Consider the following 56,142-nt stretch of genomic DNA (forward strand, 5'->3'; position numbering starts at 1 on the left):
CGCCCCCCCCCCCCCCCCCCCCCCCCCCCCGCGCTAGGGCGGGGCGGGGCCGGTGCGCCGCTGCGGCTCCTCGGCCCTGCTCTCCTGGTCCCGGAGCTGCTCGCGCAGGTCATCCGGGTCGTCCGCGTCGATGGTCATCGCACATCCGGCGTCGCGCTGCCTGGCGCTGAGCGGATGGTGCCTGGTGGCCCACCAGCGTCCGGCGTCGCTTCGCCAGATGGTCCACTGGGGGAACTCCCGGGCGATTTCGGCGAGGTGCCGGTCAAAGGACATCTGTTCATCCTTCCGGGGCCCCTTACGAGGTCCATCTCCCTGAAGGATCCGCCACCTCTCTAGAGATATCAATGATCGCAAAGGACAGGTCAACCTATCGCTTGACATGTCCCCTTGAACTAGGCGTCGAAGTCGTACTGAAGTACGTAGGCGGCGGAGTCGAGGACCATCTCGTTGTGCTCCACGGGCCGTCCCTCGGAGGTGTAGGCGGTCCGGATGATCACGATCACCGGCGTGCCTCCTGGCAGGTCGAGCAGTTGGGTCTCGCGCGGCGCCGGCATGCGGGCCCGTACCTCCTCGGTGAAGTGCGCGGGTGAAAGGCCGAGGTCGCGCAGCCGGGCGTAGACGCCGCCGAGGCCGGTGTCGGGCAGCGTGATGGCGCTGCCTTCGACCAGGTGGGCGGGAAAGTAGGAGGTCGCCAGCTGCACCGGGCGGTCGTCGATCGAGTAGCGTCGTCGCCGTACCCACGCGTCCCCGGTGGCGAGCAGCCCGGCGATCTCCTCGGACGCCTCCTCGCGCACCACCTCCACCTCGTCCACGGTGAACGGGCGGCCGCGGGCGTCGGCGTCCCAGATGGCCCGCCCTTCGCCCCACTGCTCGCGTGACAGGCGGCGCGAGCCGTGCCTGCGGATCGGTTTGAACAATCGCACGTAGACCCCCGAGCCTCGCTTGGGCACCGCCAGCCCTTCGTTGATGAGTACGGCGAGCGCCTGCCTCGCTGTGGCGCGGGCGACCGCGTGGTCGGCCATGAGTGCGTTCTCGCCCGGTAGTCGGTCCCCATCGCGCAGTTCGCCGGACAGGATCCGGGCGCGGAGGCCGTCGGCGATGCGTCGATAGATTGGGGGATCGTGGGGTACCGGGGATTCAGACACGTTTGACCACCCTCTGTCACCAACCGGGTTCGGCGTCTCCAGAGAACTTGCCCCGTCTTGTCCACGATCGCACAGATACAGAGGTTGGTCCCGAGCTTCTTTTGAGCGGATCGTGCCCGTGTGGTGATGGACTGGGGGTTTCAGCCGGCCGTTACCGTGGAACGATCCCAGCCGCTATTCGGGGGGCCCACCAGCGGCGAGTAATCAGCGCGGCCAGCACCGCCCCCAGCGTGTTGACGAGCACGTCGTCGATCGAGGCGAACCTGCCCAGTCGCAGCCCGTACTGGAGGGCCTCGACGGTGACCGAGGCGACCGCCGCGACCGCGGCGACGCGGGCCGCGGAGGCCAGGCGCGGACTGCGCACCGGCAGCAGCGCGCCGAGCGCCGCGAAGACCAGCAGGTTGCCGCCCACCTGCACCGAAACCTCCTCCCACGGCGCGCCGGCGAGCGTGGCCAGGTCGCGGAACGGCACCAGGCTGATCCCCGTCCGTCCGGGCGACGGGGTAAGGATCATCCACACCCAGGGCAGGGTGCCGGCCACGATGCCCACGTCGGCCAGCGCGGTCCGCATGGGAGATGGGTGACCGGCGCGGGCGCGGTGGCGGGCCAGGAGGACGATCACCGCGGCCGACAGCGGAAGCGCCAGGATCGAGGCGGTGACCACACCACCCCACAGCTCCCAGGTTCGCGTCACGCCGCCCATGATGGGGTACGGGAAGGTGTCCTCGTGGACAGGGTGCTTCACCGTACGGGCAGGTGCTCCCCGAGGAAGTCCAGGGCGACCTGCCAGGCCCGGTCGGCCGCCTCCGGGTGGTCGAAGGAGCCGTCGTGGGCGGTGACTTGATCGATGCGCGTCTGCATGATGTCCAGAATGTCTACTCTGTTTCGGGGATGTGGCCGGTAGTCGCAGCCGCTCGTCGTGTCCTACCCAGAAATGCGGGAAACGAGGAAACTGTGGTGGTGCTGACCCCCTTCGCGGACCCCATGACGATCAAGACCCCTCTGACGGCCACGACTCGGGAGCGACGCGATGCATGACGAATGGTCGGAGGCCGTGAACACGCGCACCCAGGCGGCCGACCGGCTGCTCGAGGCCGCGCGCTCGGGCAAGCCGTGCGCTCCGGTCCGTGACCTGGTCGGCACGGAACACGACGCCTACGCCGTACAGGAGATCAACACCCGGCGGGCGCTGGAGGAGGGGCGGCGGCCGGTCGGCTGGAAGGTCGGCATCACGAACCTCGAGGTCCAGCGGCAGCTGGGAACCGACCGGCCAGACTTCGGCATGCTTTTTGCGGATATGTCGTATCTCGATGGGCTTCCGGTGCCGACGGGGAGGTTCCTCCAGCCCCGGGCCGAGGCCGAGATCGCGCTGGTGCTCGGCCGCGACCTGGAGGGCGGCCCTTTCACGGCGGCCGAGGTGATCAGGGCGGTGGAGTTCGCGCTGCCCGCGATCGAGATCGCCGACTCCCGCGTCGCCGGCTGGGACATCACGCCGGCCGACACGATCGCCGACAACGCCTCCGGCGGCGCGTTCGTGCTGGGCAACACGCCCGTCTCGCTGACCGGGCTGGACCTGCGGCAGGCCGCGATGACGATGACGCGCGACGAGCGCGAGGTCTCGACCGGCTCGGGCGCCGCCTGCCTGGGCCATCCGCTCAACGCCGTCGTCTGGCTGGCCGGGGCGCTGGGCCGCACCGCCCGCCCGCTGCGGGCCGGCGAGGTGGTGCTGACCGGCACGCTCGGGCCCGTGGTGCCGGTCGAGCCGGGAGACGTGTTCGAGGCGCGCGTCACCGGGCTGGGGTCGGTGCGGGCGGTGTTCGCGCCGTGACGGCTCCGGTGAGCGTCGCCACGAGGTCCGCGTCCGCGACGCGGCCGGGCCGCCACGGGCCGCGGTGATGCCGGACCGCCCGCCCCATCCGCAGCCGTCGACGGAGACACAGACCGTCGCCTACCGTACACAGGAGCCAACATGATGCCCCCCATCGACTTCACGAAGTGGATCGACGAGCACGCCCACCTGCTCAAGCCGCCCGTCGGCAACAAGCTGGTCTTCGAGGGCGCGAGTGACTTCATCGTCATGGTCGTCGGCGGGCCGAACGCCCGCACCGACTTCCACGTCGACCCCTACGAGGAGCTCTTCTACCAGGTACGCGGCAACATGCACGTCAATGTGATGACCGAGGACGGGCCCGACACCGTGCACATCCGCGAGGGGCAGATGTGGCTGTTGCCGCCCGGGCTGCCGCACTCGCCGCAACGGCCGGAGGCCGGGTCGGTGGGGCTGGTGGTGGAGCGGATCCGGCCGGAGGGCGAGCTGGAGAGGTTCCAGTGGTACTGCCTGGACTGCGCGGCCCTGGTGCACGAGGTGGAGTTGCAGGTGCGTGACATCGTCAAGGACCTGCCGCCGGTGTTCGAGGCGTTCTACGCCGACACGGCGGCCCGCACCTGCGGCGGCTGCGGAGCCCTGCACCCCGGCAAGGGCTGACCGTCGTCAGGCGCACGAGGGCCGCCCTCGTGCGCCTGACGGTGACAGGGCGTACGAAAATGGGGTGATTAGTCACTATCGCCCGAAAGAGTGATCACATGCTGGACCGTGACCGCTGCCTCGCCCTCGACGCCGACGACCCGCTAGGTGAGTTCCGGGCGGAGTTCGTGCTGCCCGAGGGAGTCGTCTATCTCGTCGGCAACTCCCTCGGCGCGCTGCCCCGCCGCACCCCCGAGCGGGTGCGGCAGGCGGTGGTCGACGAATGGGGTGGGCAACTCGTCGGCGGCTGGAACGGCGCCGGGTGGTACGAGCAGCCGCTCACCCTCGGCGACCGGGTGGCGCCGCTCATCGGCGCGGGCCCGGGGCAGGTGGTCGTCGGCAACACCACGTCCATCGCGATCCACCAGGCCGTGTCGGCGGCCGTCAGGCTGCGCCCCGAGCGGCGGGTGATCGTCTCCGACGTGCGCAACTTCCCGACCGACCACTACATGGTCCAGGGGCTGGCCCGGGCGCTGGGCGGCTACGAGATTCGCGACTTCGCCGAGGGCCGGTTCGACGACGCGGCCGTGGTGCTGCTGTCGGAGGTCGACTACCGCACCAGCGAGCGGCACGACGTGCCCGCGGTCACCGCCCGGGTGCAGGAGGCGGGCGCGCTGATGGTCTGGGACGTGTGCCACAGCGTCGGCGCCCTCGACGTGGACGTCTCGGCCGCCGACTTCGCCGTGGGGTGCACGTACAAGTACCTCAACGGCGGGCCGGGCGCGCCCGCGTTCCTCTACGTCAACCCCCGCCACCACGCCGACGCGGAGAACGTGCTGTCCGGCTGGCACGGCCACGCGGAGCCGTTCGCGTTCGAGTCTGACTACCGTCCGGCCGAGGGGATCAAGAGGTTCACGGTGAGCACCCCGCACGTGCTGTCGCTCGCCGCGCTCGACGCCGCGCTCGACATCTGGGAGCGGGTGCCGCTCGACCTGCTGCGCGCCAAGAGCATGGCGCTCGGCTCGCTCTTCATCGACCTCGTCGGCGACGCGCTCGAGCTCGCCTCACCGGCCGACGCGGAACGGCGCGGCAGCCACGTGAGCTTCCGCCACCCCGACGGCTACCCGGTGATACGGGCGCTCATCGACCGGGGCGTGCAGGGCGACTTCCGCGCGCCCGACATCCTCCGCTTCGGCCTCGCGCCGCTCTACACCCGTTACGTGGACGTGTGGGACGCCGCCCGCGCCCTGGTCGAGGTGCTGGACAAGGGGCTGTGGAAGGACGAGAGGTACGCCCAGCGGCTGGCCGTCACGTGACCGGGCCGTCCAGCAGCCGGATCGCCCGCTTGGGCGCGATCGCCCGGTAGCTCTCCTCCACCCAGTCGATCAGCACCTCCGTCTCCGGCAACTCGGCCAGGAACGGCACCGTCACCCACCCGGCCTTGCCCAGCCCGTAACCGCTGGGCTGGGCGCCGGGCACGGTCAGCGCGTGGCCGTGCGCCTCCGACAGCAGCTTCACCCCGAACGTCGGATCCCACTTCTCGGTCCGCTCGTCCAGGCCGAGGAAGAGGAACACCTTCTTGTTCACCTTGATGACCGTCTCACCCCACGGGTGGTCCTCGTGGGTCTCGGGCAGCCCGAGCGCGAACGCCCGCAGCTCCTCGCGCACGTCGTGCCAGTCGTCCATGCCCCTCCTCGGAACCATGCCTCTCTTCGGAACCACGCCTCTCCCCAGAGCTACGCCTCTCCCCGCAACTACGCCTCTCCCCGGAACTCGGCGAGCTTGAGCTCGATCCGGTGCCTGATCCGGTCGCGTGCCTCGACGCGGGGGACACCCGACATCAGCAGGGTGTCGTAGTCGGTGTCGAGGTGGCGGATCGACGCCACCACGGCCAGGGTGATCGCGTTCTCATCGAGCGCCCTGGCCGCGGCCGTGCGGCCGACCCGGCCGCTGCCGCGCTGACCGGAGTGCGCGGCGATTTTCTGGGCCCGTTCGGCCGGGCAGGCGGGAAAGAGCCGGGCGATCTCGGCCGCCATCCGGGCCTGGAACTCGACGTCCTGCTCGGCCCTGCGCTCCCTGTCGCGCTCGCGGCGGCGCAGGCGCACCTCCTCGTCGGCCAGGCAGCGCTCCTCGGCCAGCTCCCGCGCACGCTCCTCGACCAGCAGGCCCTGGCGCTGGTAGACCTTGCGCCGCCGGTTGTACTGGACGACCACCGCCGACAGGCCGCTCTCCTGCTTGGCCCGGCGGCTGAGCGTGGCGTTGCCCGACGGCAGGAAGACCAGATGGTCCATGTCCGCGCAGGTCAGGCAGTGCGGCACGTCCTCCTCCATGATCAAGTAGGGGCCGGTGTCACCGCACGTCGCGCACGTCCAGGCGTTGAGCGGGGTGACCACCACCAGGTCGGGCGCCTTGCTCTGGCGCTCGGTGAGCTGCCTCACCCGCGTCTCGCTCAGGTCGGGCGAGAGCCAGTGCACCCGGAACGGCTCCTGCTCCGGCGAGGCGGTGAAGCGCAGCTCGCGCCGGTCACGGCTGCCGGCCAGATAAGGCGTGTCCACCGGCCGCAACCCTCTGGCCTCGGCCCAGTCCCTGAGCAGGGCGGCGGTCGTGCGCAGCCGGTCGTCGTCGACCGCCGCGAGCTCGGCCAGCGTGGCGACCCGGCCCTGCCGCCACAGGTCGACGTGCCGGGCGTGCAGCCAGCGCAGCCCGGTCACCACGTCGATGAACGTCACGTACTTGCGGTTGGTCAGCGCGATCTCGGCCGCCTCCGCGACCCTGCGCGCCAGATTCGGCTTGCCCACGCCCCTCAGTGTGCCGCCTCTTTGTCGTCCGATCGGCTTTCCTTTTGCCGATCGGGGCTAGGAACCAGGCCGGATCCGGCTACCTGGGGGAATCGTGCGTCTGTTCTGGCCTGCCGTGCTCATGGTCGCCACGTCGTGTGGCATGCCCGAGGCCGGCGACGTGCCGATCGTGACAGGGGCGTTCGGCAGCAAGCCGGTCATCGTCATCCCCAACGCCAAGCCGGGCCACACGCCCCGGGTGACGGTGCTCTCGACGGGCGACGGCCGGCGCACCGTACCGGGCGACGTGGTGCTGGCCGACGTGTCCGTCCACCAGTGGTCGGGCGACCGGCCGTACCTCAGCACGTACGACGCCAACCGGCCCACCACGGTCGTCTTCGACGGCCGGCCGATCCCCGACACCTGGCACCGGGCGCTCATCGGCCGTCCCGCCGGCTCGCGCGTCATGCTGGTCAGCCCGGCGGCCCAGGCGGCCGGTCCGGGCGTGCCGCTCACCGGGATCGCGCCTCCGGAGGTGGTGGTGCTGGTCTTCGACATCCTCGGCGGCTACCCGCCGGACGCGCGCCTCGTCGGCCGCGCGCTGCCGGCCGTACCGGCCGACCTCACCCCCGGCGCGCCGGCGCGCATCCTCATCGACGGCTCCGGCGCGGAGGTCCGCCCCGGCTCGAAGGTGGTGGTGCAGTACGTGGCGGCCGAATGGCCCAGCCGGAAGGTGGTGGACTCCTCCTACCGGCGCGGCGGCCCCTCCGCCTTCGAACTCGCGCCGGGCGCGGTGCCCGCCGCCTGGCTGGACGCGCTCCCCGGCCGGCGGGTCGGCGCCCGCCTCGCCCTCGGCGCCCCCGACGAGGCCAGGTTGTACGTCGTCGACATCGTGGACGCCCTCGCCTCCCGCTGAGAGGCACGCCGACAACCTCGGCGGCAGGGGAGACGCCGGGACCGTCTGGAACGGGCGATCAGCCGCAGTGCACGAGATAGCCGCTGCCGCCGCCGTGGTCGATCTTGCCCAGGCCGAAAGCCGTCATGATCCGGACACGATGCGGCGGACCAGGCGCCGGAGGCGGGACTCCAGCTGGATCCCCTGGAGCGCGTCGAGCGACGCGGCGGCGGTGGGCCGCTTGGCGGGGGAGTGGTCGAGCATCTGCCGCACCACCTCGGGCACGTCGGGGCCGTGGGCGTCGGCGCTGGTCGGCAGCTCGCCGGTGAGCAACTGGTAGGCGATCACCCCGGCCGCGTAGACGTCGGAGGCGGCCGACATCCGGTCGGACCGGTCCTGGCACTCGGGCGCCACGTAGTGGGCGTCGAGCACGTTGCTCAGCTCGTGGGCCACCGTGAAGTCGCGCGGCCCCGGCTTGGCGTAGTCGAACCCGGTCAGCACCGCGTGCCCGTCGTCGGCGACCAGCACACAGGCCGGCGTCAGCGCCCGGTGGATGACGCCGTGGGCATGGGCGTGGGCCAGCCCCCGGAGCAGGTCCTGGATCACGCCCAGCCGGACGCCCCGGCCCAGGCGCAGGTGCAGCGCCTCGCCGTGCACGTCGTCGAGCACCAGCACGAACCGGCTCTCGTCGTCGATGGCGAAGAAGTCGCGCGAGCGCACCACGCACGGATGCGGCGGGATCCTGGTCAGCGTCTGGTAGGCGTTGGCGATGCGCTGCCGCTCGGCGGCCCGCCACTCGTCGTCGGCGAGCGGGTCGGCCTGGTAGACCCGGAGCAGCACGGTCTCGCTGCCGGGCAGCGTGGCGTTGAAGGCCCGGTATTCGGTGACCTTGGCGTCGCCGCCCAACTGCTCCTCGACCTCCCAGTTGCCGAACCTGGGTGGCGCGTCGCTCCGGCGTACGGTCTGGTTGAGCGCGTCGAGGATCGCGGTGAGGTAGGGCCGGATGTCGGGGCTGCACCCGCGCCGGACCCGTGAGACGTCGCTCAGCGTGGAGATCAGGCCGGGCAGGTCGGTGACGTTGACCGCGTCGCGCCCGGCGGGGTCGACGAGCTTGGCGTCGGGTGAGGTGAGCACGACGAGGCTGTCGACGTAGACGCGCTCCAGCTGGGTGGCCTTGGAGACGAGCAGGCCCTTCAGCGCTCGCGCGGTGCCTCTCAGCTTGGTGGCGGGGGAGCCGAACGCCTCCCTGCGCGGCGGGAACCACCGCGAGCCCGACACCTCGATGCGCCCCCGGGTGCCCTTGACGTCGACGACCACCAGCGAGTGGCCGGTCAGCACGAGCAGGTCGACCTCGAACACGTCGTCGCCGCGCGGCACCTCGACGTTGTGCAACAGCAGCCAGTCGGCCGGCGCGTGGTCTCTCAAGTAGGTGATCACCCGCCGTTCGGCGTCGTTGACCGGACGTCCCCCGCCGACGATCTCTGCCATGGTCCCTATCCTCGCACGGGAACTCATTGACAACACGCTGTCGTAATGACAGTATGCTGTCATGATGAAAACCGTGCATGTAGGCATTTACCGCACGATGGCCGACTGGGAGACCGGGCACGCGATCGCCCACCTCCGCAGCGGGCGCTTCCATCGCGAGCCCGGCGGCTACGAGATCGTCACGGTCGCCCTGACCGCCGCGCCGATCGTCACCATGGGCGGCCTGCGCGTCACCCCCGACCTCACGCTCGACCGGCTCGACCCGGCAGGCAGCGCGCTGCTGATCCTGGCCGGGGCCGACCTGTGGGACCAGGGCGACGAGCTGGCGCCGTTCGCCCGCAAGGCCCGCCGGTTCCTCGACGCCGGTGTCCCGGTGGCGGCGATCTGCGGGGCGACCGCCGGGCTCGCCCGCGAAGGGCTGCTCGACGACCGCGACCACACCAGCGCCGTCGTGCACTACCTGGCGGCCCAGGACGGCTACGCGGGCGCCGGGCGCTACCTCGACGAGGACGCGGTGACCGGTGGTGACCTCATCACCGCGGGTCCGACGGAGCCGGTCGCCTTCGCCCGCGAGATCCTCCGCCGCCTCGACGTCTTCCGGCCGGATGTCCTCGACGCCTGGTTCCGGCTCCACGCCAGGAGCGACGCTTCGGCGTACGAGGTGCTGATGTCGGCATGAGCGAGTCGGCCGCCCTGCTCTCGGCGACCGCGCTGACCGCCTTCCGGCTCAACGGCCAGTTCCTGGACGTCGCCGAGAAGCTGGCCCGGCCGGCGGGCCTGACGGCGGCCTGGTGGCAGGTCCTCGGCGCGGTCCTGTCCGAGCCGCTGCCGGTCGCCGGCATCGCCCGGGTCATGGGCATGACCCGGCAGGGCGTGCAGCGGATCGCCGACCTGCTGGTGGAGAAGGGGCTGGCCGAATACCGGCCCAACCCGGCGCACCGCCGCGCCAAGCTGCTCCAGCCCACGGCGGCCGGCCGGGCGGCGGTCGAGAGGATCGACCCCGGCCACCAGGCCTTCGCCGACCGCCTCGTGGCCGAGCTCGGCCCGGACGGCGCCCGCGACTGCCTTCACGCCCTCCAGCGCCTCTCGGCCGCCCTGGACGACCTCGCGGAACGCCCGCCCGGCTAGTGCCGTCGCTCCGACATCGGCGTCGCCGCCTTATGCGGAACTCCCGGATCATGTTCAGACTTCACCCGCCCGGTACGTCTCACCGCGGATGGCGCCGGACTGCATCAGCGGATGTATCAGCCACCTGAATGCTGTTCTCAAGTTTCGGGTGATCATACTTAAATAGCATCGCCGAACGGCCATCGCATTCTGTATATGGCTTCGCCTTCATCGGCGTCGGAAAGCCCTGTGTGCCAAGAAAACGAGGCGGCTCCTTGACTCCGGCCAGGCTTTCTTGGGTTGCGGCGCCCGCTGAGTGCCGCGATCGTTATCAGCGGCACCTCACCGCCCTGCACAAACGACAATGGCGTCGGGAATTCCACGCCGATCAATGGAGGAAAACAAACATGATGCGTCGCATTCTCGCCGGTGCAGTCATCGCGGGCTTCGCGTTCGGCTTCTCCGCCTCGGCCGCCTCGGCCGACGTCGGCCCCAACCCGGTCAACGACGGCCAGAGCGTCCTGAGCCAGTTCAGCATCCTGGACGACGCCACCGTGCTGAACAACGTCCTCAACGACTCGGTCAAGTACATCGACATCCTGACCATCGCGCACCTGCAGCGCGTCAACGTCAACGCGCTGAACAACCAGAACAACAGCTAGCAGGCGGCCGGCGCCGACCGCCGCCCGCAGCCGGGAAGGACGCGGAGGTTCATCGCCAGCTCTCCAGGCCCAGTGCCGCCGAGCTGCCGGCCGCCATCCCCTTCGTGCTCCAACCCAACCAGAGCAGTACGAACGACCGTGGAGTGTCGCGAACCCACGGACATCGCCCGGTGCGCACCGGGCGTGGGTGCACGGTGACCCGGGCCGGCCAGCTCATCGAGCGGCTGAGCCCGGGCCGCCAGCCGCCCCCTCACGAATACTGACCGGTGCGGCCGCGCCAGGCCGTACCACGCCCATGAAATGGGGCTTGTTCAGCGGGTCGAGGCGCACGACCTCCCCGGTGAACGGAGCGTTCACGATCCGGTCGCGGTCCACGGCCAGGCCCACGTGCTCGGGCCCCGGGCTTTTCGGCTTGCTGTCGTAGAACACCAGATCCCCGGGTCGTACCTGCGCCTTCCGGATCCGGGCCCCCGAGCGCCACTGCTCCCGTGTCGTCGGGCCGATCCGCACTCCCGCCGCGGCCCAGGCGTATTCCGTCAGCCCCGAGCAGTCGAATCCCCAGGTCCTCCTGCCGGTGCCGACGCCGAAGCCGGGCCCTGCCGGTCCGCCGCCGCCCCACGAGTAGGGCACGCCGAGCATGCCCAGCGCGGCCCGCAGCGCGATCGCGCCCGCCGCCGAACGCCACTCTCCCGCCCCGCCCGCGCACTGCGCGGAGCCCGGCGCGCACGACCCGTGCGACCTGTCGTCGGCCCGCGCCGGCGCCGAATTCAGCGCCAGCAGTATCGCGCACGATCCGCCCGTCACCGCCGCCCGGCGAAGCGTCGATTTTCCGTCCATGACATATTCAGCGCTCCCGTTATTCGCTCGCTTCGCGCCTCGTCGTCGACATCGCACGAAGACATCTCATGGGTACATTCTTCCCGGTCTATCTGGATAAAACGCCCTTTGGTCATGCCGGTAATCCATGTGGCGATAAAATGAAAATTCGACGTTGTTGGCCATCACGTCAAAACAGGATTTATGGGGATATGTCTGGCGGGAAGTATTAGGGGCCAAGAAAGGAAGGCGTGCACTTGACTTTGGCTTAGCGATTATTAGTTGCGATGTCCGGTGCTGCGCGGGATCGTTATTCGCGCATCTCGCAACCTTGTGAGAGTGGTTTCAGATGACGCGCGTCACGCGTTGATTCCAACGAAGGAGAAATAAATGATGCGTCGCATTCTCGCCGGTGCTGCCATCGCTGGCTTCGTGTTCGGGTTCACCGCCACGAGCGCCTCGGCGGACGCCGGCCCCTACCCGGTCAACCCCAACTGCCAGACCGGACGTCAGGTCACCTGCCAGACCTGCCAGAACACCGGCGGGCAGACCACCACCGGTCGTCAGACCACGTGCCAGAACACGGGCACCCAGACCACCGGCACCCAGACCACCGGCACCCAGACCACCGGCACCCAGAACACCGGTCGTCAGACCACCTGCCAGAACACGGGCACCCAGACCACTGGCACCCAGAACACCGGCACCCAGAACACCGGTCGTCAGACCACCTGCCAGAACACGGGCACCCAGACCACGGGCACCCAGACCACCGGCACCCAGACCACCTGCCAGAGCACGGGCACCCAGACCACCGGTACCCAGACCACCGGCAGCCAGAGCACCGGCCGCCAGTCCGACTGCCTGACCAGCAGCCTTACCGGCAGCCTTACCGGCAACCTGAGCAGCGGCCTGAGCACCGGCTGCCAGACCGGCACCCAGAGCACGGGCGCCCAGAGCACCGGTCGCCAGTCCGACTGCGTGGGCACCGGCATCCTGATCGGCCGCCAGGCCGACTGCGCGGCCGACATGAACAACGGGGTCATGAACAGCGGCAGCCAGCTCGCCAGCCAGTGGTCGGCTCTGAACAACCTCACCGCGCTGAACAACGTCCTCAACGACTCGGTCAAGTACATCGACGTGCTCACCATCGCGCACCTCGAGGACGTCGGTGTCAACCTGCTGAACAACGTCAACAACTAGGACCCCCGATCGGCGGTCCGAACGGCGGCAGCACCGGCTGATGGCGGCGGTGCTCACCCCGACGGAACCGACGGTGTCGGTGGGACAGCGCACGTACAGGCAGAGCCTGGCCCGGCACCCGCGCGGCCACGAGCACGAGCCCGGCGATGATGAGCGGCCGGAGGAGATCGTGCCGTACGCCGGCGGCAGGGCCACGGCGACGGCCACCGACGGTGTCAGGCGGACATGGCCGCCGGGACGGCTGGGCCGTCCGGCGGACGGTGGCGGCAACGATGATCACGAAGCCCGGCAGGCGGATCCGGGCCTGTGTTCAGCACCTCCGCCACGAACGTCGACCAGGGAGTCGTAACGCCCGGCTGGGATCGAGGTCGCCCCTCGCCCAGCCGGGCGTCTTCGCGTCGGGCCAAGGACGGCGAGCGCCGGCCGGGCCGCAAGCGGCCGAACGGCGGTCGGGCCGCAAGCGCGACTGATCGTGATCTCCCTCTAATACCACCTTTTTATTGCGAATATCACGAAACAAAACACCTTTCGTGTAATCTGGTTGCGGGTTATCGTCAGATGCCGATGGCGGTCATCCTCACCAGTGGCAGGGCCACTGGGCTGTCCGGAGACAACCCCCACGCTCGTAGAAGAGGGGGTGTGAGGCCGGTGAGCGATGACGCGGACGTCACGCATCAGCTGATCTACGAGGACGGCCTCGTCCGGATCACCCTGACCGAGGTGACGGACCCTCCACTCCTGACGCTCGTCGGTGAGATCGACGTGACCAACAGCGAAGAGCTGCTCAGGGCGCTGACGCGCTGCCGCCGGGGCTGCGGCCAGGTCACCGTCGACACCGGCGCGCTGGCCTTCATCGATCTGTCCGGGCTGCGTGCGCTGATCATGCCCACCGTGCCCCCATCTGAGTGCTGGATACGGCTGCACAACGTCACGCCGTACCAACGCCGGCTGCTGACCCTGATGGGGTGGTACTACCGGCTGCACCCGGAAGCGGGCGGCACGGCCTTGCGGGTGCAGCCGTAGCGCCGGGGACGATGGTCGCGGCCGAGGTGCCGAGGCCGATCGGCCCCCCCAGCCGTCGCCGTGGCGGCTGGTGGTGGCGGCGCAGGGAGCTCTCGTCGTAGCGCCGGCAGTCGCGGTGCCAGACCAGGATCCCCGACATCCAGTTCTCCAGGTCGCGAACGTAGCCGCCCAGCACTTCGCGAGCCTCCTCCGACAGCTCGAAGTCGTCGTACAGGACGGGCAGCTCGTGCTCGGCCACGTGCTGGAACTGGCGCATCCGCGACGCCATCAGGTCGGCCACGACGTCCAGCGCGGCCGGATAGTCGCAGTCGAAGAAGTTCTGCACCACGAGGACGCAGTTGTGCACCTCACCCTCGAACTCGATCTCCTTCTGGTACGAGTAGACGTCGTTGAGGAGGCCGGCGTAGTCCATCGCGGAGCCCTCCAGCGATCGCATGGGGCCGCTGTCGTAGACCTCGCGGGGCACCACGTCGCCGTGGCCGAGGCGGCACAGGCTGGCCGTGAGGTCGGCGCCGAACGTCTTGCGGCGCATCTCGATGTAGTCGACGGGGTCGGGGACGCGGTTGAGCGCCTGGTTGTCCAGCTCCCACAGCCAGCTGTCGATCATGTCCTCGACGGCCGTGCGGAACCTGCGGCGAGCGCCGGGCTCCATCGGCCCCGCCGTACGGGACCACAGGTCGGCGAGGCCGCGTTCGAGCGCGCTGGCCGGCGCGGGGAGGGCGGAGCCGTCGAGTGGCATGAACGCGCGCAGCCGTTCGACGGTGACGCGGGCGGCGGCCAGGTTGCGGGTGCGGCCGAAGACGACGGGGAAGTAGTCGTCGCCGTAGGTGCCCCAGGCCAGCCAGGCCGACGACAGGTCGAGCTCCTCCGGGGAGGCGTCGGGGTGGATGCCGGCCGCGCACAGCGGCAGGTCGTAGTCGGCCATCTTCTGCTCGTCCCAGACGGCCGAGCCGCTGACCCCGGGCTGCGCCTCCAGGATGCCCATCTCGTGGGCCCAGGCGATGACGTTCGCGCGTGAGCGGTCGAGGTGGGGCGAGAGCCGGTGCTCGAAGGGCATGGGCAGCTCGGGAATCCGCGACGGGCCGACGGGCTGGTGCGGGACATGGGTGAACGAGCGGATCCGCTGGGCGCCGAGCAGGGCGGCGATCGACTTCGGGCCCAGGCCGTCGCCCGTCCTCGCGCGCTCGTTCATGTAGCGGCTGGACCGCATGTGCCATTCGTGGCCGCCCGACTGCCAATCCTGGAGGCCCTTGACGTAGGCCAGCACGCCCGCGCAGGAGAGTGGGTCCAGGCCGTGCTCCAGGAAGAGCGGGCCGAGCTCGGTGAGGGTGGTGTGCTCGAACTGCTGCAGCCGTGAGGTGAGCAGGTCGTTGACCGCGTCGGCCGCCTCCTGGGTGGTGCAGCCGAGGAACGTCTCCAGGACCAGGACCCCGTTGCTCAGCTCGCCCTCGTCGTCGACCTCGCGCTGGTAGGAGAACAGGTCGTTGCGCAGGTGGACTCCGTCGGAGAACGCGTCGCGCAGCACCCGCATCGGCCGGGAGCCGGCGATGCGCGCGGGCACCTCCGCCCCCACGGCGTGCTCGATCAGCCCCGCCGACCACGGCGCGCCGCCGACCTTGCGCCGCATCTCGATGTACTCGACCGGGTTGGGCACCCGGTGCGCGTTGATGTTGGACAGCTCCCAGAGCGACTCGTTGAGCAGATGGCGGGTGCTCTCGGCGAAGCGCGCCCGCCAGTCGGCCGAGCGGGCGGGCACCGTGCGGGCCCACAGGTCGGCCAGCCCGGCCTCCACCGGGTTGGCCGGCTCGGGCAGGCCGCCGGTCAGCTCCATGGGCATGAAGGCCGGCAACCGGTCGAGATAGGCCTTGCCGCCCTCGCGGTCGCCCGACCGCTTGAAGGTCTCCAGGAAGTGGTCGTCGAAGAAGAACACCCACACGTACCAGTCGGTGATCAGGCACAGCTCGGGCCCGTCGCAGTCGGGATGTGTGTAGGCGCACAGCAGGGCGTAGTCGTGGGCGCGAAGGTCGTCGACGGTCCAGATGCCCGAGCCCTCCAGCATCCCCATGTCGCGCGCCCAGCGCTCGGAGTGCTCTCTGGCCTCCTCCACGTGGGGGTTGAGCCGCGCGGGATACGGCAGGTAGAAGTCGGGCAGTTCGAACGGCTGATCGCTCATCAGGTGGCTCCGATCTCGACGTGGTCCAGCATGCCGAGCGCGTCGGGCACCAGGACCGCGACGGAGTAGTAGGCGCTGACCAGGTAGGTGACGATGGCCCGCTCGTCGATGCCCATGTCGCGGACGCTGAGGCCGGGCTCCCGCTCGCCGGGCAGGCCGGTCTGGTGCAGGCCGACGACGCCCTGATCGGCCTCGCCCGTTCTGAACGCGAGGATCGAGGTGGTGCCGTGCCGGGTGACCGGGAGCTTGTCGCACGGCAGGATCGGCACGCCGCGCCAGCCGGACACCACCGTGCCGGCCACGTCGACGGGCTGCGGGTAGACGCCACGGCGGCTGCACTCGCGGCCGAAGGCGGCGATGGCGAGCGGGTGGGCGAGCAGGTAACGCGTCTTCTTGCGGCGGGTGAGCAACTCGTCGAGGTCGTCGGGCGTGGGCGGGCCGCTGCGGGTGGACAGCCGCTGCCGGGGGTCGACGTTGTGCAGCAACCCGAAGCCGGGGTCGCTCAGCAGCTCGCGCTCCTGCGACTCGCGGACCGCCTCGATGGTCAGCCGGAGCTGCTCCGCGGTCTGGTCCATCGGCTCGCTGAACAGGTCGGCGACCCGGGTGTGCACCCGGAGCACCGCCTGGGAGACGCTCAGCTCGTAGACGCGCGGGCTGAGCTCGTAGTCGACGAAGGTGCCCGGCAGCGTGGGCTCGCCCCGGTGACCGGCGGCCAGCTCGACGGCCGCCTCGCCGTACTTGTTGCGCGGTCTGGCCTTCGCGGCGCGATGACGTGCGAGGTGGGCCTGGAGTGACGGCGAACGGTTCGCCGCCACCCGGAACACCTCCCACGGCAGGGCCAGCACCGTGCACGGGGTGCGGGCCTCCAGGGTGAACGCCCAGCGCGCGTGCGGCGACGGGGGGTCGGCCCCGGCGTGGTCGCCGTCGGACAGCGTCGCCCGCACGACGCTGTCGCCGTACTGGCCGGTCTGGAGTTTGGCGGCTCTGCCGTGAGCGATCAGGAGCAGGCTGCCGGCCGGCTCGCCCGCTCGCGCGATCGTCTCGCCCCGGCCGAACTCCCGCTGCTCGAACAGCCCGGCGAGGGTCTCCAGCATCCCCTCGTCGTCGAACCCGCGCAGCAGCGGGAGCTCGGTCAGGCTCGGCGGGACCACCCGCACGCGCGGGCCCGCACTCATGAAGCTCACCCGGCCGCCGCCCACCGGGTAGCTGAGCCGTCGGTTCACCCGGTAGCTCCCGCCGGCCACCTCCACCCAGGGAAGCACCCGCAGCAGCCAGCGCGGGGAGATCTCCCGCATCTGCGCGGCCGTCTTGGTCGTCGTGGCGAGCGTGCGCGCCGCCGCGGTGTCCAAGCTCAGCCGCGTGTCGCTCGACTGGTCCCACTCCGTCAAACCGAACACCACCAATCCCCAGACCCGATGCCTACCTAGTCCTCGCGGCCGATCTCGACGTCCTCGAGGACGCCGAGCGCGTCGGGCACCAGGACGGCGGCCGAGTAGTAGGCGGTGACCAGGTAGGAGATGACGGCCTGCTCGTTGATGTTCATGAACCTGACCGACAGGCTCGGTTGGTACTCGTCGGGGATGCCCGTCTGGTGCAGGCCGACGACCCCTTGGTTCTCCTGCCCGGTGCGCATGAGCAGGATCGAGCTGGTGCGGGTGCCGGTGACCGGGATCTTGTTACACGGGAAGATCGGCACTCCGCGCCAGGCCGGCACCCGGTGCCCGTTGACCTCGCTGGACTGGGGGTAGAGCCCCCGCTTGGAGCACTCCCTGCCGAAGGCGGCGATGGCCTGCGGGTGGGCCAGGAAGAAGGCCGGCTCCTTCCACACCTTGGACAGCAGCTCGTCGAGGTCGTCGGGGGTGGGCGGGCCGGTGCGGGTGCGGATGCGCTGGCTGAAGTCGGCGTTGTGCAGCAGGCCGAACTCCCGGCTGTTGATCAGCTCGTGCTCCTGCCGCTCGCGCAACGCCTCGATGGTCAGCCGGAGCTGCTGGTCGAGCTGGCTCATCGGCTGGTTGTAGAGATCGGAGACCCTGGTGTGGACCCGCAGGATCGTCTGCGCCACGCTCAGTTCGTACTCGCGGGGGCTCGACTCGTAGTCGACGAACGTGCCGGGCAGTGTCGGCTCGCCGGAGTGCCCGGCCGACATCTCGATCGCGGCCTCGCCGTAGTCGTTCTGGGCCTTGCCGCCGCTGTCGCGCAGCCGGTCGAGATGTTCGCGAAGCTCCGGCGACCGGTCGAGGACCTGCTGGAAGTCCTGGCGGGACAGGGTGAGCACGGTGCACGAGGTCACCGCCTTCGCGGTGAATTCGAACCGGCCGGGGTCGGTCAGCAGCCCCTCGCCCAGGTAGTCGCCGTCGGCCAGCACGCCGAGGTTCTGCTCGTCGCCGTAGGCGCCGTGCCCGACCTTGACCACCTTGCCGTGCGCGATCAGGACGAGCTGGTCGACCGGGCCGTCCTCGGCGACGATCGCCTGGCCGGGCTCGCATTCGCGCTGGGTGAAGCGGTCGGCCAGGGCCTCCAGGATCTCCATGTCGTCGAAGCCGCGCAGCGGGGGCAGCTCGGTCAGCTCCGCGGGGATGACCCGGACCTCCGCGCCCGTCGTGGTGAACGTGATCCGGCCGTCTCCCAGGGTGTAGGTCAGCCGCCGGTTGACCCGGAAGACGCCGCCGGCGGTCTGCACCCACGGCAGCAGCTTCAGCAGCCACCGGGAGGTGATCTCCTGCATCTGCGGCGGGGTCTTGGTGGTCGTGGCGAGATTGCGCGCGGCGTCGGTGCCGAGGCTGAGCTGCTGCTGGTCGTTGGGCGCGGTTGATTCGGTCGTTTCGGTCATGCTGCACCACCCATCTTCATCTGTTGGCCTGGCCTGGGGTTGCTGGAACGTTCCATGGCGTACGGGAACGCCGGTGGCGCTCGGGCGATGAGCTGCTCCTTCTAGCGGTCGCGGTGGGCGAGCTGGACGGCGAGCACGGTCAGCGCGCTGCGCGCCTCGGGGGCGAGCGGCGCCAGCGCGAGGGCATCGGTGGCCACCCGGACGCGGTCGTCGATCATGTCCTCGACCTCGCTCAGCGCGCCTGTCGCGCGGATGATCTGGCGCAGCTCGGCGGCCTGCTCCTCGGTGAGCTCGGGGTGGCCGTGCCAGGCGCGCAGGTAGGACTGCTGGGCGGGCGTCGCCCGGTGCACGGCGTGCGCGAACAGGACCGTGTGCTTGCCCTCGCGCAGGTCGTCGAGCGCCGACTTGCCCGTCTCGGCCGAGGAGCCGAACGTGCCCAGCACGTCGTCGCGGAGCTGGAACGCCTCACCCAGTGGCAGGCCGAAGCGGGAGTAGGAGTCGAGCAGCTCGGGCGGCGCGCCGGCCAGCGCGCCGCCTATCTGCAGCGGGCGCTCGACGGTGTATTTGGCCGTCTTGTAGCGGATCACCGTGAGCGCCTCGCGTACGGTGGCGCCGGACCGGAGCTGGGCCAGCATGTCGAGGTATTGGCCGCTGATGACCTCGCTGCGCATGGCGTCGAACAGGTGGTGCGCGGCGCGCAGCCGGACGGGCTCGACCCCGCAGGAGGACAGCAGGGCGTCGGACCAGGCCAGGCTGAGGGTGCCGAGCAGGATGCCGCCGGCCTGGCCGAAGTTGTCGGCTCCCGGCCCCTGGTGCAGCCGGGAGAGGCTGCGGTGGACGGTCGACTGGCCGCGGCGCAGCTCGCTGCCGTCCATGATGTCGTCGTGGATGAGCAGCCCGGCGTGGCACAGCTCGAGCGCCGCCGCCGCGCTGATGATCTCGTCGCAGTCGTCGCCGCCGGCGCCGCGCCAGCCCCAGTAGCACAGTTGCGGCCGGATCCGTTTGCCGCCGTTGAGGATGAAGTCGGTCAGCAGCCGGTAGGCCGCCACGACGTCCGGATCGCTGATGGGGGCACGCCAGGATTCGAGGAAACGGGCCAGCCGATCGTCAATGCGTGGTCCGACAAGATTCTGAGTGAAGCCGACCGTCATGGCACAACACTCCTCCCGCAAAGCTTTCACTACGAGTAGTTACTCATCCAATACGGAGTGTGTAAAGCCTCTGGAGTAGCTGGAGTAATGATCGGTCCCAGCAGTCACACGTGCGGGCACGGGTGTCGAGAATCCGGCTCCCGCTCCGACCAGGTCGCGAAAGCGCTCCCGACCTGGAGGGAAACCACGATGACCGCACATCCCACGCTCGGCGAGGTCGTCCGTCCCGGCGACGAGGACTATGAACGGCTGCGACGTACCTTCGCGCACATCGGCAGCCCGGCCTACGTCGTCCGGTGCGAGGACGCCGCGCGGGTGGCGCGGGCGATCGCGTTCGCCCGCGAGGAGGGGCTGCCGCTGTCGGTGCGCGGCGGCGGCCACAGCGGTGCCGGGTTCGGCACCAACGACGGCGGCCTGGTGATCGACCTGTCGCCGATCGACCGGGTCGAGGTCGTCGGCGGTCCCGGGCACCTGGTGCGGATCGGCGCGGGGGCCCGCTGGGGTGAGGTGGCGCGCACGCTGGCGCCGCACGGCCTGGCCGTCTCCTCCGGTGACACCTCGACCGTGGGGGTGGGCGGGCTGATGCTGGGCGGCGGGATCGGCTGGCTGGTGCGCAAGCACGGGCTCGCCCTGGACCACCTGGTCGCCGCCGAGGTCGTCACGGCCGACGGCCGCGTCGTGCGGGCCGACGAGAAGGAGCACGCCGACCTGTTCTGGGCGCTCCGCGGCGGCGGGGGCAACTTCGGCGTGGTGACCACGTTCGAGGTGTCCGCCCGGCCTCAGGCGGAGGTCACGTTCGCGCGCGTCGCCTATCCGGCGGACACCGGCGCCGCCGCCGTGCTCAAGGGGTGGCGCGACGTCATGCGGGAGGCGGGCGACGACCTCACCACGATCGTCCACGTGCTGCCCGCGTTCGGCGACGGGGCGCCGGCCATGATCATGATCACCGCCTGCCACGCCGGGGACGATCCCGCCGCCGTCGCGCCCCTGATGAAGCTGGGCGAGGTGCTGAGCGAGGAGATCGCCACCGTGCCGTACGCGCAGGTGCTGGAGGAGCCGTCCGAGCTGCCGCCGGCCTGGCGGCCGCTGGTCCGCAACAGGTTCGTGCCGTGCTTCGCGGACGAGCTCGCCGACGCGGTCGCGGCCGCCGTGGGCACGATCCCGATGATGCTCTTCGAGCTGCGCGCCCTGGGCGGCGCGATGAACCGCGTGCCCGCCGGGGCCACCGCGTTCGCGCACCGTGACAGCGAGATCATGCTGTCGACGGTCGTGCTGGGCGCCCCCGAGGACCACGAGCCGCTGCTGGGCGACTTCGAGGCCCTGTGGCGGATGCTCGGCCCGCACACCGCGGGCGCCTATGGCAACTTCCTGACCCGGATCACGCCCGACGACCTCGCCGCCACCTATCCGGCGGAGACGTATGAGCGGTTGGCGGCGGTCAAGCGCGTCTATGACCCGGGCAACCTTTTCCGGCTCAACGCCAACGTCCGCCCATGAGGTGTGTGGCAGGCGGCTGAAGCGCTGGACGCATTGACTACTCGGCGTATAGGGAGAGTGTCTATTCGTAGTCAACGCATGCTTCAGACCAATGGGGATCCCATGTCCACTCGCCGCTCATGCCTGAGCCTGCTCACCGCCGCCCTGGCCGTCACCGCCTCCGCCGGGTGCGGAGGGGCCGTCACCACCGCCGGGACGGGCCTCGCGGCCGCCTCGCCCACGGCCACCGCAACGGTGCAGCCCTCCGACCGTGACAAGGTCTGGCTGCGCAGGATCCACCGGGGCAACCTCGCCGAGATCCAGGCAGGCCGGCTCGCCGAGAAGAAGGGCGCGACACAGCAGGTCAAGTCGATCGGCGAGATGCTGGTCAAGGACCACGGCGAGTTCGACACGAAGCTCGTGGAGCTCGCCGAGACGCTGCGGGTGAAGCTGCCCGAGGGCCTGACGGAGGCCCAGCGCGAGCAGGCCAAGAGGCTGGAGGCCGCCTCGACGGGCACGTTCGACCGTGAGTTCGTGTCGCAGATGACCGCAGCGCACAAGGTGGCGATCGCCGCCACCAAGCAGGAGATCGACCGGGGGTCCTCTCCCCAGGTCGTCGAACTGGCCAAGTCGGCGCTGCCCGCCGTGGAGGACCACCTGTCCCTGCTGGAGAAGGCGGCGGGCTCCTGACGCCGTTCGCCGTCGAGCCATCGAGGTCAGCGCTCGAAGCGTACGGTTTCGGGCCACCGAGCAGGGGCAGCGGGGACGCATGAAAGTGGTCGTGGTGGGGGCGACGGGAAACGTCGGCACGAGTGTGGTGCGTGCGCTGGAGGCCGACAGCGACGTGACCTCCATCCTCGGCGTCGCCCGGCGGATGCCGGGCTGGCGTGGCGGACGCACCGAGTGGCGGCGGGCGGACGTGGTCACCGACGACCTGACGCGGATCTTCGACGGCGCCGACGCGGTGGTCCACCTGGCCTGGCTCTTCCAGCCGGCCCGGGACGCCACCGTGACCTGGCGGGCCAACGTGCTGGGCAGCATGCGCGTCTTCCGGGCGGTGGCGGAGACGGGGGTGCCCGCCCTGGTGCACGCCTCGTCGGTCGGCGCGTACTCGCCGGGGCCCAAGGACCGGGCGGTGGACGAGAGCTGGCCGACCCACGGCTGGCCGGGAGCCGCGTACGGCCGGGAGAAGGCCTATGTCGAGCGGGTGCTGGACGTCTTCGAGCACGATCATCCGGGCATCCGGGTGGTGCGGATGCGGCCCGGTTTCATCTTCAAGCGGGAGGCCGCGACCGAGCAGCGGCGCCTGTTCGCCGGCCCGCTCGTGCCCCGGCGGCTGATCCGGCCCGGCCGGGTCCCGTTCGTGCCCGACATTCCCGGTCTCCGCCTGCAGGCCCTGCACGCGGACGACGCGGGTGAGGCCTACCGGCTGGCCGTCACGCGGCCGGTCAGCGGGGCGTTCAACCTGGCCGCCGATCCGGTGCTCGACCCGGGGGAGCTCGCCAGGTTGCTCGGCGCCCGGACGGTGCCGGTCTCCGCCTGGATGGCCAGGAGCGCGGTGGCCGCCGGCTGGCATCTGCGCCTCCTGCCCACCGCGCCGGGGCTGCTGGAGCTGGCGCTGCAGATCCCGGTGATGAACGTGGGCCGCGCCCGCGACGTGCTGGGGTGGACACCGAGGCACACGGCGGGTGAGGCCGTGCGGGAGCTCGTGGAGGGGCTGCACGACGGAGCCGGGCTGGACACGCCGCCGCTCGCCCGGCGCGGCGAGCCGGCCGCGGAGATCGCCGCGGGCGCCGGGGTGTGGCCGTAGGGCCCGCCGGTCAGGCCACGCTGTCACCGTTGTCGGGAGCGGGTGTGGGTGGGGCGAGGACGGTGGTGAGGGCTTCCGCCACCGTCGGGTGCACGGGCAGGTGGGCGTCGATCCGGGTGATCTGCACCATCCGGGCGGGCATCGGCCGGAGCGCGGCCAGTCGGACGCTGCCGCCCTGCCGGGTGCCGTAGGTGTAGGCGTTGAGCAGCACCCGTAACCCCGAGCTGTCGAGAAAGCACATCTCGGTCAGGTCGAACACGAGGTGGTCGTCGGGCCGCCGACGCGACTCGTCGATGAAGCTCTCCAGCCGGCTCGCGTTGGTGGCGTCGAGCTCACCGCCCACGGCGATCACCGTGACGCCCGGGAGGTGCTGGCAGGCGTAGGTCAGCAACGACATCTGGTGCCCCGGGGGTCGGGCAACGGCCCTGGACTGTAGGTCGCCATGGACGAACGATAGCCCTTCGGGTCGCGGCGATCGCCCTGCGCGGGGGCCCGGATTTCCGGCAGGACGGCGGGGCCGGTCAGCCGCTTTCCTTCACGGCGGCGGTCGCCTGCTCGGCGCTCGGATACAGGGGGAACGCCTGGGACAGGCCGGTCATCCGGAAGATGCGTTCGAGCCGTGTGGTCAGCCCGGCAAGGGCGATCGAGCCGCCACGCTCCAGCATGAGCTTGCGGAAGATGAGGAAGACCCGGATGCCGGTGGAGTCGCAGAACTCCAGGCCGCTCAGGTCGAGCACGAGGTTGAGGTGCTCGGGCGCGAGGACGGCCTCGATGTCGGCGCGGAGCTCCGCGGCGTTGATGTAGTCGAGCTCGCCGGTCAGGGACAGCACGCAGATCCCTGTGGCGGCGTCGGCCGAGACCTGCGTCATGTGAACTGGTGCGGTCACCGGGAGTGCCTTTTCACGGTCGGAGGTACGGTCAGGGCCAGGACGGCCGTGTCGTCGGTCAGACCGGGGCCGAATGTGGACAGTGTGTCCTCGAACCTCGCCACCATGGCCTCGGCGGGACGCCCGGCGAGCTTGGCGGCCAGGCCCATCAGGCTCTCCTCACCGTACATGTGCCCGGCTCGGGTGCGGGCCTCGGTGAGCCCGTCGGTGTAGAGCAGCAGCCCGTCGCCGGGTTCCAGCCGGGTGCTCGCGACGGCGAAGTGGGCTTCCGGCAGCAGCCCGACCAGCATGCCGCCCTGGGTGTGCAGGGCGTCGACGGTGCCGTCGGCCCGCACCGCCAGGGCAGGAGGATGCCCGCCGCCGGCCAGGGTGACCTCGACCCCGTCGGGGCCGGACGTGAGCACGCCGTACACGACCGTGCAGTAGCAGGGATCGGCGCCGAGATACTCGTCGAGCAGTACGGCGTTCAGGTTGGCCAGCGCGGCCCGTGGGTCGCCGTCGTAGACGGCGGCGGCGCGGAGGGTGTGCCGGGCCAGGGCGGTCACCACGGCCGCCTCGGCGCCCTTGCCGCACACGTCGCCGAGGAAGAACGCCCAGCGCTCCTCGTCCAGGCGGAACACGTCGTAGAAGTCGCCGCCCACCTGGTCGGCCGAGGCCACGTGGTAGAGGGTGGCGATGTCCAGCCCCGGCACCTTCGGCGGCGACGGGGGCAGCAGCACCCTGCGCAGCGTCGAGGTCAGCAGCTCCAGCCGGCGGCGTTCGGCCTCGGCCTGTTCGCGCAGGCTGCGTTCGCGGGCGAGCATGTTCATCACCGACAGGCGCCGCTCCAGCTCGCCCGCCACCATGGCGGCCAGGTCGGCCAGGGTCCGCATCTCCTGGTCGGTGACCTCGCGCGGCCGGTCGCCCAGCACGTTGACGGTGCCCAGCCGGTGGCCGTCGGCGGTGATGATCGGCGCGGCGGCGTAGAAGCGCACCCCGAGCTCGCGCACCGCAGGGTTGCCGGTGGTCCGCGGATCGGTCAGGGCGTCGGTCACGGTGTAGGGGGCCGGCTGCTGGATCGCCGACACGCACAGCCCCGGCTCGCGGCCGATCTGGGAGACGCCCTCCGGCAGGCCGGTCCGCGCCTTGAACCAGACGCGGTCCTCGTCCACGATCGTCACCGAGGCCATGGGCACGCCGAAGATCCGGGAGGCGAGCAACGCGATCCGGTCGAAGGTGCCGTCGGGTGGAGTGTCCAGGATCCGGTAACGGCGAACGGCCGCCAGCCTCGCCGTCTCAACCTCGGGATCGATCAGCGTTGCCGTCATATGGTCGCTGTCACCGTTTTCTTTAGGAGTCTCCTCGAAAGTGTACTAAAACCCCATATGTACCTGATGTGTCTTAGTAATGTAGATTATTTCGCTTCAACACTGCATATTTCGAGGAATGTCGCCGGTAGAACTCCGGTGGCTAGCGGGTCCAGTGGGTGTCGATGATCGGCTCTCCGGCGAGGAGCTCGGAGAAGAGGTCCTCCCACACCGGCATCACGACGTCGGGTGCGTAGTTTCTGGCGGTTCGCGCCGCCGCCGCGCCGATCCGCAGACGGAGCGCCCGGTCGCCCATGAGCCGGTCGAGGGCCGCGGCCAGCCCGTGGACGTCCTCCGGCGGCACGAGCAGCCCGTCGACCTCGGGCGTCAGCACGTCGCGCGGACCGGTCGGGCAGTCGAACGCCGCGACCGGCAGGGCGTGGCCCATCGCCTCGATCATCACCATCGGCAGCCCCTCGAAGCGTGACGACAGCGCGTAGATCGACGCCTTCGCCAGCTCCTGGTCCAGCCGCTCGGTGCGGCCCATCAGCCGGACGCTGTCGGCCAGGCCGTGCTCCTCGACGAGCGACGCCAGCGTGTCCTTCTTCGGGCCCGAGCCGAAGATGCGCAGCTGCCAGCCGGGGTGGCGCCGGACGGCGGCGGCGAACGCGGGGATGAGCAGGTCGTAGCCCTTCTGCCGGACCAGCCGGCCGGCCGTCACCACGATCGGATCGGTCTGCCGCGACGTTTCGTGGGCCAGGTGGACGGCGTTGGGGATGCGCACGATGGGCGTGCGGGGCAGCAGGTCGCGGTATTCGCGCTGGTTGGTCTTCGTGAGCACGACCACGGCGTCGAAGCGGCCGTAGTGGCGGGCGATCTCCTTGCGGACCGGCTCGGGATAGGCGGCCAGGTTCATATGGTCCTGCGCCACCCGGATGACGCCCCTCGGGGTGCGGCGCGCGGAGATCAGGTTGAGCGCCGGCCGGGTCGTCACCAGGATGCCGTCGCCGAGCCCGGACACGTAGTCGATGACCGCCTTCTCCACCCGCTCGGTGAAGTATTCGGCGGCGAACTCGCCCCACGGGACCATCTTGCCCCGCAGCCGCCGCCACACCTTGCGGCCCAGCGAGTCGGTGAGGACCCCCTCGCGCTGGTCGACCAGCGTCACGATCTTCACCCGGGAGTCGAGGCCGAACTGTGGAGCGTTCCGCCGGCGGATGACGCTGACGATCTCCACCTGGTGGCCGAGCGCCGCCATGGCGCCCGCCTGGTTGAACACCGTGCGGATCGTGCCGCCCAGTCCGTAGGCGTGCAGCAGCAGGTAACGGATCTTCACAGGTAGCCCCAGCTCCTGCACATCGGCTTGAGGATCTCGGGGATCTCGTCGGGGTTCGGGAGGTCGCGGCCGGGCTGCACGGTGCCGGAGCGGATCTTGTCCTGCCAGTCGCCCAGGCCCTTGCGGATTACGTCCGGCCGGCCGTACTCGAGCATCTCGGGAGCCCAGGGGATGCGGAGGAACTCGCAGATGGCCCGGGTCTCGCGCTCGGGATCGGCGGTCAGGCTCTCGTAGCGCACGGTCAGGCCGGTGAGCCCTTTCTGCGCCCGCCGCACCGCCTTCATGTAGCGCAGGGCGTCGGCCGTGGCCTCCGGACGGGTCCGCTTGTCGGGGGCGGCCTCGTACCAGGAGGTGGCGATGGAGGCGGGGTGGCGCAGCAGGAAGACGAAGCGCGCGTCCGGCCAGCAGGTGGCGATGCGCTGGTAGGCGAAGGCGTTGGCCGGGGTCTTGTCCACGATGTACTGCTTGCCGCTGCGTGCCAGCTCGCGGTGGAGCACGCGGTCCCACAGCAGGTGTTCGAGGTCGGACTGGTTGTGGCCGAGCGCCTTCATCGCCTGGCGCGCCAGGGACGTGCCGAAGCCGACGGTCAGCCGCCGCACGTGCAGCTCGTGCGGCGCGTGCAGGAGCGGGTGCGCGTCGAGCATCGCGCGCAGCAGAGTGGAGCCGGATCGTACCGGTGACAGGATGAACACCGGCTCCGTGAGCAGTCTGTCGGTGGCGGGATCCGCGGGCGGCCTGACCGTGCTCTCAGGGGGTGGCGTCGCCTTCTTGACCCGCTCGAAACGGACACCCGCGTATTTGCCGAGTGCCTCGTTGAACCTCGTCTGCCAGGTCATGCGGAAGGAGGTTACCCAGAATTCCTGGGCATTCCCTGGGAGCCGCCTCTCGCTGGAGTTTCGGTTCGCCTGTACTTTCGTGGTGAGGTTTTCCGGCGGTTCGTGGTGAGATCTCCGGCAGAAGGACTCGACATGCGAGCGATGGTGCCGTGGCTCCTGGTGACGCTCTTCACGGTCTCGATGGTCTCGGCCTGCGGCGCCGCGCCCCGTGAGCCGGAGCTGAGGAGTGAGCTCTTGCGGATGCTCGACCGCGACCAGGCGTTCAGGACCATGGAGGCGCCCGAGGCGCAGTGGAGGCGGGTGGAGGAGGCCAACACCCTGCGCATGAAGCAGATCGTCGACGCGTACGGCTGGCCCGGCTGGTCGCTGGTCGGCGAGGACGGCGCCACGGCGGCGTGGGCCCTGGTCCAGCACTCCGATTTCGACCTCGAGTTCCAGCGCAAGGGGCTCGCCCTGATGCGGAAGGCGGTGGGCGAGGGCGACGCCGAGCCGAGCGAGCTGGCCTTCCTCGAGGACAGGGTTCGGGTCGCCGAGGGCCGGCCGCAGGTCTACGGCACCCAGTGGGAGATGTCGCCGGAGGGCGAGTGGCGGCCCCGGACGCCGATCGAGAACGAGGCCCGGGTGGACGAGCGCCGGGCCGAGGCCGGGATGAAGCCGCTGCGCGAGTACCTGCGCGAGTTGCGGAACGTCGCCGGATGAATCGCCTTTTGCCGGACGAACCAGGGTGAAAGGATCTGGCCATGATCGTTATTGCCCATCTCAGCGACACGCACCTCGACGGCACCCCACGCAGCATCGAGCGGACGCGCAGGGTGGCGGAGTTCGTCGACGGCCTGCCGTACGACTTCGACGCGGTGCTGATCACCGGCGACATCGCCGACCACGGCCGGGCGGCCGAGTACGAGGACGCGCGCAAGCTGCTGGACTTCCGGCACACCACGCTCATCGGCCCGGGAAACCACGACGACCGCGCGGAGTTCCGCCGGGTGCTGCTGGACGAGCCGCCCAGCACGGCCCCGATCAACCAGGTGCACCGCACGCCCAAGGCGGTCTACGCGCTGTGCGACTCCACCATCCCGGGCGAGGACGCCGGTCACCTGGCCGACGAGACGCTCGACTGGCTCGCCGAGGTGCTCGACGACACCCCGGCCGAAGTCCCGGTGTTCGTGGCCTTCCACCACCAGCCCATCTCCCTGCACCACGCGGGCATCGACCCCATCGGCCTGCGGGAGCCCGACCGGCTCGCCGAGCTGGTCGGGCGGCATCCGAACATCGCGGCGGTGCTGTGCGGCCACTGCCACGCGGCGGTCGCCTCCGACTTCGGCGGGCGTCCGCTGCGGGCGGCTCCGGGCGTGGTCTCCAGCCTGAAACTGCCGTGGGAGCCGGGGGAGAGTCTCGCCGACGACATCGACTACGACACTCCGCCGTCGCTGGCCTTCCACATCCTCGACGACGACGGCCGATTCCTGACCTACTACCGCGTCATCGCCTGACCGGGCCGCTGCGGCCCTGACCCGCGCCGGGACGGCTTGCCGGAACCGGCTGGGATGGTTTGCCGGATCTATCGGTGAGGGGAAGAACTCCTCACCGATGTCCGGATCATCGTAACCTTCGGGGATTCGGGCACCGGTCGCCGCTTACAGGTTGGGCACTAGCCGGGCCTTGATTGTGGGGTTAAGTTCCAATAAGCGCTGTCTCGGGGGATCTTGCAGCGCATTGGTGTCGTTGGAGGATCCACATGCGCTTTTCCCTCATGAAGGGCGTGACGGCCGTGATCGCGGCCCTCGCCCTTCCGTTGGCCCTGGCGAGTCCGGCCAACGCCGGATCGCTCGATGACGGCTTCGCCAAACTCCTGGTGAAGCAGGTCAAGGGCACTAACGTGACAAAACACCTGAACGCCTTGCAGGCCATCGCCAACGCCAACGGTGGCACCCGCGCGGCGGGCACGCCGGGCTACGACGCTTCCCGCGACTACGTGGCGGACAAGCTGCGAGAGGCCGGATACAAGGTCACCCTGGACCCGATCGACTTCGTCGAGGGCTGGACCGAGAACAACCCGCCCACGCTGGAGATACCCGGACAGAAGACCTACGCGCCGAACGAGGACTTCTTCACCTTCCAGCCCTCACCCGCCGGTGACGTGACGGCCCAGGTCCAGGGAGTGGACCTGACCCTCCCGCCGACGCCCACCCCGACCTCCACCAGCGGTTGCGAGACGTCGGACTTCGCGGGCTTCGTCCCCGGCAACATCGCCCTGATCCAGCGCGGCACCTGCGCGTTCGCCGCCAAGATCCGCAACGCCGGGTTCGCCGGCGCCTCCGGCATCATCGTCTTCAACGAGGGCCAGCCCGGCCGCACCGACGCCTTCCCGCTGGACATCGGCGAGTGGCGGGCCGGCGTGCCGATGGTCTTCGCCGACTTCGCGGTCGGCAACGAACTGGCGGCCACACCGGGCACCACCGTGCGGCTCAAGGTCGACGCCACGCTGCAGCTGGGCACCAACCACAACGTGATCGCCGAGACCCGCGGCGGCGACCCGGGCAAGGTCGTGATGGTGGGCGCCCACCTCGACAGCGTCCCGGTCGGCCCCGGCATCAACGACAACGGCTCGGGCAGCGCGGCCATCCTGGAGACGGCCCTGCAGATGAAGAACTTCCCGGTCAAGAACAAGGTCAGGTTCGCCTTCTGGGCCGCCGAGGAGATCGGCCTGCTCGGCTCCGACCAGTACGTCGAGGAGCTGCCCCAGGCACAGCGCGACCGGATCAAGGTCTACCTGAACTTCGACATGGTGGCCTCGCCCAACTACGCCTACAAGCTGTACGACGGCGACGACTCCGACGGAGAGGGCAGCCCGGCCGGCCCGCCCGGATCGGCCCAGATCGAGAAGCAGCTCGAAGCCTTCTTCGACGGCCGCGGCCTGGCCCACGTCGGCACCGACTTCGACGGCCGGTCCGACTACGGTCCGTTCATCGCCGTCGGCATCCCCTCCGGCGGCATCTTCACCGGCGCCGAGGGCATCAAGACGGCCGAGGAGGCGGCCCTGTTCGGCGGGACCGCGGGCGTCGCCTACGACGTCTGCTACCACCAGGCGTGCGACACGACCGCGAACGTCAACGCGACCGCGCTCGACGTCAACGCCGACGCGATCGCCGACTCGACCGCCAGGTACGCCTTCAACCTCGGGTCCATCCCGGCCCGCGACGACGCCGCCGCGGCGGCCCGCATCGCGGTGAAGTCCGCCGGCTGATCTCGGCTCCAAGGAAGAGGGCGGTCACCCCGGTGGCCGCCCTCTTTCGTGCCGTGGCGAGCGCGCGCCGTTCGCTTTCCCGCGCTGCTCCGCGGGCGGCCGGACGGGTTCCCGCCGTGGTCAGCGGTCGGATGCGGTCACCGGAGGCCTACAACGTCGGTTTCGGGGCACTTTGGGGTTCCTTGACCGACACTTGAGGAGGAACGGTGAGCACTGCGGAGCAGGCCGGACGCCAGGCGCAGGCCCTGGCACGCCGGGCAGCCGACCATCCGGCACTGGACCGGCTCGCCAGAGTCGGCCTGGCGTGCCGCGGGGTCCTGTACGCGCTGATCGGGGTGCTGGCGGTGCAGATCGCCCTTGACGGCGGCAAGGAGCAGGCCGACAAGGGCGGTGCGATCGCCGCCGTGGCGAGCCTGCCGTTCGGGGAGGTGATCCTGTGGATCATGGTGGTGGGCTTCGTCGCCCTGGCGCTGTGGCAGGGCACGGAAGCGCTGTTCGGCGGTCTCAAAACCGCTGACCGCGCCGAGGCGGCGTTCCGGACCGGCGTGTACGTGCTGGTCTCCATCACGCTGCTGACGATGCTGCTGGCCGGCAAGGCCACGTCCGACGACAAGAAGTCGCAGGACGTGACCGCGAAACTGCTCGAACTGCCGGGTGGCCAGCTGATCGTCGGTCTCATCGGGCTCGCCGTCATCGGCCTGGGCGTCTACTGGGTCCACTCGGGGATCAAGAAGAAGTTCCTCGAGGAGCTCGAGCTCGGCCGGATGTCGCCGCGCGCCCGCTCGGTGATGGAGCGGCTCGGCATGGCCGGCTACATCGCCCGCGGCGCGATCGCCGGGCTGGCCGGGATCTTCGTCGTCCAGGCGGCCATCACCTTCGACCCGGACAAGGCCGGCGGCATGGACCACACGCTCCGGGCGTTCGCCGGCACGCCGGTCGGGCCGTGGCTGCTGGTGCTGATCGCGCTCGGCCTGCTGCTCTTCGCCGGCTACTGCTTCGGCGAGTCGCGCTGGCGCCGCACCTGACCGCCGACCGGCTGGTGGCCCCACCTCACCGGGGTGGGGCCACCCATCCGGACGACCGGGTCGGGCGGCACCCGCTCGTCGGAGTCGAGCTCGGCGGCGGGCTCGATGACCGGCTCGGCCTCACCCGCCTCGAAGCCAGTGCTGCGTCGTTACATCCGTGAGCGGCGGGCGGTCAGGTGACCACCGGCCCGTCGTTCACGGCGGCGGTCCTACTGGTAGATCACGGAGAGGAACCTCACCAGGATCGCCTCGCGGGTCGCGGCCGGAAGGGCGTCGAGAACGGCGTTGACCACGGCCATCTCCGGTTGCCCGGCCCCCGGCCGGAGGTCCACGCCGACGGAGGCGGCGAGCTCGGCGAAGGTGGCGTCGTCCAGGGCGTCCAGGTCCAGCCCGGCGATCAGGTCGACCAGCCCCTCGGGAAGCTCGGCCGGGCCGCGCAGCCGGGCCGCCTCGGCCGACTCGGCGATCACCTGGAGCATCGCCTCGACCCCGGCCAGCGTCACGCCGGTCACCGTGATGTGCAGGTTGGCCGGGATGCCCGCGTAGGACAGCTGCGGCTGCAGGAACCAGCCGCGGGCGCGGGCCTCGTCGGCCAGCGTGAACACGTCCACGTCGGTGCCGCGGAAGGCGATGAGCGACGAGTCCCCCCGGCCGAGCACCTCCAGTCCGGGGATCTCGGCGATGCCCTCCCGTAACCGGGTGGCGGCGCGCAGCGTGGCCCGCCCGAGCTCCACGTAGCCCTGCCGCCCCAGCGCGCGCAGGGTGGCCCACGCGCCGCCGAGCGGCCCGGCCGACCTGGAGCTCTGCACGGTGGCGTTGATGATCGTGTAACCGGGCCAGGCCGCCGAGGCGAAGTACGCCTTACGCCGCATCGCCGGGTCGGCGAACAGCAGGACCGAGGCGCCCTTGGGGGCGTAGCCGAACTTGTGCAGGTCGCAGGAGAGCGAGGTGACGCCGGGCACCGACAGGTCGAACGGCGGCACGTCCGCGCCCGCCTCGCGCAGCCACGGCAGCAGCCAGCCGCCCACGCACGCGTCGACGTGGCAGGGCACGTTCGCGGCGGCGGCCACGGCGGCGACCTCCTCGATCGGGTCGACGACACCCTGCGGGTAGGAGGGCGCGGAGGCGACCACCAGCACGGTGTCCTCGTCGATCGCCTCCTTGACCGCCGGCACCAGGACCTGGTACGTCCCGAGGTCCACCGGCACCGGGCGGACGGCCACCCCCAGGTAGTGCGCCGCCTTGTGGAAGGCGGGATGGGCGGTGACGGGAAGCACCAGGTTGGGCCGGTCGCGCCGGGCCGCGTCGCGGGCCGCCTTCACCGCCAGCATGATCGACTCGGTGCCGCCGCTGGTGAAGACGCCGTGGCCGCCGCCGAGCAGGTCGGCCACCGCGCCGACGACCTGCTTCTCCATCTCGACGATGCTGGGGAAGGCGGTCGGGTCCAGGCAGTTGACCTCCAGCATCTCGAAGTAGGCGCGGGCCGCCGCCTCGTGCACCTCGCCACGCCCGGTGTCGTAGACGTAGGCCGTGACCTGGCCGCCCCGTACGGGCAGGTCGTGCTCCTTGAGCCGGGCGACTTCCGCCAGCAGCTCCTCGACGGTCGCGCCGGTGTCGGGCAGGTTCACGTGTTCTCCTTCACTCCGACGTTCTCTTTCGCCCGCCGAGCTCTTTCGCTCCGCCGAGTTCCATGACTCGGGCGAGCCGGCCGTACCAGACGGCGAACGGCAGTGCTCAAGGGATGTCACCGGGCAGGAGGAGCATGCGGTGCACCATCTGGTGCGTGTGGGCGCGGAAGCGGCGCAGTTCGAGCCGGTCGTCGCCGGCCCGGCGGTCGCCCTCCTCGTCCAGCACGCCGCCCTTGGCGAAGCCGTGCACGCACCAGATGACCGTCCACACGGCGTATTCCAGGTCGACCGCGCGGTCGATCACCCCGTCGACGACCGCGGGCCGCAGCGCCCTCGTCACCGCGGAGTGCAGCGGTTGCACGTACTGCCGTTCCAGCTCGGTGACGTCCCTGGCGTCGGACAGCCAGCGGTGCATCCACAGCGCGGGCACCTCGGGGTTCTCCACGCAGAAGTCGATGTAGTCGTCGACCACCCGGTGGATCGCGATGACCGGGTCCGCGTCCGACAGGTTGGCCAGGGACGCCTCCAGCATGGACCGTTCGGCCTGGTGGGCGCGCTCCATCACGGCCAGGTAGAGCTCGCGCTTGCCGCCCATGTGGTAGTTGACGGTGGCGATGTTCAGACCTGCCGCGTCGGCTATCGCCCGGGTGGAGGTGCCGTCGTAACCGAGTGCCGCGAACAGTTGCGTGGCGACCTTCAGGATTAGGGCGACTTGCCCGCGGTTGTCGGCAGATGTCATGTCGAGAAGGTAGTTCCCGTGCCGAAGCCCGGTCAATCGTTTGATGGAAAGCTTGTCCCATTATCTATCCGAATGGGAGTAAACGAACATTTCGCGCAACAGGGCCGCAGGATGGTCAGGCTCGCCCAGGGTAGGGGGCCCGGAGGTACGACCAGCGGAAGGACGAAGGCGATGATCGCCGACAACGGTGTGCTGGACATGCTGGCGGAACTGCTGGAGGACAGCCACCTGGCGACGCTGGAGCGTCTGCCGGAGCTCGTCCAGAAGCACGCCGTGCTCGCGGGCCTCAGCGAGGTGAGCGTCTACCTCGTGGACCTGCAGCAGAACGTGCTGCGCCTGCTGACCGGACGCGGCGAAGACGCGCACGAGGCGACCGGAGGGCGGCCGGCCGAGCTGCGGGTCGAGGCCACGCTGGCCGGGCGGGCGTTCCAGGAGGTGCGAGTGCTCCCCATGCCGGTCACCGAGCAAGGGCAGGCCGGCTGGTGGGTGCCGCTGCTGAACGGGACCGAGCGGCTGGGAGTGCTGCAGGTCAGAGTCGCCGAGCCGGGTGAGAGCGTCGGCGACGCCATGCGCCACCTCGCCTCACTGGTGGCGCTCATGCTGGTCAGCCTGCGCACCCACAGCGACTCCTACGCCCGGCTGGTCCGCTCGCGCCCGATGCACGTCGCGGCCGAGATGCAGTGGCAGCTGACACCGCCGCTGACGTTCGCCACCGAGGACGTGACGATCGCGGCGGTCATGGAGCCGGCCTACGAGGTGGGCGGCGACGCCTACGACTACGCCCTGGGCGGGGACATCGCTCACCTGGCGGTCTTCGACGCCATGGGGCACGACGTCGCCGCCGGGCTGACCGCCAGCCTGGCCATGGCGGCCTGCCGCAACCACCGCCGCCGGGACATGGACCTGATCGCCAACAGCGAGGCGATCGAAAGCGTGCTGATCGCCGAGTTCGGGCGAATGGCCCGCTACGTCACCGCGATCATGGCCGAGCTGAACGTGCGCACCGGCCAGCTCTCCTGGGTCAACCGCGGACACCACCCGCCGGTGGTCATCCGCGGCGGCCGCTGGGCCACCGTCCTGGAGTGCCCGCCCTCCCACCCGCTGGGCCTCGACCTCGGCCTGCCCGTCACCCTCTGCCAGGAGCAACTGGAGCCGGGCGACCGGGTGCTGTTCTTCACCGACGGCATCATCGAGGCGGGAGGCCGTGTGGGCAGCGAGTTCGGCCTGCACAGGCTCGTCGACTTCATGGTCCGCCACAGCTCCGCCAGCCTGCCCGTCCCGGAGACGCTGCGGCGGCTGATCAAGAGCATCATGAAATATCACAAGGACCAACTCGACGACGACGCCACGGTCCTGCTGGCCGAATGGCACGGCCCCGCGCATCGCCGGCTGCACCTCTGAGCCCCGGGTGGCGCTCCGCCTAGGTCGCCATCTCGCTGGAGTCGCGCAGGTCCCCCGAATCCGGCGGCGTTGCGGGCGGCAGGCCGGCCTCCCGCAACCGGTGGACCGTCAAGCCGTCGCCCCAGCGGGCGATCGCCGTCTCGTCGGCGAAGGCCAGCGCGCGCATCATGTTGCCGCCGTCGCTCGCGTCGACCGCGCGGCGCAGGCGCCACTGCAGCGGGCCGGGCAGCCGGGCGGTGCCCGCCTCGATCGTGTCGCCGTAGTGCGGGGCGTACGCGACCCCCGCGAATCCCGTACGGCGGAGCAGCGTCCGGAGCGTGTCGGAGGAGTAGAACATCAGGTGGTTCTTGGTGAAGCCGCTCCACGTCGAGCCGTAGGCCTTGAGCAGCAGCGACCGGGCGTTGACGGTCAGGATGAGCAGCACGCCGCCCGGGGCGAGCAGGTCGCGGAACCTCTGGAAGTCGTCGAGCGGCCTCGGCAGATGGGCGAGCACCGACCAGAGCGTGATGACGTCGAACCCGCCCCTGGCGATCTCCGGCACCTCCTCGGGCGTCCCGTGGTAGGCGCGGGCCCGGGTGAGCCGCTCGTTGGCCTGCGCGACGGAGTCGGGCGACAGGTCCACCCCGCACGCGTCGAACCCGCGTTGCTCGGCCAGCTCCAGGAACAACCCGACCCCCGAGCCGAAGTCGAGCAGCCGCCGGCCCTCCCCGTGGTCGAACACCGGGGCGAACGCCTCCATGGTCAGCTTGTAGCGGCGCTGCCGGTTGGCCGCGTACGCGCCGGTCAGGAAGCCGCTGTAGCCCGAGGAGTAGAGATCGCCGAGCCGTTCCGGCAGCACGTTGGGATTGCGGTAGAGGAACCCGCACGACGGGCACCGGACGACGTGGTAGCGCCAGCCCTTGCCGCCGGTGGGCTCGAACAGGGGCTGCTGCCGTGGCTCGCCGCACATCATGCAGCTCAGGAACTCCTCGATCTCGCCGAGCTCCCTCGTCGCCCCGTACTCCTCCAGGGACATGACCGGCGCCCGCCGGATCCGCCACCACCACTGAGCCTGGCGGATGAACCGTTCGCCAGGACGCACGTAGACCCGCTGCCCCCAGGGCATGTCGTTGTAGCGGGAACCATAGGCCAGCCGGCCGAGCAGTCGCCGGGCAGAGATCATCGCAGAACACCCCAAATGAAGTCGGATGTCTTGAGGCTTTGCCTGCGGAGACCGGGACTATTCCCCGGAAACGGTCTAGAAACGGTCCGTTACGCATCGGGCGCAGGGCGGGCGGCGAACGCGTGGGCGGGCGGCCGCCCGGTTCGCGGGCGGCCCGCCGCCCGGGCCGGTCAGGCGGCGGCTTCGTGCCGACGCTGGCAGGCGATGCAGTAGCGCGACAGCGGACGGATCTTCAGCCGCTCGTAGGGAATGGCGGCTTCGCAGTGGGCGCAATGGCCGTAGCTGCCGTCGTCGAGCCGGTCCAGGGCCTGCTGGGTCTCGTTGATGGCCCGGTCGGTCGCGGTGATGGCGGCCATCAGGTCCTGCCAGCCCTGGTCGGCTCCGTTGCCGCTGTCCGCCGAGGACTTGAGGCTGTCCAGCTGGGTGACGCGGCGCTGCAACTGCTCCTGCAGTTCCTCGCGCAGGGTCTGGATCTGGATGCTGCTGAGCTTGGTGGTCATGTGAATGTCGTCCTTTCGGAAGGTAAGTCTCAGCCGGTGAGTGCGGCCACCTGGGCCGCCAGGGCGGGCAGCAGGCACAGGCGGGCCAGGCCGCGGATGGTCGCGTGCGCGGGCTCCAGCGCCGGGTTGACCGTGACGCGCAGGCCCGCGCAGAGCCGGCGCGCCAGCTCCGGTTGCCCGGCCCCGCCGCCGGTGAGGAGCAGGCCGCCTTCCCTCGCGGCGGGCCTCAGGTGCGCAGGCAACCGCCGCACCAGGTCGGCGACCAGGTCGGTGACCGCGTCCAGCACATGGGCGGGCAGCCCGGCGTCGAGACTGGCGCTGATCTGCAGGGCCCCGGCGTCGGCGATGGCCGCGTCGCGGATGACGACGGCCTCGATGATGCCGGCGCCCACGTCCAGCAGCAGCTGCGGACGCGGGTCGGTGATGTCCATTCCGCTGCCGACGGCCGCCGCCAGCGGCTCCTCCACGAGCACGACCGGGCACGCCGCCGCCCTGGCGACGGCCGCCTGGGCGGCACGGCGATCGACCTTCGTCGCCGCCACCGGCACGCCGAGCATCACCCGTTCGAGCGGCCAGGCGTCGTGCGGCATCGCCTCACGCAGCACGGTGTTCGCCAGCCGGTGGCAGGCGCCCATGCTGACGACCATGCCGTGCCGGATCGGCCACACCGTGTCGAGGTCGGGCGACACGTCCACGGCCGGCACGGACGAGGCCCGGTCGGAGATCGCGAGGCTGCCCGACACGAGCGACCTGGTCCGCAGGGTGCCGAGGTCGAGGGCGGCGTAACTGCCTCCCGGTGGTGGGCGGTGGTCGTTCATAGCGCGGCTCGCGGATGCCGCTCGTGATCTTTTATGAGCGTGTGGACTGATCTGATGTCCGCCATGGCGACATCGGCTCCTTGCCTGCGAAGGGAGCCACACCCCGACGAGGCCGGTGGGGGCCTCGGGGTGGGCATGACGAATGCCGGGCTGAGCAGCGCATGCGGGCCCGCCTGGTGTCCGGGTGCGCCCGAGCATGCTCAAGAGCCCGCCGGCCATGGGGCCTGAGCGGGCGTGAAGGTGTGGGCGGAACGGTTAGATCAGCGGTGGGCTGCGCGAGTCCGCGGAGCGGTAGGCGAACTGCTGAGGGCTGCGGATCGAGTCGGTGTCCGTGCCCGTGGAGGTCGGCAGCGGAAGACCGGGCGCCTCCCGCGACGTGCGGCGGATCAGCGGCCACAGGGCGGGCAGATGCTCGCGCGCTCCGGCGAAGGCCGACGGCATGCTCGACGGCTGGGCGATCCAGTCGCCGGACCCGATCAGGTCGGCGGACCGGCGCGAGGGGTCGCCCCCGGGCCAGGCCGGGCTGGACGCGGCCAGGAACATGGACAGCAGAAGGAGGCCCACCGCGAGCGAGAAGGCGGTGGACCTACGTGGAACCTGCCACGACCTGCCCATAGTCTTCACCATAGCCCAGCCCGCGCGGAAAGCCATGTGGGTAAATCCCGCGGGTAGATTGACGGCCGGGGTACGGTTGGCCGGACCACTCGAAGGAGGATCATGCGCACCAGGCTGCCTGCCGCGGTCCTCCTCCTGCTGTCCATGTTCGTTCTGGTCGGCGCGCACACCAATCCGGCGGTTCCCGCGGGCCAGGTCGTCTCCGCGCCGGTCGGCGTCTGGCACACCGACTACGCGCTGGGCGGCCTCTTCCACGACGACGGTGTGCCCAGGGTCCACGCCCACACGGGCGGGCACGCCGTGGCCGGCGCCATCGCCGTGCTGCCCGTCGCCACCGGGCATGCCAGGGATCCGCGGCCCGTGACGGCCGGGCCGGCCGTCGAGGTCGTCCCCGCGCAACCGAGCCACCGGGTCGCCCCCGCACGCGCACCACCCTCCACGACGCGCTGACGTCCTTCTTCTCTTCCGAAGCCCGTGGAGGGTCCCATGTCACGTGCGCCTTTGTGGCGCGCGCTGGTCGCGTGCGTCATCGTGGCCAGCGCATTCCTGATCGCTTTCACCATGTCGCCGCGCCTCGGTCTCGACCTGCGCGGCGGCACCCAGCTGGTCTTCGAGACCCGCGACACCCCGACGGTCAAGGCCGACTCCGAGGCCACCGACCGCGCGCTGGACGTGCTCCGGCGCCGGGCCGACGCGCTCGGCGTCGTCGACCCCACCCTGGTCCGGTCCGGCGAGCAGCGGATCATCGTGGAGCTGCCCGGCGTGCTCGACCCGCGCCAGGCCGCCGAGGTGATCGGCCGCACCGCGCAGCTCACCTTCCACCCCGTCCTCGGCGAGGCCAAGCCCGACGACAAGGAGGCGGTGGCGGACGAGTCCGGGCAGCGGCTCTCGCTCGGGCCGGCCGCGATCACCGGCGACGGGGTGACCGACGCCGCCGGGGTGACCGACCCCCAGATGGGGCCCGGCTGGTTCGTCACCGTCGACTTCCGTGAGGCCGCCGCCTGGCAGAAGCTGACCGGCGCCGCCGCCTGCGAGGCGGTCGGCGATCCCAAGCGCCGGGTCGCGATCGTGCTCGACAAGGAGATCATCTCCTCGCCGCAGGTGGACCCGTCCGTGCCCTGCCGTGGCGGCATCCCCGGCGGCACCACCCAGATCACCGGCTCCTTCAGCTCGGCGGAGGCGCAGAACCTGGCCATCCTGATCAAGGGTGGCGCGCTGCCCGTGCCGCTGGAGCTGATCGAGCAGCGGACCGTCGGCCCCACGCTCGGCTCGGAGGCCATCGAGGCCAGCGCCAAGGCGGGCATCGCCGGCGTGATCCTGACGGCGCTGTTCATCATCGCGATCTACCGCCTGGTCGGCCTGATGGCCGCGATCGCGCTGGCCGCGTACGGACTGATCTCCTACGCCGCGCTCGTCGCCCTGGGGGCGACGCTCACCTTGCCCGGTCTGGCCGGCTTCGTGCTGGCCATCGGCATGGCGGTGGACGCCAACGTGCTGGTCTTCGAAAGAGCCAGGGAGGAGTACGCCGAAGCGCCCCGCCGGGGGCTGAGATCGGCCCTGGACCGCGGGTTCAAGAACGCCTGGAGCGCCATCGCCGACTCCAACATCACCACGCTGGTGGCGGCGGGCCTGCTGTTCTGGCTGGCCTCGGGGCCGGTGCGCGGCTTCGGAGTGACGCTGGCCATCGGTGTGCTCGCCTCGCTGATCTCAGCGATGATCATCACCCGGGCGCTCACCCAGCTGATCATCAGCCGGGTCGGCCCCAAGATGTCGGGGCTCGGCAACGTGGGCCGGGTCCGGACCTGGATCACCAGACGCAATTTCAACCTGATGCGGCGCGGCCGGCTCTGGCTGGCCATTTCCGTCGCGGTGCTCGCCACCGCCGTGGCCGGGCTCTCCTTCCAGGGCCTGAACTTCGGGGTCGAGTTCACCGGTGGCCGGATCGTCGAGTTCGCCACCCAGCAGTCGGTGAACGCCGAGACGGCGCGGCAGATCGTGGCCGACGCCGGCCATCCCACGGCGGTCGTGCAGTCGTCGGGTGACGCCATCTCCGTGCGCACCGGGCAGATCAGCTCCGACGACGTGGTCGCCATCGAGAAGGCGCTCGACGGCGAGGTGGGCGACGTGACCAAGCAGCGTGACGAGCTGATCGGCCCCAGCCTGGGCGAGGAGCTGCGCCGCAACGCGCTCATCGCGCTGGGCGTGGCGCTGGCGGCTCAGCTGCTGTATCTGGCGGTCAGGTTCAGGTGGACGTTCGGCACGGCCGCGGTGCTGGCGCTGGTGGTGGACACGGCCGCCGTCGTCGGCGCCTTCGCCTGGCTGGGCAAGCCGATCGACGGCGTCTTCCTGGCGGCGATGCTGACCATCATCGGCTACTCGGTCAACGACAAGGTGGTGGTGTTCGACCGGGTGCGGGAGATGTGGGGCCTGCAACGCAAGGCGCCGTTCGGGCAGGTCGTCAACAGCGCGATCCTGCAGACCGTGCCGCGCACCGTCAACACCGGCCTGGGCGCGTTGTTCATCCTGGCCGCGCTGGCCATCTTCGGCGGTGACTCGCTGCGGGACTTCGCCATCGCGCTCATCATCGGCATCGTGGCCGGTACGGCGTCCTCGTCGTTCGTGGCCGGGCCGCTGGCGATCGAGCTGGAGCGGTTCAGCAAGCAGCCGCCGCCCGAGCCGCCCAAGGTGCGGACCCCCCGGTCTCGGGAGGGCACCGGAGCGGTGCTGTAGCGGGTGTTGTAGCGGGCGCACGGCCCGGCGGCCTTCCCGGCCGCCGGGCCGTGCCGTGTCTTCGGCCCGGCCGTCAGCCGGCGGTCGGCCGGCGGTCGGCCCGGCGCCGGGCCGGTGGTCAGCCCGGCGGTCGGCCCGGCCGTCGGCGAAGACGGCCAGCATCGACACCAGCGGCGTGATCGCCAGGACCGACTCGACCCGGCCGCGGTTGTCCGGTCGCGTCTCACGTCGGTGACCGGTGACGACTTTTCCCGCTAGGTCGGGTCTGTGCAAGGTGCTGGCCGACCTCATTAAGTGAAACCTTAGGTGGCCGTTGACATCGCTGCCCGGTGGCGGTCCACTTGGGCCCACTTGGCTCCCACGACCAGCGAGGGAGGTGTTGGATGCAGGTTCCAGCGCCATTGGAGTACGAACGGGCCACCAGCGTCGATCACGCGATCGGGCTCCTGGAGCGGCTTGGCGACTCCGCGAGACTCGTCGCGGGCGGCCACAGTCTGCTCCCGATGATGAAGCTCCGGCTCGCCACCCCCGAATACCTCATCGACATCAACGATCTGCACGACCAGCTCGGCTACATCAAGGTGGAGTCGAGCCAGATCCGCATCGGCGCGATGACCCGGCACCGCGAGCTGCTGGAGTCCGAGGCGCTCGCCGAGACGTTCCCGATCTTCCGCGACGCCGAGCGCGTCATCGCCGACCCCGTCGTCCGCAACCGCGGCACCCTCGGCGGCTCGCTCTGCCAGGCCGACCCGTCGGAGGACCTGTCCGCGGTGTGCACCACACTCGGCGCCAGCTGCGTGATCCGCAACCGCGACGGCGAACGGGTCGTCACCATGGAGGAGTTCCACCGGGGCCCCTACGAGACCGCGGTCGGCGACGCCGAGATGCTGGTCGAGATCCGCGTCCCCATCCGGCGCAACGGGTCCAGCGCGTACGAGAAGGTCGAGCGGCGCGCGGGCGACTGGGCGATCGTGTCCGCCGGCGCGGCCGTCTGGCTGGACGACGGCGTCATCTCCGACGCCCGCGTCGGCCTCGCCGCGGTCGGCCCCAACACCACCGGGTTGCCCGCGGTCTCCGAGGCGCTGCGCGGCCGGGAGCCGTCCGAAGAGGTCTACCGGCTGGCCGGCGACCTCGCCGCCCAGCACTGCAGCCCCGCCACCGACATGCGCGGCAGCGCCGACTACAAACGCCATCTCGCCATGGAGCTCACCAGGCGGGCCCTGCGCCGCTCCGTCGCCCGGCTCAACGGGAGGGTGTGACATGCACGTATCCATGAACGTCAACGGCGAGGAGGTCACCAGGGAGATCGAGGGGCGGCTGCTCCTCATCCACTTCCTGCGCGACCACCTCGGACTGACCGGCACCCACTGGGGCTGCGACACCAGCAACTGCGGCACCTGCGTCGTGTGGCTCGACGGCGAACCGGTCAAGTCGTGCACCGTGCTCGCGGCCATGGCCGGCGGCCACGAGGTGCGCACCGTCGAAGGGCTGGAGCGCGACGGCGAGCTCGACCCCGTCCAGCGCGGCTTCATGGAGTGCCACGGCCTGCAGTGCGGGTTCTGCACCCCCGGCATGATGATGACGGCCAGGGCGCTGCTCGACCGCAACCCCGACCCCTCCGAAGGTGAGATCCGCGAGGCGATCTCCGGACAGATCTGCCGCTGCACCGGCTACGCCAGCATCGTCCGCTCCGTGCAGTGGGCCGCCGCCCAGGAGGCAGCCACCCAGGAGTCCGCCACCGACGTCACCAGCGGAGCCACGCCATGACCGCGACCGACCACCGGCCCGCCGGGTTCGAGAACAACGACCAGAAGCCGCTCGGCTACGGCCGGATGCTGCGCAAGGAGGACCCGCGCTTCATCCGCGGCCGGGGCCGCTACGTCGACGACGTGCAACTGCCCGGCATGCTGCACCTCGCCATCCTGCGCTCCCCGGTCGCGCACGCCCGGATCGTCGGCATCGACGTCAGCGCCGCGCAGGCGCACCCCAAGGTCAAGGCCGTCGTCACCGGCGCCGACCTGGCCGAGCAGGGCCTGGCCTGGATGCCGACCCTGTCCAACGACGTCCAGGCCGTGCTGGCCACCGACAAGGTCCGCTTCCAGGGCCAGGAGGTCGCCTTCGTGGTGGCCGAGGACCGCTACTCCGCCCGCGACGCCCTCGAACTGATCGACGTCGAGTACGACGTCCTCGACCCGGTGATCGACGCCCGTACGGCACTCGACCCCGGAGCCCCCGTCATCCGCGACGACCTCGAGGGCAAGGCCGACAACCACTGCTTCGACTGGGAGACCGGCGACGAGGCGGCGACGGAGGCGGTGTTCGCCTCGGCCGACGTCGTCGTGTCCCAGGACCTCGTCTACCCGCGCGTGCACCCCGCGCCGATGGAGACCTGCGGCTCCGTCGCCGACTACGACCGGGTCGAGGGCAAGCTCACCCTGTGGTCGACCACCCAGGCGCCACACGCCCACCGCACCCTCTACGCGCTGGTCGCCGGGCTGCCCGAGCACAAGATCCGGGTCATCTCGCCCGACATCGGCGGCGGCTTCGGCGGCAAGGTGCCGATCTACCCCGGCTACGTCTGCTCGATCGTCGCCTCGATCGTGACCGGCAAGCCGGTGAAGTGGGTGGAGGACCGCGCCGAGAACCTCACCAGCACCGGCTTCGCCCGCGACTACATCATGCGCGGCGAGATCGCGGCCACCAGGGAAGGCAAGATCCTGGCCATCCGCACCAACGTGCTGGCCGACCACGGCGCCTTCAACGGCGTGGCCGCGCCGACGAAATATCCCGCGGGCTTCTTCGGCGTCTTCACCGGCAGCTACGACATCGAGGCCGCCTACTGCAAGATGACGGCCGTCTTCACCAACAAGGCGCCCGGCGGCGTGGCCTACGCCTGCTCGTTCCGCATCACCGAGGCCGTCTACCTGGTCGAGCGCATCGTCGACTGCCTGGCGTACGAACTGAAGATGGACCCGGTCGAGCTCCGGATGAAGAACTTCATCCAGCCCGACCAGTTCCCCTACACGACCAAGACCGGCTGGGTGTACGACTCGGGCGACTACGAGCCCACCATGCGCGAGGCCATGCGGATCGCCGGCTACGACGAGCTGCGCAAGGAGCAGGCCGAGCGGCGCGAGCGCGGCGAGCTCATGGGCATCGGGGTCGCGTTCTTCACCGAGGCCGTCGGCGCCGGGCCGCGCAAGGACATGGACATCCTCGGCCTCGCCATGGCCGACGGCTGCGAGCTGCGCGTCCACCCCACCGGCAAGGCGGTCGTCCGGCTGTCGGTGCAGAGCCAGGGACAGGGGCACGAGACCACGTTCGCGCAGATCGTGGCCGAGGAGATCGGCATCCCGCCGGACGACATCGAGGTGGTCCACGGCGACACCGACCAGACGCCCTTCGGCCTCGGCACCTACGGCAGCCGTTCGACGCCGGTGTCGGGCGCGGCGGCGGCCATGGTCGCCCGCAAGGTCCGCGACAAGGCCCGGATCATCGCCTCGGGCATGCTGGAGGTGTCGGTCGCCGACCTCGACTGGAGCAAGGGCTCCTTCCACGTCAAGGGCGACCCGTCCAAGTCGGTCACCATCCAGGAGATCGCGTTCCGGGCGCACGGCGCCGGAGACCTGCCCGAAGGCATCGAGGGCGGCCTGGAGGCGCAGATCTGCTACAACCCCTCCAATCTCACCTACCCGCACGGCGCCTACATCTGCGTCGTCGACATCGACCCCGGCACCGCCCAGGTCAAGGTGCGCCGGTTCATCGCGGTCGACGACTGCGGCACCCGGATCAACCCGATGATCATCGAAGGCCAGGTGCACGGCGGCCTCACCGACGGCGTCGGCATGGCGCTGATGGAGATGATCGCGTTCGACGAGGACGGCAACTGCCTCGGCGGATCCCTGATGGACTATCTCATCCCCACCTCGCTGGAAGTCCCCGACTGGGAGACGGGCTTCACGGTCACCCCCTCACCGCACCACCCCATCGGCGCCAAGGGCGTCGGCGAGTCGGCCACCGTCGGCTCCCCGCCGGCGATCGTCAACGCGGTCGTCGACGCGCTCAAGCCGTACGGCATCCGCCACGCCGACATGCCGCTCACCCCCTCGCGGGTGTGGGACGCCATGCGCGGCGTCCCGGCGCCGCCGATCTGACAGGAAAGACGCGATGCAGTCCACCAAACGGATGGAGGAGCTGGTCGCCGACCGGGTTCCCTTCGTCCACGCGGTCGTGGTCCGGGCGCAGCTGCCGACGGCGGTCAGCCCGGGCGACGACGCGATCATCCTGCCCGACGGGTCCATCGAGGGGTTCGTCGGCGGCCAGTGCGCCGAGAGCTCGGTCCGCACCGCCGCTCTCGGCGCGCTCCAGGACGGCCGCACCGTCCTGCTGCGCGTGCTGCCCTCCGACGAGCAGGACTTCCCCGACTCGCCGGGCGCGCGGGTCGTGGTGAACCCCTGCCTGTCCGGCGGCGCCCTGGAGATCTTCCTGCAGCCGTTGTTGCCGCCGCCCGTGCTCTGGGTGTCGGGCGACTCGCCGATCGCCGTCAGACTCGCCGACCTGGCCGCGACGGTCGACTTCGCCGTACGACGCGCCGCGGACGGGCAGTCGCCCACCGGCGCCGCGGCGGCCGTCGTGGCCAGCCACGGTCGCGACGAACAGACCGCGATCCGGGCCGCCCTCGACGCCGGCGCCGGTTACATCGGCCTCGTGGCCAGCCACCGGCGCGGCACCGCGGTGCTGGACGAGATGGGCCTGACGGACGACGAGCGGCGGCGGGTCCACTCGCCGGCCGGCCTCCGGATCGGCGCCCGCACGGCACCGGAGATCGCCCTGTCGATCCTCGCCGAGATCGTCGCCGCCCTCCGCACCGGCGACCTCGCTCCGGCGGGTTCACCCGGCCTGGCCCCTTCGGCCGGTTCGTCAGCTCCGGCCGGTTCGCCCTCTTCGGTCGGTTCATCCGTTCCGGTTGGTTCGCCCTCTTTGGTCGGTTCGTCAGCTCCGGCCGGTTCGCCCGCTCCGGCCGAGGTGTCCGACCCGGCTGGAGCGCCGGCGGGTGCGGCCGGGGCGCCCGTGCTCGCGGTCGACCCCGTGTGCGGGATGAGCGTGGCCGTCTCCACGGGCACGCCGCACCTGGTCGTGGACGGCGAGGACGTCTGGTTCTGCGGCACGGGATGCCGCGATCACTTCGCGCAGGCGGCAGGACGGTAAGGAAGTGGAGGAAAGCGGCGGCCTCACGAGCCCTGCGTTCACCGGGGCCGACGACATCCGGCGCCGCCTCGACGAGATCGACTACCTGGTCGACGACGGCACCGCGGCGGCGCTGTTCTTCGCGCTCAGCCTCGGCCGGCCGCTGCTGCTGGAAGGCGAACCCGGAGTCGGCAAGACCACGGCCGCCAAGGCGCTGGCCCGCGCGCTGGCCACCCCGCTCATCCGGCTGCAGTGCTACGAGGGACTGACCGCCGGCGAGGCCCTGTACGAGTGGAACTACCAGCGGCAGATGCTGGCCATCCGCCTGGCCGAGGCGCGTCACGACCGGCTGAACGACGCCGACCTGTTCACCGAGGACTTCCTCCAGGAACGCCCCATCCTGCAGGCCATCAGGCACCGCGGGCCGCAGCCGCCCGTGCTGCTGATCGACGAGATCGACCGCGCCGACGACGAGTTCGAGGCGCTGCTGTTCGAGTTCCTCGGCGAGGCGTCGATCAGCATCCCCGAACTCGGCACGTTCACCGCCGAACGCCGCCCGGTCGTCGTCCTGACCTCCAACCGCAGCCGCGACCTGCACGACGCGCTGCGCAGGCGCTGCCTCTACCACTGGATCGACTTCCCGCCCCCCGAGCGCGTGGTCGAGATCCTGCGCCGGACGGTGCCCAGCGCGAACGAGGCGCTCATCCGCTCGGCCACCGACTTCGTGGGCCGGATCCGCCGCTTCGACCTGGACAAGGCGCCGGGCATGGCGGAGACCATCGACTGGGTCTCGGCGCTGTCCTCGCTCGGCGCGACCGAGCTGGTCAGGGAGGACGTCCTGCGGACGCTGAGCACCGTCGCGAAGACCCTGGACGACCGCGATGTCATCACCGCCGCGCTCGACCAGTTGACCTGAGGAGACACCACATGAAGATCGATAACGAGTTCACGGTCGGCGTGCCCGTCGAACGAGCCTGGGAGGTGCTCACGGACCTGGAGGCGATCGCCCCCTGCATGCCAGGAGCGCAGCTCACCGGCGTGGAGGACGAGGTCTACACCGGCAAGATCAAGGTGAAGGTCGGCCCGGTCGTCTCGCAGTACTCCGGCACGGCCAGGTTCCTGGAGAAGGACGTCGTCAACCACCGCGCCGTCATCGACGCCAAGGGACGCGACTCCCGGGGCGCGGGCAACGCCTCCGCCGCCATCACCGCTCAGCTTCGCGCCGACGGCGACCGCACCGTGGTCACCGTGAACACCGACCTCAAGATCTCCGGCAAGGTCGCCCAGCTGGGCAGCGGCATGATCAAGGAGGTCTCCGCCAAGCTCCTCGCCCAGTTCGTCGCCTGCCTCGAAGCCAAACTCACCACCCCCGCCCCGGCCGCCGACTCGCCCGAGAAGTCGGCCGCGCCCGCCACTGAAGGCGGCGACACGCCGGCCGACGCGCCCGCCGCCGCGTCGGGGACCGTGTCCACTGGCGACACGCCGGCCGCGTCGGCCTCGGCGGATGATGCCGCTGCGTTGGCCGCCGCTGACACCGCCACCACGCCGGTCGCCCCGTCGGCGGAGGCGTCGCCTACGTCGGCTCCGGAGTCGTCGTCCCTCGATGCGTCCGCTGAGGGGGCGGGTGAATCCGGCGGGCAGCCTGCCTCGGCGGATGATGCCGACGCGCCGGCCCCCGCCGATGACGCGACCGCGCTGGTCGATGCGTCAGGTGCCGGTTCTGATGCGGCGTCCGGCGGTTCGGCGGCGGACGCCGCGACCGTGCCGGCCGAGTCGTCCGCCGCCGCTTCTGCGGGGGCGTCGGCTGGGGGGAAGCGGGTCATCGAGCAGGACGAGGTGGAGCCGCTGGACATCATGACCGTCGCGGGCGCGTCCGTGTACAAGAGGGTGATACCGCTCGTCGTCGGGATCGTGGTCGTCGTCGTGGCCGTGATCGTCGTCTGGAACCTTGTCGGGTAGCCGCCCCACGCGCCCGGCGATGCTGCCGGGCGTCGACCGGGCCGCCTTCGCCGCCTCGCTCGCCGTGCGGTTGCGGCAGCGGGGCGTGCCTGTGGGGCTGACCGGCGTCGAGGACTTCGTCCGAGCGCTCGACGTGGCTCAGCCCAGGTCGCTGCCGGAGCTGTACTGGGCGGCCCGCATCAGCCTGGTACGACGGCACTCCGAGATCGAGATCTTCGACGAGGCGTTCGCGGCGATCTTCGATTCCGTGGGCCCGGCGCTCGACCCGCATGCCCGGCGTCGGCCGCTCGCCAGGACGAACGGCTCGGATGACGCGTTCGTCCCCTTGCCGGACGCCAGGGCGGGCGGTGACGACGCGGGCGGGCTGCCGTGGACGACACTTCCGGCGGTGGTCGCCGGGGCCGAGGGTCCGGACGGCTCGACGGCGGTGCCCGAGCTGTTGCCGAGCGACGCCGAGGGGCTGGCCGACGTTCCGTTCGAGGAGCTCGGCGATCGGGAGTGCGAGCTGCTCGGCCGCTGGCTGGAGGAGGCGGCGGCGGACTGGCCGACCCGGCGCGCCCGGAGGTTCCGGGTGTCGCCGAGGGGACGCGCGATCGCGGTGCGGGCGACACTGGCACGCTCGCGCCGTACCGGGTGGGAGCCGTTCCGGCTAGCCAGGAAGCGGCCGGTCGTCCGGTCGCGGCGCGTCGTCATGCTCTGCGACGTCAGCCAGTCGATGCAGGCGCAGGCGTCGGCCTACCTGCACCTCATGCGCGCGCTGGCGGTGACCGTGGACGCGGAGGTGTTCGCGTTCGCGACGACGCTGACCCGCCTGACGCCCGTGCTCGCGCACCGTTCGGCGGCCGCGGCGGTCGGGCTGGCCACCGAGCGGGTGACCGACCGGTTCGGCGGGACGCGGATCGCCACCAACGTGCGGGCGCTGCTGGCGTCGCACCACGGCGCGAAGGTCAGGGGCGCGATCGTGCTGGTCGGCTCGGACGGCTGGGACGGCGACCCGCCGGAGGAACTGGGCGCCGCGATGGACAGGCTGAGCCGCCGGGCGCACCGGGTGATCTGGATGAACCCGCGGGCCGCGGCTCCCGGCTTCGAGCCGCGCGTGGCGAGTATGGCGGCCGCCCTGCCGTACTGCGACCTGATGCTGCCCGCCCACACGTTCGGCTCGCTGCGGGACGTGATCGGCGCGGTCGGCGGAGTCGCGGGATCGCGTTTCCGCTGGTAGCCAAGGTTGGAAGGCGGGTATAGGGCATCGGGGGAATTCGGGGCGCACGAACAGGGATCGGGCGGGGGCTTTGCGGACGGGGGACCCGGACGGCCACGCGAGACACCGGGGTTTGCCGGCTGACCGCGCGGTCGCCACGACGAGCGGGCTGCTGGCCGGCCGGCGGGGGCCGAAGGTCCAGCTTCGGCATGGTGAGGGGGACAAGAGGCACCTGACCAGCCTGCAGGGGCTGGTGGCTCTGTCCCTCGACGCGCTCAGCTCCGTCGCCTACGGTCCCGAGGCGATCGCCTTCGTGCTGGTCGCCGCGGGCAGCGCCGCCATCGGCTACACCCTGCCGATCACGGTCGTCATCGCCCTCCTGCTCGCCATCCTGGTGACGTCCTACTGCCAGGTGATCGCCGCCTATCCGGACGGCGGCGGCTCGTACGCGGTGGCCAAGCAGGATCTCGGCGGGCGGGTCAGCCTGCTGGCCGCCGCCGCGCTCATCGTGGACTACGTCCTGACCGTGGCGGTCAGCCTGACGGCGGGCGCCGCGAGCCTGGCCTCCGCGTTCCCCGTCCTCGCTCCGCATCTCCTCGAAACATGCCTGGTGGGGCTGGCCGTGCTGACCGCGGTGAACCTGTACGGCCTCGCGGAGAGCGCGAGAGTGCTGATGCTGCCGACCCTGCTGTTCATCGTGACCATCCTCGGCATCGTGGTCATGGGGCTGCTGCGGGGCCATCCGGCGGCGGTGGTCGGGACATCCGAGCCCCTGCCCGTCTACGAGGCGGTCACCGTGCTGCTGATCCTGAAGGCGTTCTCCTCCGGATGCTCGGCGCTGACCGGGGTGGAGGCCATCGCCAACGGCGTCCCGATGTTCCGCGCGCCGAGGGCCCGGCACGCCCAAAGGACGGAGCTGATGCTGGGCGCGTTGCTGGCCGCGATGCTGGTCGGGCTGGCCGTCCTCATCCGGCGTGACAGCGTGGTCCCGCGGGCGGACGTCACCATCCTCGCGCAGCTCACGGCCGGCGCCTACGGCACGGGCTGGCTGTACTACGCGGCCAACATCATCGTCGCGCTCGCGCTCGGGCTGGCGGCCAACACCAGCTTCGGTGGCCTGCCGGTGCTGATGAGCCTGCTGGCCAAGGACAACCGCCTGCCGCACCTGTTCTCGCTGCGCGCCGAGCGGCCCGTCCACCGGCACGGGGTCGTCGCGGTGGCGATCATGGCCGCGGTGCTCCTGATCGCGGTCGACGCCGAGACCCAGCGGCTGATCCCGATGTTCGCCATCGGGGTGTTCACCGGGTTCACCATCAGCCAGGTCGGGCTGGTCCGTCACTGGGCGCAGCGGCGCCCGCCGAGGTGGACGGGCAAGGCCGCGCTCAACGGTGTGGGCGCCGTGGCCACCGCCATCGCCGCCCTGGTGCTGCTCGTCTCGAAGTTCACCGAGGGCGCCTGGGTGGTCGTGGTGGTGGTGCCCCTGCTGATGCTGATGTTCAGCCGGATCGAGGGCTACTACGGCAAGGTCGACAAGGAGCTCCGACGCGGCAGGCCCCAGCCGGTGCCGCACGCTCCCGATCCGGCGTCGAAACTGGTCATCGTCCCGATCAGCCCGACGCACGCGATCAGCGCCCTGACGGAAAAGGCGCTCAGCACGGCACTGGCCTTCGGCCACGAGGTCATCGCGGTCGTGGCCTCCGACAGCTCCGAGACCACCGAGGACTTCCGCAGGAGATGGGACGCCTGGAACCCGGGAGTCGACCTGGAGGTGATCGAGAGCCCCCACCACATGGTGGTCCGCCCCATCATCGAGTACGTCAAGCGCAAGGAGGAGTCGGGCAGGTGGATCGTCGTCGTCATCCCGGGCATCGTGCCCGACCGTCCCCGCTACCGGATCCTGCACACCCAGCGGGATCTGCTGCTGGCCGCCGGCCTGCGTGACCACACGAACGCCGTGGCGTGCTTCCTGCCGTACCGGGTCGAGGTCCGGGCGGTAGGGATCCCGGTGGAAGGCTGAACGAGTGCACTCGTGTTCGACCGCCACCGGGCCCCGCAGATCCGCGGGGCCCGGTGGCGGTCCTACCGGTTCACGGGAGCCGTGATGTTTCTCCTGAGGATGCCGGGCCGCCCGTTACCCGGGCAGGATCGAGCCGCTCCACGACGCGCGGGCGGCGGAGTAGATGTACGCCAGTTCGCCATCGAAGTACGCGGACAAGCTCGTGTCGTAACGCAGGTTGCCATCGGTGTCGGCGACGCTGACGGTGATGCCGTTGAGGTAGCCCAAGCCACTGCCCTTGTCATAGCGCGATATCCAGGAGGAGCCGAGGGAGCCTTCGCCGGTGAACGGCGAGTCGACGGCGACGAATTCCTCGGCCTTCAAGCTGGGGACCTTCGCGGCGCTCATGCGACCGCTGGACGATTCGATGGTTTCCCCCGTGTAAGGCCGTTTGCCGTCGGGATGAGGGCCGGCCGGGTAGCCGAAGACGTCGACCGAGGAGCCCAGCGGCTGGTTCCAGGTCAGCCCCTGTCCGCCGACGTTGTCGACCAGCCTTCCGTAGTTGGTCAATCCACCTGAGGGAGAAGAGACGACGCCGCTGTAGACGTTGACGAAGGCGTAGTCGCGGTCGTAGTCGCCGTATACGGGAAAGTCGTAATGACCGAAGACCTGCTTTCCGACGTAGAGACCCCGTGGAGCCGTGCCGTTGGAGTAGCCGGGAACGAAGACCCACTTGCCGAGGGTGGCGTCAGAGCTCTGGGTGTCGTATACGCAGTGCGCTGCGGTTGCCACGAGGTTGCGGTATTGCGACTGTACGGCGGTGCCCGTGCACCAGTGTGGCTGACCGTCGGCGCCGATGAAGAACACCTTGCCCAAGGTGGCGGGCGTCTTGGCCCTCGCTTCGCCCGCGGTGGACGGGGGCGAGGGCGGGACGGTGCCGGGCTTGGTATCCACGGGGATGTCGCCACCTGGAGCGACCTTGTCGACGGCGGTCTGGACGTTGTACGGGGTGGCGTTCGTCAGGTTGGCGCCACCATCGCCAAGCCAGAACGTCGCCACCTCGACAGCGGCCGCTTGAGAAGAGGCCAGAGGATCGGTCATCACGTTGGAGGCCCCGGCCGGTGCGGCCATGAGACCGGAGGCCAGCAGGCCGACGGCTAACACACTGGGCGCTCGCTTCATCTCGCCATCTCCAGATCTGCTCATGGGTGGGCGGTGACAATTCGAACAAGTGATCGCCACCGACCGTTGACGCTACCTGTCCGGCTCGTAAGGATCAACGGTTTTGTGAGGCTTCGGTAAACCAGCTGTCAGATGACAAGTCGAGAGGCGGGGCGGGTCCCAGCCGATGCCGCCTTGGGCGGCCCTGCCGTCCCGAACCGACACGAAGATCAACTTGTGCCGATTTCCGCGCTCAGTCTCTCGAAGGCCGGTACGCCTAGCTCCAGAGCGTGATGTGGATGGACGGGCGGAAGCGGCCGACGTTCACGCCGGGGCCGCGGAGCATGGCCTGGGTGGCGCGCGGATTCGTGACGAACCTGACCAGCTCCGCCGCCGCCGGAGGCGCGTCGCGCTCGGGCAGCGTCAGCGTGACCCAGCCGCCGTCGAAGCGGAGCGACTGGCCGGACATGCGGACGAGCCGGCCGTTCGACAGGTCCTGCGCCACCGCGAACGAGATGGCCGCGGCGACGCCGCTGCCGCGTCTGGCCTCCTCCAGTGCCGCCGAGTTGCTCTGGTAGATCTGCTGGCGTTCCTCCGGCACGTTGAGCCTGCGCAGCATCGTGGGGACGACCCCGACGTCGGTCGCGGCCGCGGGCCCGAGCAGCCAGGTCTGGTCGCGGAGCTGGTGCGGGCCGACGTCGCGGCCCGCCAGCGGATGCTCGGGCCCGCACACGACCACGATCTGGTAGTTGAGGAACGGCTTGCAGGACAGTGTTCCGTCGACGTTGCCGGGGTTCGGGCCGATGGCCACGTCGACGGTCCGCGAGTGCAGCAGCCCGCCGAACCTCCGCGGGTCGTGCACGCTCAGCTCCACGTCCAGGTCGGCGGCCCGGCCGGTGAACAGCCCGATCAGGCCGGGCGCCGCGTGCTCGGCGAACATGCTCGACGCGGCCATGCGCAGCAGCCTGCGCCCCTGGGCCGCCTGGCCGACCTCGATGATCGTGCGCTCCTGCAGGCTGAGCAACTCGGCCGCGCGGCTGGCCAGTCGCAACCCGCCGGGCGTGAACGCGAGCCCGGACGCCGTCCTGGTGAACAGCCGGTCGCCGAGCTCCTTGCGCAGTTGCCCGATGTGCAGGGAGACGGCCGCCTCGGAGACCTCGAGCTCGGCGGCCGCCAGCTTGACCGAGCCCAGCCGGACGACCGCGGCGAACGCGCGAAGCTGCGTGGGTGTCATGACGCGGACTTCGCCGCCCTCGTGATGACTTCCTCGGTGGTGAGCGGGGCCTTCGGATGGTGGCTCAGGCACATGGGGACACGCGTCTTGACGAAGGCGCGGCCCTCCGGCGCGAGGTAGAACTCGCCGGAGCTCAACCGGGATATCTCGGGCACGCTGCCGCCTTTGGCCTGGGCCATTTCCTTGGCCGTGTTGATCTGGATCGGTGCGTTCAGCAGGCCGAAGAACTGGGTCGCGGCGTTGCCGGGGATCTGGTTGTGCAGCCCCTTGGGCGCCTGGGTGGCGAAGACGAGGCCGAGACCGTACTTGCGGGCCTGGGAGGCGAGCGCCAGCGTGCTGCGGAGGCACGCGGTGGCGCCGCCGACGGCCGGGGCGAACGTCTGCGCCTCGTCCATCACGAACAGGCCGCCGAGGGGCCTGTCGCCGGCGGGGTGCTTCTTGATCCAGGCGAACAGCGCCATCTGGAGCTGGCCGACGAAGCTCTGCCGCTGCTCCTCGGCCGGGAGGCCGACCAGGCTGATCACCGAGACGCGGGCCCGCTTGCCCGGCGGCGGGGTGAGCAGCAGTCCCGGGTCCACCGGCTCGCCGCCGCCGCCGAACAGCGGGTCGTTGTCCATCGCCGCCGTCAGCGACTGGGCCAGGTCGGCCGCGATGCGCGGGGCGCCGGCCAGCTCGCTCACGCCGTCGGGCAGCTCCGACAGCAGCGCGACCAGGCCCTTGAGGCCCGTCGCGCCGGAGCGGCCGTAGTGTTCGAGCGCCTTCCTGAGCACCGCCTGGCCGAGCTGGGCCTTGGCGGTCGCGGCGTTGAGCTTGACCCGGGGCACGATCGAGGCGACGGCCGCCTCCACGGCCTCGGCGAACTCGTCGGGGTCGTCGGCCACGCCGGCGAAGTCGGGCAGCGGCTGGAAGCTCAGCGGCCTGCCCGCCGCTCGCCTCGGGGTCCAGATGACCACGTCGGTGCCCGCCAGGTAGTCGCCGGCCCGCCGCGCGTCGCCGTCCTCCCAGTGCGGCGGCGCCTCCGGCCACCTGTCACCCAGCCGGGCCAGGTCGTTGTTCGGGTCGAGCACGATGGCCGACACCCCTTGCAGCGCGCACTCCTCGACCAGCCGGCGGATGAGCACCGTCTTGCCCGATCCGGAGCCCGCGAAGATCGCGGTGTGCTTCCTGAGCGCCTCCAGCTCGACGCTCACCGGCGCGCCGTCCTCGACCGTCCGCCCGACCACGATCCGCGCCGCTCCCTCCGCCCGCCCCGAGGGCGGCGGCTCACGCCGGGAGGACGCGGGCGCGGCCTGTGCGGGGTCCGAGGCCGTACGTCCGGCGGGTGTGGACTCCGGCGAGGCGGCCGGAGCGGGAACGGTCCAGGGGTCGGAGAGGGCCTCGGTGAGGAAGGCGATTCGGCGGGTGGGCCTGCGGGCGGCCAGCCAGGCGGGCAGGTGCGGCGGGCCGGCCGCGAACAGCTCCTTGAGCGCGGTCAGCTCGCGCAGGTCGTCGTCGCTCACGGCCAGTGTCCGGCCGCCCGCGCGCTCGAACGCCTCGATGACCTCCCGGGTGCGCCGGCCTTTCGACCACGGCGTGTTGCGCAGCACGAACAGCCGCCGTTTGGGCACGTCGGCGTCCAGCCCGGCGGCCACGGACGCCTTGCGCACCCGGTTCAGCGCCGCGATGGCGTTCTCCGCGCCGATCGCGCGGAACCCCCAGTGCACCTCGTCCTCGGTGGCCTCGTCGAGGGTGCGGCGGAGCCGCGCGTGCAGGGGCGGCTTGGAACTGGGCGGAGGGTCCTGGCTGAACTCGCGCCCCGCGTCGCCCTGCTCGGCGATCCAGGCGGACAGCCCGGCCGACAGCAGGGCGGGCATGGTTTCGTCCTCGGCGGCCGGATCCGGCACGGGCCGCGCCACGGCGTCGCGCAGCTTGGCGTACAGGGCGTCGATGTCGGCGAGCTCCGTGACGTCGGCGGTGGGCGTCGCAGGGGCCGGGGTGGTGCGCGGGAAGCCGTCCAGCTCCCTGACCTCCCCCTCGGCCAGGCAGGCCCGGATGTGCCCGTCGATGCTGATGAGCAGCTGCCGCGGGGTGAAGCCGGGGGCGTACTCGAAGGCCGAGGGCCGCACCGGCCACGTCGGGTACGGCGGCTCGATCCCGGCCGCCTGATACTGCACCTCGAACCGCCTGGCCACCAGCCG

General features: G+C 70.9%; 52 protein-coding genes (1 of these 52 only partly in view). 27 read left to right on the forward strand and 25 right to left on the reverse strand.

Features of this window, described 5'->3' with window-relative positions:
- Positions 1-33 precede the first annotated feature (33 nt).
- From AB0C16_RS15710 to AB0C16_RS15720, 3 genes are all read right to left on the reverse strand, one after another.
- Complete coding sequence (locus AB0C16_RS15710; protein WP_357683072.1) at positions 34-273, reverse strand: hypothetical protein; 240 nt, start codon at positions 271-273, stop codon at positions 34-36.
- 119 nt (positions 274-392) lie between these two features.
- Positions 393-1,145, reverse strand: coding sequence for a GntR family transcriptional regulator (locus tag AB0C16_RS15715; protein ID WP_357683075.1), 753 nt, complete (start codon positions 1,143-1,145; stop codon positions 393-395).
- 151 nt (positions 1,146-1,296) lie between these two features.
- Entirely contained in the window at positions 1,297-1,839 is a 543-nt protein-coding gene (locus tag AB0C16_RS15720) for a VanZ family protein (RefSeq protein WP_357683077.1), read from the reverse strand.
- Positions 1,840-2,175: 336 nt separating this feature from the next.
- Here AB0C16_RS15720 and AB0C16_RS15725 point away from each other — a divergent pair, with 336 nt between their 5' ends.
- The 3 genes from AB0C16_RS15725 to kynU all read left to right on the forward strand — a co-directional run bounded on the left by AB0C16_RS15725 (position 2,176) and on the right by kynU (position 4,925).
- Positions 2,176-2,973: a fumarylacetoacetate hydrolase family protein gene (locus AB0C16_RS15725; protein WP_357683079.1), complete on the forward strand. Its 798-nt coding sequence runs from the start codon at positions 2,176-2,178 to the stop codon at positions 2,971-2,973.
- Between the two features lie 141 nt (positions 2,974-3,114).
- Positions 3,115-3,630, forward strand: a complete 516-nt coding sequence (locus tag AB0C16_RS15730; protein ID WP_357683082.1) for a 3-hydroxyanthranilate 3,4-dioxygenase — start codon at positions 3,115-3,117, stop codon at positions 3,628-3,630.
- 98 nt (positions 3,631-3,728) lie between these two features.
- On the forward strand, positions 3,729-4,925 hold the full coding sequence (kynU, locus tag AB0C16_RS15735; protein ID WP_357683084.1) for a kynureninase: 1,197 nt from the start codon (positions 3,729-3,731) through the stop codon (positions 4,923-4,925).
- On the opposite strand, the gene AB0C16_RS15740 is transcribed toward kynU, so the two are convergent.
- Both AB0C16_RS15740 and AB0C16_RS15745 read right to left on the reverse strand, forming a co-directional pair.
- Positions 4,918-5,295 carry an MmcQ/YjbR family DNA-binding protein gene (locus AB0C16_RS15740; RefSeq protein ID WP_357683087.1) on the reverse strand — a complete coding sequence of 126 codons (378 nt, stop codon included), beginning with the start codon at positions 5,293-5,295 and terminating at the stop codon, positions 4,918-4,920. The genes kynU and AB0C16_RS15740 overlap by 8 nt on opposite strands.
- 68 nt (positions 5,296-5,363) lie before the next feature.
- The gene (locus AB0C16_RS15745) at positions 5,364-6,407 is read right to left on the reverse strand and encodes a DUF2293 domain-containing protein (RefSeq protein WP_357683089.1); all 1,044 of its coding nucleotides are present in this window, start codon (positions 6,405-6,407) and stop codon (positions 5,364-5,366) included.
- A gap of 94 nt (positions 6,408-6,501) precedes the next feature.
- On the opposite strand from AB0C16_RS15745, the gene AB0C16_RS15750 reads away from it, so the two are divergent.
- Positions 6,502-7,302, forward strand: a complete 801-nt coding sequence (locus AB0C16_RS15750) for an FKBP-type peptidyl-prolyl cis-trans isomerase (protein WP_357683091.1) — start codon at positions 6,502-6,504, stop codon at positions 7,300-7,302.
- A 123-nt stretch (positions 7,303-7,425) separates the two neighbouring features.
- Here the strand turns inward: AB0C16_RS15750 and AB0C16_RS15755 are convergent, their stop codons facing one another.
- Positions 7,426-8,769 (reverse strand): NERD domain-containing protein kinase family protein, encoded by a 1,344-nt coding sequence (locus AB0C16_RS15755; protein ID WP_357683094.1) that lies wholly within the window; start codon positions 8,767-8,769, stop codon positions 7,426-7,428.
- Positions 8,770-8,833: 64 nt separating this feature from the next.
- Here AB0C16_RS15755 and AB0C16_RS15760 point away from each other — a divergent pair, with 64 nt between their 5' ends.
- The 3 genes from AB0C16_RS15760 (at position 8,834) to AB0C16_RS15770 (ending at position 10,538) form a co-directional block, all read left to right on the forward strand.
- On the forward strand, positions 8,834-9,448 hold the full coding sequence (locus AB0C16_RS15760; RefSeq protein WP_357683714.1) for a DJ-1/PfpI family protein: 615 nt from the start codon (positions 8,834-8,836) through the stop codon (positions 9,446-9,448).
- Positions 9,445-9,897, forward strand: coding sequence for a MarR family transcriptional regulator (locus tag AB0C16_RS15765; protein WP_357683097.1), 453 nt, complete (start codon positions 9,445-9,447; stop codon positions 9,895-9,897). The genes AB0C16_RS15760 and AB0C16_RS15765 overlap by 4 nt, the downstream gene beginning before the upstream one ends.
- A gap of 386 nt (positions 9,898-10,283) precedes the next feature.
- Complete coding sequence (locus AB0C16_RS15770; protein ID WP_357683099.1) at positions 10,284-10,538, forward strand: hypothetical protein; 255 nt, start codon at positions 10,284-10,286, stop codon at positions 10,536-10,538.
- Between the two features lie 213 nt (positions 10,539-10,751).
- On the opposite strand, the gene AB0C16_RS15775 is transcribed toward AB0C16_RS15770, so the two are convergent.
- Positions 10,752-11,375, reverse strand: a complete 624-nt coding sequence (locus tag AB0C16_RS15775; RefSeq protein ID WP_357683102.1) for a C40 family peptidase — start codon at positions 11,373-11,375, stop codon at positions 10,752-10,754.
- 369 nt (positions 11,376-11,744) lie between these two features.
- On the opposite strand from AB0C16_RS15775, the gene AB0C16_RS15780 reads away from it, so the two are divergent.
- Together AB0C16_RS15780 and AB0C16_RS15785 are read left to right on the forward strand one after the other, a co-directional pair.
- A complete protein-coding gene (locus tag AB0C16_RS15780) occupies positions 11,745-12,557 on the forward strand; it encodes a hypothetical protein (protein WP_357683104.1) in 813 nt (270 codons plus the stop codon).
- A 648-nt stretch (positions 12,558-13,205) separates the two neighbouring features.
- Entirely contained in the window at positions 13,206-13,580 is a 375-nt protein-coding gene (locus tag AB0C16_RS15785; RefSeq protein WP_357683107.1) for an STAS domain-containing protein, read from the forward strand.
- Here the strand turns inward: AB0C16_RS15785 and AB0C16_RS15790 are convergent.
- The 4 genes from AB0C16_RS15790 to AB0C16_RS15805 all read right to left on the reverse strand — a co-directional run bounded on the left by AB0C16_RS15790 (position 13,486) and on the right by AB0C16_RS15805 (position 19,734).
- The gene (locus AB0C16_RS15790; protein WP_357683110.1) at positions 13,486-15,753 is read right to left on the reverse strand and encodes a terpene synthase family protein; all 2,268 of its coding nucleotides are present in this window, start codon (positions 15,751-15,753) and stop codon (positions 13,486-13,488) included. The two genes, AB0C16_RS15785 and AB0C16_RS15790, sit on opposite strands and share 95 nt — an antisense overlap.
- Complete coding sequence (locus AB0C16_RS15795; protein WP_357683717.1) at positions 15,753-17,141, reverse strand: family 2B encapsulin nanocompartment shell protein; 1,389 nt, start codon at positions 17,139-17,141, stop codon at positions 15,753-15,755. Before AB0C16_RS15795 ends, AB0C16_RS15790 begins: the two co-directional genes overlap by 1 nt.
- Positions 17,142-17,176: 35 nt before the next feature.
- Positions 17,177-18,583, reverse strand: coding sequence for a family 2B encapsulin nanocompartment shell protein (locus tag AB0C16_RS15800; protein WP_357683112.1), 1,407 nt, complete (start codon positions 18,581-18,583; stop codon positions 17,177-17,179).
- A 101-nt stretch (positions 18,584-18,684) separates the two neighbouring features.
- On the reverse strand, positions 18,685-19,734 hold the full coding sequence (locus AB0C16_RS15805) for a polyprenyl synthetase family protein (protein ID WP_357683114.1): 1,050 nt from the start codon (positions 19,732-19,734) through the stop codon (positions 18,685-18,687).
- Between the two features lie 189 nt (positions 19,735-19,923).
- Here AB0C16_RS15805 and AB0C16_RS15810 point away from each other — a divergent pair, with 189 nt between their 5' ends.
- The 3 genes from AB0C16_RS15810 (at position 19,924) to AB0C16_RS15820 (ending at position 23,020) form a co-directional block, all read left to right on the forward strand.
- Positions 19,924-21,231, forward strand: coding sequence for an FAD-binding oxidoreductase (locus AB0C16_RS15810; RefSeq protein WP_357683116.1), 1,308 nt, complete (start codon positions 19,924-19,926; stop codon positions 21,229-21,231).
- Positions 21,232-21,333: 102 nt separating this feature from the next.
- Complete coding sequence (locus tag AB0C16_RS15815; protein ID WP_357683118.1) at positions 21,334-21,900, forward strand: DUF4142 domain-containing protein; 567 nt, start codon at positions 21,334-21,336, stop codon at positions 21,898-21,900.
- 79 nt (positions 21,901-21,979) lie between these two features.
- The gene (locus tag AB0C16_RS15820) at positions 21,980-23,020 is read left to right on the forward strand and encodes an NAD-dependent epimerase/dehydratase family protein (RefSeq protein WP_357683120.1); all 1,041 of its coding nucleotides are present in this window, start codon (positions 21,980-21,982) and stop codon (positions 23,018-23,020) included.
- A gap of 10 nt (positions 23,021-23,030) precedes the next feature.
- Here AB0C16_RS15820 and AB0C16_RS15825 read toward each other — a convergent pair whose 3' ends face one another.
- The 5 genes from AB0C16_RS15825 to AB0C16_RS15845 form a co-directional block, all read right to left on the reverse strand.
- Positions 23,031-23,417 (reverse strand): STAS domain-containing protein, encoded by a 387-nt coding sequence (locus tag AB0C16_RS15825; protein WP_357683123.1) that lies wholly within the window; start codon positions 23,415-23,417, stop codon positions 23,031-23,033.
- Between the two features lie 124 nt (positions 23,418-23,541).
- A complete protein-coding gene (locus AB0C16_RS15830) occupies positions 23,542-23,907 on the reverse strand; it encodes an STAS domain-containing protein (protein WP_357683125.1) in 366 nt (121 codons plus the stop codon).
- Positions 23,904-25,214, reverse strand: a complete 1,311-nt coding sequence (locus tag AB0C16_RS15835) for a GAF domain-containing SpoIIE family protein phosphatase (protein WP_357683128.1) — start codon at positions 25,212-25,214, stop codon at positions 23,904-23,906. The genes AB0C16_RS15830 and AB0C16_RS15835 overlap by 4 nt, the downstream gene beginning before the upstream one ends.
- A gap of 142 nt (positions 25,215-25,356) precedes the next feature.
- Positions 25,357-26,529, reverse strand: coding sequence for a glycosyltransferase family 4 protein (locus tag AB0C16_RS15840; protein WP_357683131.1), 1,173 nt, complete (start codon positions 26,527-26,529; stop codon positions 25,357-25,359).
- Positions 26,526-27,365, reverse strand: a complete 840-nt coding sequence (locus AB0C16_RS15845; protein WP_357683133.1) for a sulfotransferase — start codon at positions 27,363-27,365, stop codon at positions 26,526-26,528. The genes AB0C16_RS15840 and AB0C16_RS15845 overlap by 4 nt, the downstream gene beginning before the upstream one ends.
- Before the next feature lie 132 nt (positions 27,366-27,497).
- On the opposite strand from AB0C16_RS15845, the gene AB0C16_RS15850 reads away from it, so the two are divergent.
- From AB0C16_RS15850 to AB0C16_RS15865, 4 genes are all read left to right on the forward strand, one after another.
- Complete coding sequence (locus AB0C16_RS15850) at positions 27,498-28,064, forward strand: DUF6624 domain-containing protein (protein ID WP_357683136.1); 567 nt, start codon at positions 27,498-27,500, stop codon at positions 28,062-28,064.
- Positions 28,065-28,105: 41 nt separating this feature from the next.
- Positions 28,106-28,858 carry a metallophosphoesterase gene (locus AB0C16_RS15855; RefSeq protein WP_357683138.1) on the forward strand — a complete coding sequence of 251 codons (753 nt, stop codon included), beginning with the start codon at positions 28,106-28,108 and terminating at the stop codon, positions 28,856-28,858.
- Positions 28,859-29,103: 245 nt separating this feature from the next.
- On the forward strand, positions 29,104-30,612 hold the full coding sequence (locus AB0C16_RS15860; RefSeq protein ID WP_357683141.1) for a M20/M25/M40 family metallo-hydrolase: 1,509 nt from the start codon (positions 29,104-29,106) through the stop codon (positions 30,610-30,612).
- A gap of 206 nt (positions 30,613-30,818) precedes the next feature.
- Positions 30,819-31,637 (forward strand): DUF1206 domain-containing protein, encoded by an 819-nt coding sequence (locus AB0C16_RS15865; RefSeq protein WP_357683143.1) that lies wholly within the window; start codon positions 30,819-30,821, stop codon positions 31,635-31,637.
- Between the two features lie 209 nt (positions 31,638-31,846).
- Here AB0C16_RS15865 and AB0C16_RS15870 read toward each other — a convergent pair whose 3' ends face one another.
- Together AB0C16_RS15870 and AB0C16_RS15875 are read right to left on the reverse strand one after the other, a co-directional pair.
- A complete protein-coding gene (locus AB0C16_RS15870; RefSeq protein WP_357683146.1) occupies positions 31,847-33,265 on the reverse strand; it encodes an aspartate aminotransferase family protein in 1,419 nt (472 codons plus the stop codon).
- A gap of 106 nt (positions 33,266-33,371) precedes the next feature.
- Positions 33,372-34,004, reverse strand: coding sequence for a TetR/AcrR family transcriptional regulator (locus AB0C16_RS15875; RefSeq protein ID WP_357683148.1), 633 nt, complete (start codon positions 34,002-34,004; stop codon positions 33,372-33,374).
- 171 nt (positions 34,005-34,175) lie between these two features.
- On the opposite strand from AB0C16_RS15875, the gene AB0C16_RS15880 reads away from it, so the two are divergent.
- Positions 34,176-35,405 (forward strand): PP2C family protein-serine/threonine phosphatase, encoded by a 1,230-nt coding sequence (locus tag AB0C16_RS15880; protein ID WP_357683151.1) that lies wholly within the window; start codon positions 34,176-34,178, stop codon positions 35,403-35,405.
- A gap of 19 nt (positions 35,406-35,424) precedes the next feature.
- Here the strand turns inward: AB0C16_RS15880 and AB0C16_RS15885 are convergent, their stop codons facing one another.
- From AB0C16_RS15885 to AB0C16_RS15900, 4 genes are all read right to left on the reverse strand, one after another.
- Positions 35,425-36,567, reverse strand: coding sequence for a class I SAM-dependent methyltransferase (locus AB0C16_RS15885; RefSeq protein ID WP_357683152.1), 1,143 nt, complete (start codon positions 36,565-36,567; stop codon positions 35,425-35,427).
- Between the two features lie 170 nt (positions 36,568-36,737).
- Positions 36,738-37,067 (reverse strand): TraR/DksA family transcriptional regulator, encoded by a 330-nt coding sequence (locus AB0C16_RS15890; RefSeq protein WP_357683155.1) that lies wholly within the window; start codon positions 37,065-37,067, stop codon positions 36,738-36,740.
- Positions 37,068-37,096: 29 nt separating this feature from the next.
- Entirely contained in the window at positions 37,097-37,885 is a 789-nt protein-coding gene (locus AB0C16_RS15895; RefSeq protein WP_357683157.1) for a rod shape-determining protein, read from the reverse strand.
- A gap of 255 nt (positions 37,886-38,140) precedes the next feature.
- Positions 38,141-38,500, reverse strand: a complete 360-nt coding sequence (locus AB0C16_RS15900) for a hypothetical protein (RefSeq protein WP_357683160.1) — start codon at positions 38,498-38,500, stop codon at positions 38,141-38,143.
- 102 nt (positions 38,501-38,602) lie between these two features.
- Between AB0C16_RS15900 and AB0C16_RS15905 the strand changes: the two genes are divergently transcribed.
- The 10 genes from AB0C16_RS15905 (at position 38,603) to AB0C16_RS15950 (ending at position 51,591) form a co-directional block, all read left to right on the forward strand.
- On the forward strand, positions 38,603-38,950 hold the full coding sequence (locus AB0C16_RS15905) for a hypothetical protein (RefSeq protein WP_357683163.1): 348 nt from the start codon (positions 38,603-38,605) through the stop codon (positions 38,948-38,950).
- 36 nt (positions 38,951-38,986) lie between these two features.
- Positions 38,987-41,230: a protein translocase subunit SecD gene (secD, locus tag AB0C16_RS15910; protein ID WP_357683165.1), complete on the forward strand. Its 2,244-nt coding sequence runs from the start codon at positions 38,987-38,989 to the stop codon at positions 41,228-41,230.
- Between the two features lie 383 nt (positions 41,231-41,613).
- Positions 41,614-42,489, forward strand: coding sequence for a xanthine dehydrogenase family protein subunit M (locus tag AB0C16_RS15915; RefSeq protein WP_357683167.1), 876 nt, complete (start codon positions 41,614-41,616; stop codon positions 42,487-42,489).
- A 1-nt stretch (position 42,490) separates the two neighbouring features.
- On the forward strand, positions 42,491-42,997 hold the full coding sequence (locus AB0C16_RS15920; RefSeq protein WP_357683169.1) for a (2Fe-2S)-binding protein: 507 nt from the start codon (positions 42,491-42,493) through the stop codon (positions 42,995-42,997).
- Positions 42,994-45,384, forward strand: coding sequence for an aerobic carbon-monoxide dehydrogenase large subunit (locus tag AB0C16_RS15925; protein WP_357683172.1), 2,391 nt, complete (start codon positions 42,994-42,996; stop codon positions 45,382-45,384). The genes AB0C16_RS15920 and AB0C16_RS15925 overlap by 4 nt, the downstream gene beginning before the upstream one ends.
- A gap of 13 nt (positions 45,385-45,397) precedes the next feature.
- Entirely contained in the window at positions 45,398-46,438 is a 1,041-nt protein-coding gene (locus AB0C16_RS15930) for an XdhC family protein (RefSeq protein WP_357683175.1), read from the forward strand.
- Between the two features lie 4 nt (positions 46,439-46,442).
- On the forward strand, positions 46,443-47,333 hold the full coding sequence (locus AB0C16_RS15935) for a MoxR family ATPase (protein WP_357683177.1): 891 nt from the start codon (positions 46,443-46,445) through the stop codon (positions 47,331-47,333).
- An 11-nt stretch (positions 47,334-47,344) separates the two neighbouring features.
- On the forward strand, positions 47,345-48,376 hold the full coding sequence (locus AB0C16_RS15940; RefSeq protein ID WP_357683180.1) for an SRPBCC family protein: 1,032 nt from the start codon (positions 47,345-47,347) through the stop codon (positions 48,374-48,376).
- Positions 48,366-49,595 carry a VWA domain-containing protein gene (locus AB0C16_RS15945; RefSeq protein ID WP_357683183.1) on the forward strand — a complete coding sequence of 410 codons (1,230 nt, stop codon included), beginning with the start codon at positions 48,366-48,368 and terminating at the stop codon, positions 49,593-49,595. Before AB0C16_RS15940 ends, AB0C16_RS15945 begins: the two co-directional genes overlap by 11 nt.
- A gap of 112 nt (positions 49,596-49,707) precedes the next feature.
- On the forward strand, positions 49,708-51,591 hold the full coding sequence (locus tag AB0C16_RS15950) for an APC family permease (RefSeq protein WP_357683185.1): 1,884 nt from the start codon (positions 49,708-49,710) through the stop codon (positions 51,589-51,591).
- 114 nt (positions 51,592-51,705) lie between these two features.
- Here the strand turns inward: AB0C16_RS15950 and AB0C16_RS15955 are convergent, their stop codons facing one another.
- The 3 genes from AB0C16_RS15955 to AB0C16_RS15965 all read right to left on the reverse strand — a co-directional run.
- The gene (locus AB0C16_RS15955) at positions 51,706-52,752 is read right to left on the reverse strand and encodes a hypothetical protein (protein ID WP_357683188.1); all 1,047 of its coding nucleotides are present in this window, start codon (positions 52,750-52,752) and stop codon (positions 51,706-51,708) included.
- 256 nt (positions 52,753-53,008) lie between these two features.
- Positions 53,009-53,965, reverse strand: a complete 957-nt coding sequence (locus AB0C16_RS15960) for a LysR family transcriptional regulator (RefSeq protein WP_357683190.1) — start codon at positions 53,963-53,965, stop codon at positions 53,009-53,011.
- Positions 53,962-56,142, reverse strand: the 3' portion of a protein-coding gene (locus AB0C16_RS15965) for a DUF87 domain-containing protein (protein ID WP_357683192.1). It continues 984 nt past the right edge of the window; only the last 2,181 of its 3,165 coding nucleotides appear in the window; its start codon lies off the right edge, out of view — the gene reads right to left on this strand; the stop codon is at positions 53,962-53,964. Before AB0C16_RS15965 ends, AB0C16_RS15960 begins: the two co-directional genes overlap by 4 nt.

This window comes from Nonomuraea sp. NPDC048916, from assembly GCF_040649575.1.
Lineage (GTDB): Bacteria > Actinomycetota > Actinomycetes > Streptosporangiales > Streptosporangiaceae > Nonomuraea.

Coding starts and splice junctions, on each gene's coding strand:
- AB0C16_RS15710 (WP_357683072.1), bottom strand. CDS start 273: ATGTCCTTTGACCGGCACCTCGCCGAAATCGCCCGGGAGTTCCCCCAG.
- AB0C16_RS15725 (WP_357683079.1), top strand. CDS start 2,176: ATGCATGACGAATGGTCGGAGGCCGTGAACACGCGCACCCAGGCGGCC.
- AB0C16_RS15730 (WP_357683082.1), top strand. CDS start 3,115: ATGATGCCCCCCATCGACTTCACGAAGTGGATCGACGAGCACGCCCAC.
- kynU (WP_357683084.1), top strand. CDS start 3,729: ATGCTGGACCGTGACCGCTGCCTCGCCCTCGACGCCGACGACCCGCTA.
- AB0C16_RS15740 (WP_357683087.1), bottom strand. CDS start 5,295: ATGGACGACTGGCACGACGTGCGCGAGGAGCTGCGGGCGTTCGCGCTC.
- AB0C16_RS15755 (WP_357683094.1), bottom strand. CDS start 8,769: ATGGCAGAGATCGTCGGCGGGGGACGTCCGGTCAACGACGCCGAACGG.
- AB0C16_RS15760 (WP_357683714.1), top strand. CDS start 8,834: ATGAAAACCGTGCATGTAGGCATTTACCGCACGATGGCCGACTGGGAG.
- AB0C16_RS15765 (WP_357683097.1), top strand. CDS start 9,445: ATGAGCGAGTCGGCCGCCCTGCTCTCGGCGACCGCGCTGACCGCCTTC.
- AB0C16_RS15770 (WP_357683099.1), top strand. CDS start 10,284: ATGATGCGTCGCATTCTCGCCGGTGCAGTCATCGCGGGCTTCGCGTTC.
- AB0C16_RS15775 (WP_357683102.1), bottom strand. CDS start 11,375: ATGGACGGAAAATCGACGCTTCGCCGGGCGGCGGTGACGGGCGGATCG.
- AB0C16_RS15780 (WP_357683104.1), top strand. CDS start 11,745: ATGATGCGTCGCATTCTCGCCGGTGCTGCCATCGCTGGCTTCGTGTTC.
- AB0C16_RS15790 (WP_357683110.1), bottom strand. CDS start 15,753: ATGAGCGATCAGCCGTTCGAACTGCCCGACTTCTACCTGCCGTATCCC.
- AB0C16_RS15800 (WP_357683112.1), bottom strand. CDS start 18,583: ATGACCGAAACGACCGAATCAACCGCGCCCAACGACCAGCAGCAGCTC.
- AB0C16_RS15805 (WP_357683114.1), bottom strand. CDS start 19,734: ATGACGGTCGGCTTCACTCAGAATCTTGTCGGACCACGCATTGACGAT.
- AB0C16_RS15810 (WP_357683116.1), top strand. CDS start 19,924: ATGACCGCACATCCCACGCTCGGCGAGGTCGTCCGTCCCGGCGACGAG.
- AB0C16_RS15815 (WP_357683118.1), top strand. CDS start 21,334: ATGTCCACTCGCCGCTCATGCCTGAGCCTGCTCACCGCCGCCCTGGCC.
- AB0C16_RS15820 (WP_357683120.1), top strand. CDS start 21,980: ATGAAAGTGGTCGTGGTGGGGGCGACGGGAAACGTCGGCACGAGTGTG.
- AB0C16_RS15825 (WP_357683123.1), bottom strand. CDS start 23,417: ATGTCGTTGCTGACCTACGCCTGCCAGCACCTCCCGGGCGTCACGGTG.
- AB0C16_RS15835 (WP_357683128.1), bottom strand. CDS start 25,214: ATGACGGCAACGCTGATCGATCCCGAGGTTGAGACGGCGAGGCTGGCG.
- AB0C16_RS15845 (WP_357683133.1), bottom strand. CDS start 27,365: ATGACCTGGCAGACGAGGTTCAACGAGGCACTCGGCAAATACGCGGGT.
- AB0C16_RS15850 (WP_357683136.1), top strand. CDS start 27,498: ATGCGAGCGATGGTGCCGTGGCTCCTGGTGACGCTCTTCACGGTCTCG.
- AB0C16_RS15855 (WP_357683138.1), top strand. CDS start 28,106: ATGATCGTTATTGCCCATCTCAGCGACACGCACCTCGACGGCACCCCA.
- AB0C16_RS15860 (WP_357683141.1), top strand. CDS start 29,104: ATGCGCTTTTCCCTCATGAAGGGCGTGACGGCCGTGATCGCGGCCCTC.
- AB0C16_RS15875 (WP_357683148.1), bottom strand. CDS start 34,004: ATGACATCTGCCGACAACCGCGGGCAAGTCGCCCTAATCCTGAAGGTC.
- AB0C16_RS15880 (WP_357683151.1), top strand. CDS start 34,176: ATGATCGCCGACAACGGTGTGCTGGACATGCTGGCGGAACTGCTGGAG.
- AB0C16_RS15885 (WP_357683152.1), bottom strand. CDS start 36,567: ATGATCTCTGCCCGGCGACTGCTCGGCCGGCTGGCCTATGGTTCCCGC.
- AB0C16_RS15890 (WP_357683155.1), bottom strand. CDS start 37,067: ATGACCACCAAGCTCAGCAGCATCCAGATCCAGACCCTGCGCGAGGAA.
- AB0C16_RS15895 (WP_357683157.1), bottom strand. CDS start 37,885: ATGAACGACCACCGCCCACCACCGGGAGGCAGTTACGCCGCCCTCGAC.
- AB0C16_RS15900 (WP_357683160.1), bottom strand. CDS start 38,500: ATGGGCAGGTCGTGGCAGGTTCCACGTAGGTCCACCGCCTTCTCGCTC.
- AB0C16_RS15905 (WP_357683163.1), top strand. CDS start 38,603: ATGCGCACCAGGCTGCCTGCCGCGGTCCTCCTCCTGCTGTCCATGTTC.
- secD (WP_357683165.1), top strand. CDS start 38,987: ATGTCACGTGCGCCTTTGTGGCGCGCGCTGGTCGCGTGCGTCATCGTG.
- AB0C16_RS15915 (WP_357683167.1), top strand. CDS start 41,614: ATGCAGGTTCCAGCGCCATTGGAGTACGAACGGGCCACCAGCGTCGAT.
- AB0C16_RS15920 (WP_357683169.1), top strand. CDS start 42,491: ATGCACGTATCCATGAACGTCAACGGCGAGGAGGTCACCAGGGAGATC.
- AB0C16_RS15925 (WP_357683172.1), top strand. CDS start 42,994: ATGACCGCGACCGACCACCGGCCCGCCGGGTTCGAGAACAACGACCAG.
- AB0C16_RS15930 (WP_357683175.1), top strand. CDS start 45,398: ATGCAGTCCACCAAACGGATGGAGGAGCTGGTCGCCGACCGGGTTCCC.
- AB0C16_RS15940 (WP_357683180.1), top strand. CDS start 47,345: ATGAAGATCGATAACGAGTTCACGGTCGGCGTGCCCGTCGAACGAGCC.
- AB0C16_RS15955 (WP_357683188.1), bottom strand. CDS start 52,752: ATGAAGCGAGCGCCCAGTGTGTTAGCCGTCGGCCTGCTGGCCTCCGGT.
- AB0C16_RS15960 (WP_357683190.1), bottom strand. CDS start 53,965: ATGACACCCACGCAGCTTCGCGCGTTCGCCGCGGTCGTCCGGCTGGGC.